Annotated in this window: 53 protein-coding genes and 1 pseudogene (1 of these 54 only partly in view); 27 read left to right on the top strand and 27 right to left on the bottom strand. The window is 70.4% G+C overall.

Features of this window, described 5'->3' with window-relative positions:
- The 3 genes from BIV24_RS10115 to BIV24_RS31550 form a co-directional block, all read left to right on the top strand.
- Window positions 1-871: the 3' portion of a serine hydrolase domain-containing protein gene (locus BIV24_RS10115; protein WP_071365891.1), read on the top strand. 338 nt of this gene lie to the left of the window's left edge; 871 of the gene's 1,209 nt are visible here — the last part of the coding sequence; the start codon falls outside the window, past its left edge; its stop codon occupies window positions 869-871.
- Between the two features lie 263 nt (window positions 872-1,134).
- On the top strand, window positions 1,135-2,625 hold the full coding sequence (locus BIV24_RS10110; RefSeq protein WP_425442554.1) for an alpha/beta fold hydrolase: 1,491 nt from the start codon (window positions 1,135-1,137) through the stop codon (window positions 2,623-2,625).
- Between the two features lie 274 nt (window positions 2,626-2,899).
- A complete protein-coding gene (locus tag BIV24_RS31550) occupies window positions 2,900-3,058 on the top strand; it encodes a response regulator transcription factor (protein WP_245766734.1) in 159 nt (52 codons plus the stop codon).
- A gap of 102 nt (window positions 3,059-3,160) precedes the next feature.
- On the opposite strand, the gene BIV24_RS10105 is transcribed toward BIV24_RS31550, so the two are convergent.
- The 3 genes from BIV24_RS10105 to BIV24_RS10095 all read right to left on the bottom strand — a co-directional run bounded on the left by BIV24_RS10105 (window position 3,161) and on the right by BIV24_RS10095 (window position 5,846).
- On the bottom strand, window positions 3,161-3,817 hold the full coding sequence (locus tag BIV24_RS10105) for a hypothetical protein (RefSeq protein ID WP_071365889.1): 657 nt from the start codon (window positions 3,815-3,817) through the stop codon (window positions 3,161-3,163).
- Entirely contained in the window at window positions 3,814-4,695 is an 882-nt protein-coding gene (locus tag BIV24_RS10100) for an ABC transporter ATP-binding protein (protein WP_281247719.1), read from the bottom strand. Before BIV24_RS10100 ends, BIV24_RS10105 begins: the two co-directional genes overlap by 4 nt.
- Window positions 4,696-5,042: 347 nt before the next feature.
- Entirely contained in the window at window positions 5,043-5,846 is an 804-nt protein-coding gene (locus BIV24_RS10095) for an SAM-dependent methyltransferase (RefSeq protein WP_071365887.1), read from the bottom strand.
- Between the two features lie 470 nt (window positions 5,847-6,316).
- Here BIV24_RS10095 and BIV24_RS10090 point away from each other — a divergent pair, with 470 nt between their 5' ends.
- The 5 genes from BIV24_RS10090 to BIV24_RS10070 all read left to right on the top strand — a co-directional run bounded on the left by BIV24_RS10090 (window position 6,317) and on the right by BIV24_RS10070 (window position 10,067).
- On the top strand, window positions 6,317-7,006 hold the full coding sequence (locus BIV24_RS10090; RefSeq protein ID WP_218149295.1) for a hypothetical protein: 690 nt from the start codon (window positions 6,317-6,319) through the stop codon (window positions 7,004-7,006).
- 191 nt (window positions 7,007-7,197) lie between these two features.
- A complete protein-coding gene (locus BIV24_RS10085; protein WP_143064584.1) occupies window positions 7,198-7,716 on the top strand; it encodes an SH3 domain-containing protein in 519 nt (172 codons plus the stop codon).
- Between the two features lie 218 nt (window positions 7,717-7,934).
- Window positions 7,935-8,738 carry a helix-turn-helix domain-containing protein gene (locus BIV24_RS10080; protein WP_071365884.1) on the top strand — a complete coding sequence of 268 codons (804 nt, stop codon included), beginning with the start codon at window positions 7,935-7,937 and terminating at the stop codon, window positions 8,736-8,738.
- A gap of 169 nt (window positions 8,739-8,907) precedes the next feature.
- Window positions 8,908-9,522 carry a hypothetical protein gene (locus BIV24_RS10075; protein ID WP_071365883.1) on the top strand — a complete coding sequence of 205 codons (615 nt, stop codon included), beginning with the start codon at window positions 8,908-8,910 and terminating at the stop codon, window positions 9,520-9,522.
- An 89-nt stretch (window positions 9,523-9,611) separates the two neighbouring features.
- Window positions 9,612-10,067 carry an RpiB/LacA/LacB family sugar-phosphate isomerase gene (locus BIV24_RS10070; RefSeq protein WP_071365882.1) on the top strand — a complete coding sequence of 152 codons (456 nt, stop codon included), beginning with the start codon at window positions 9,612-9,614 and terminating at the stop codon, window positions 10,065-10,067.
- A 15-nt stretch (window positions 10,068-10,082) separates the two neighbouring features.
- On the opposite strand, the pseudogene BIV24_RS10065 reads toward BIV24_RS10070, so the two are convergent.
- The 3 genes and pseudogenes from BIV24_RS10065 to BIV24_RS10055 all read right to left on the bottom strand — a co-directional run.
- Window positions 10,083-10,424 (bottom strand): annotated as a pseudogene (locus BIV24_RS10065) (CDP-alcohol phosphatidyltransferase family protein); the annotation flags it as partial.
- Between the two features lie 76 nt (window positions 10,425-10,500).
- On the bottom strand, window positions 10,501-11,892 hold the full coding sequence (locus BIV24_RS10060; RefSeq protein WP_071365881.1) for an MFS transporter: 1,392 nt from the start codon (window positions 11,890-11,892) through the stop codon (window positions 10,501-10,503).
- Window positions 11,889-12,467, bottom strand: coding sequence for a TetR/AcrR family transcriptional regulator (locus tag BIV24_RS10055; protein WP_071365880.1), 579 nt, complete (start codon window positions 12,465-12,467; stop codon window positions 11,889-11,891). The genes BIV24_RS10060 and BIV24_RS10055 overlap by 4 nt, the downstream gene beginning before the upstream one ends.
- A gap of 75 nt (window positions 12,468-12,542) precedes the next feature.
- Between BIV24_RS10055 and BIV24_RS10050 the strand changes: the two genes are divergently transcribed.
- The gene (locus tag BIV24_RS10050; RefSeq protein ID WP_071365879.1) at window positions 12,543-12,992 is read left to right on the top strand and encodes a PPOX class F420-dependent oxidoreductase; all 450 of its coding nucleotides are present in this window, start codon (window positions 12,543-12,545) and stop codon (window positions 12,990-12,992) included.
- Window positions 12,993-13,215: 223 nt separating this feature from the next.
- On the opposite strand, the gene BIV24_RS10045 is transcribed toward BIV24_RS10050, so the two are convergent.
- From BIV24_RS10045 to BIV24_RS34280, 6 genes are all read right to left on the bottom strand, one after another.
- Window positions 13,216-14,715: an alpha/beta hydrolase gene (locus BIV24_RS10045; protein ID WP_071365878.1), complete on the bottom strand. Its 1,500-nt coding sequence runs from the start codon at window positions 14,713-14,715 to the stop codon at window positions 13,216-13,218.
- Between the two features lie 337 nt (window positions 14,716-15,052).
- Window positions 15,053-15,508, bottom strand: a complete 456-nt coding sequence (locus BIV24_RS10040) for a tellurite resistance TerB family protein (protein WP_071365877.1) — start codon at window positions 15,506-15,508, stop codon at window positions 15,053-15,055.
- Between the two features lie 207 nt (window positions 15,509-15,715).
- Entirely contained in the window at window positions 15,716-16,597 is an 882-nt protein-coding gene (gene gnd, locus BIV24_RS10035) for a phosphogluconate dehydrogenase (NAD(+)-dependent, decarboxylating) (RefSeq protein WP_071365876.1), read from the bottom strand.
- A gap of 78 nt (window positions 16,598-16,675) precedes the next feature.
- On the bottom strand, window positions 16,676-17,611 hold the full coding sequence (opcA, locus tag BIV24_RS10030) for a glucose-6-phosphate dehydrogenase assembly protein OpcA (RefSeq protein ID WP_071365875.1): 936 nt from the start codon (window positions 17,609-17,611) through the stop codon (window positions 16,676-16,678).
- Entirely contained in the window at window positions 17,608-19,314 is a 1,707-nt protein-coding gene (zwf, locus tag BIV24_RS10025; RefSeq protein WP_107459333.1) for a glucose-6-phosphate dehydrogenase, read from the bottom strand. The genes opcA and zwf overlap by 4 nt, the downstream gene beginning before the upstream one ends.
- On the bottom strand, window positions 19,311-19,457 hold the full coding sequence (locus BIV24_RS34280) for a hypothetical protein (protein WP_177198669.1): 147 nt from the start codon (window positions 19,455-19,457) through the stop codon (window positions 19,311-19,313). The genes zwf and BIV24_RS34280 overlap by 4 nt, the downstream gene beginning before the upstream one ends.
- A gap of 303 nt (window positions 19,458-19,760) precedes the next feature.
- On the opposite strand from BIV24_RS34280, the gene BIV24_RS10020 reads away from it, so the two are divergent.
- The 4 genes from BIV24_RS10020 (at window position 19,761) to BIV24_RS10005 (ending at window position 25,849) form a co-directional block, all read left to right on the top strand.
- Window positions 19,761-21,098: a 6-phospho-beta-glucosidase gene (locus BIV24_RS10020; RefSeq protein ID WP_071365874.1), complete on the top strand. Its 1,338-nt coding sequence runs from the start codon at window positions 19,761-19,763 to the stop codon at window positions 21,096-21,098.
- Between the two features lie 20 nt (window positions 21,099-21,118).
- Window positions 21,119-24,178, top strand: a complete 3,060-nt coding sequence (locus BIV24_RS10015) for an alpha-mannosidase (protein WP_071365873.1) — start codon at window positions 21,119-21,121, stop codon at window positions 24,176-24,178.
- Between the two features lie 137 nt (window positions 24,179-24,315).
- On the top strand, window positions 24,316-25,224 hold the full coding sequence (locus tag BIV24_RS10010; protein ID WP_071365872.1) for a metallophosphoesterase family protein: 909 nt from the start codon (window positions 24,316-24,318) through the stop codon (window positions 25,222-25,224).
- Complete coding sequence (locus tag BIV24_RS10005; protein WP_071365871.1) at window positions 25,169-25,849, top strand: 4'-phosphopantetheinyl transferase family protein; 681 nt, start codon at window positions 25,169-25,171, stop codon at window positions 25,847-25,849. The genes BIV24_RS10010 and BIV24_RS10005 overlap by 56 nt, the downstream gene beginning before the upstream one ends.
- Window positions 25,850-25,865: 16 nt before the next feature.
- Here the strand turns inward: BIV24_RS10005 and BIV24_RS10000 are convergent, their stop codons facing one another.
- The 5 genes from BIV24_RS10000 to BIV24_RS09980 form a co-directional block, all read right to left on the bottom strand.
- Window positions 25,866-26,087, bottom strand: coding sequence for a hypothetical protein (locus tag BIV24_RS10000; protein ID WP_071365870.1), 222 nt, complete (start codon window positions 26,085-26,087; stop codon window positions 25,866-25,868).
- A 312-nt stretch (window positions 26,088-26,399) separates the two neighbouring features.
- Window positions 26,400-27,848, bottom strand: a complete 1,449-nt coding sequence (locus BIV24_RS09995) for an NAD(P)/FAD-dependent oxidoreductase (RefSeq protein WP_071365869.1) — start codon at window positions 27,846-27,848, stop codon at window positions 26,400-26,402.
- A complete protein-coding gene (locus tag BIV24_RS09990; protein ID WP_071365868.1) occupies window positions 27,832-29,040 on the bottom strand; it encodes an MAB_1171c family putative transporter in 1,209 nt (402 codons plus the stop codon). The genes BIV24_RS09995 and BIV24_RS09990 overlap by 17 nt, the downstream gene beginning before the upstream one ends.
- An 18-nt stretch (window positions 29,041-29,058) precedes the next feature.
- On the bottom strand, window positions 29,059-29,607 hold the full coding sequence (locus BIV24_RS09985; protein ID WP_245766733.1) for a toxin-antitoxin system, toxin component: 549 nt from the start codon (window positions 29,605-29,607) through the stop codon (window positions 29,059-29,061).
- A gap of 13 nt (window positions 29,608-29,620) precedes the next feature.
- Window positions 29,621-30,271: a helix-turn-helix domain-containing protein gene (locus tag BIV24_RS09980; RefSeq protein ID WP_071365866.1), complete on the bottom strand. Its 651-nt coding sequence runs from the start codon at window positions 30,269-30,271 to the stop codon at window positions 29,621-29,623.
- A 221-nt stretch (window positions 30,272-30,492) separates the two neighbouring features.
- Between BIV24_RS09980 and BIV24_RS09975 the strand changes: the two genes are divergently transcribed.
- Window positions 30,493-31,161, top strand: coding sequence for an MmyB family transcriptional regulator (locus BIV24_RS09975; protein WP_071365865.1), 669 nt, complete (start codon window positions 30,493-30,495; stop codon window positions 31,159-31,161).
- A 140-nt stretch (window positions 31,162-31,301) separates the two neighbouring features.
- On the opposite strand, the gene BIV24_RS09970 is transcribed toward BIV24_RS09975, so the two are convergent.
- Window positions 31,302-32,048 (bottom strand): FadR/GntR family transcriptional regulator, encoded by a 747-nt coding sequence (locus BIV24_RS09970; RefSeq protein WP_177198668.1) that lies wholly within the window; start codon window positions 32,046-32,048, stop codon window positions 31,302-31,304.
- A 124-nt stretch (window positions 32,049-32,172) separates the two neighbouring features.
- Between BIV24_RS09970 and BIV24_RS09965 the strand changes: the two genes are divergently transcribed.
- The 4 genes from BIV24_RS09965 to BIV24_RS09950 are packed head-to-tail and all read left to right on the top strand — an operon-like array spanning window position 32,173 to window position 36,178.
- Entirely contained in the window at window positions 32,173-33,210 is a 1,038-nt protein-coding gene (locus tag BIV24_RS09965) for an ABC transporter ATP-binding protein (protein WP_071365864.1), read from the top strand.
- A gap of 36 nt (window positions 33,211-33,246) precedes the next feature.
- Complete coding sequence (locus BIV24_RS09960; protein ID WP_071365908.1) at window positions 33,247-34,446, top strand: ABC transporter substrate-binding protein; 1,200 nt, start codon at window positions 33,247-33,249, stop codon at window positions 34,444-34,446.
- A 10-nt stretch (window positions 34,447-34,456) separates the two neighbouring features.
- Window positions 34,457-35,347, top strand: coding sequence for an ABC transporter permease (locus BIV24_RS09955; protein ID WP_071365863.1), 891 nt, complete (start codon window positions 34,457-34,459; stop codon window positions 35,345-35,347).
- A 15-nt stretch (window positions 35,348-35,362) separates the two neighbouring features.
- Window positions 35,363-36,178: an ABC transporter permease gene (locus BIV24_RS09950; RefSeq protein WP_071365862.1), complete on the top strand. Its 816-nt coding sequence runs from the start codon at window positions 35,363-35,365 to the stop codon at window positions 36,176-36,178.
- A 97-nt stretch (window positions 36,179-36,275) separates the two neighbouring features.
- On the opposite strand, the gene BIV24_RS09945 is transcribed toward BIV24_RS09950, so the two are convergent.
- On the bottom strand, window positions 36,276-37,268 hold the full coding sequence (locus BIV24_RS09945; RefSeq protein WP_071365861.1) for a DMT family transporter: 993 nt from the start codon (window positions 37,266-37,268) through the stop codon (window positions 36,276-36,278).
- Entirely contained in the window at window positions 37,265-38,110 is an 846-nt protein-coding gene (locus BIV24_RS09940; protein WP_071365860.1) for a phosphatase PAP2 family protein, read from the bottom strand. Before BIV24_RS09940 ends, BIV24_RS09945 begins: the two co-directional genes overlap by 4 nt.
- Window positions 38,111-38,328: 218 nt before the next feature.
- Between BIV24_RS09940 and BIV24_RS09935 the strand changes: the two genes are divergently transcribed.
- From BIV24_RS09935 to BIV24_RS09920, 4 genes are all read left to right on the top strand, one after another.
- On the top strand, window positions 38,329-38,943 hold the full coding sequence (locus BIV24_RS09935; RefSeq protein ID WP_071365859.1) for a TetR/AcrR family transcriptional regulator: 615 nt from the start codon (window positions 38,329-38,331) through the stop codon (window positions 38,941-38,943).
- A gap of 388 nt (window positions 38,944-39,331) precedes the next feature.
- Window positions 39,332-42,025 (top strand): ATP-binding protein, encoded by a 2,694-nt coding sequence (locus tag BIV24_RS09930; RefSeq protein ID WP_071365858.1) that lies wholly within the window; start codon window positions 39,332-39,334, stop codon window positions 42,023-42,025.
- 95 nt (window positions 42,026-42,120) lie between these two features.
- The gene (locus BIV24_RS09925) at window positions 42,121-42,516 is read left to right on the top strand and encodes a hypothetical protein (RefSeq protein WP_143064582.1); all 396 of its coding nucleotides are present in this window, start codon (window positions 42,121-42,123) and stop codon (window positions 42,514-42,516) included.
- Between the two features lie 308 nt (window positions 42,517-42,824).
- Window positions 42,825-43,922 carry a multicopper oxidase domain-containing protein gene (locus BIV24_RS09920; RefSeq protein WP_079168127.1) on the top strand — a complete coding sequence of 366 codons (1,098 nt, stop codon included), beginning with the start codon at window positions 42,825-42,827 and terminating at the stop codon, window positions 43,920-43,922.
- A 111-nt stretch (window positions 43,923-44,033) separates the two neighbouring features.
- Here BIV24_RS09920 and BIV24_RS09915 read toward each other — a convergent pair whose 3' ends face one another.
- Window positions 44,034-44,819, bottom strand: a complete 786-nt coding sequence (locus BIV24_RS09915) for a VOC family protein (RefSeq protein WP_071365856.1) — start codon at window positions 44,817-44,819, stop codon at window positions 44,034-44,036.
- A gap of 295 nt (window positions 44,820-45,114) precedes the next feature.
- On the opposite strand from BIV24_RS09915, the gene BIV24_RS09910 reads away from it, so the two are divergent.
- Window positions 45,115-45,366 (top strand): WhiB family transcriptional regulator, encoded by a 252-nt coding sequence (locus BIV24_RS09910; protein ID WP_071365907.1) that lies wholly within the window; start codon window positions 45,115-45,117, stop codon window positions 45,364-45,366.
- Window positions 45,367-45,571: 205 nt separating this feature from the next.
- Entirely contained in the window at window positions 45,572-45,787 is a 216-nt protein-coding gene (locus BIV24_RS09905) for a hypothetical protein (RefSeq protein ID WP_071365855.1), read from the top strand.
- A 427-nt stretch (window positions 45,788-46,214) separates the two neighbouring features.
- Here the strand turns inward: BIV24_RS09905 and BIV24_RS09900 are convergent, their stop codons facing one another.
- From BIV24_RS09900 to ssgD, 4 genes are all read right to left on the bottom strand, one after another.
- Window positions 46,215-47,183, bottom strand: a complete 969-nt coding sequence (locus BIV24_RS09900; protein WP_071365854.1) for an acyl-ACP desaturase — start codon at window positions 47,181-47,183, stop codon at window positions 46,215-46,217.
- Between the two features lie 203 nt (window positions 47,184-47,386).
- Window positions 47,387-48,163: a dimethylargininase gene (ddaH, locus tag BIV24_RS09895; RefSeq protein ID WP_071365853.1), complete on the bottom strand. Its 777-nt coding sequence runs from the start codon at window positions 48,161-48,163 to the stop codon at window positions 47,387-47,389.
- 131 nt (window positions 48,164-48,294) lie between these two features.
- Window positions 48,295-49,944 (bottom strand): ABC-F family ATP-binding cassette domain-containing protein, encoded by a 1,650-nt coding sequence (locus BIV24_RS09890; RefSeq protein ID WP_245766732.1) that lies wholly within the window; start codon window positions 49,942-49,944, stop codon window positions 48,295-48,297.
- 354 nt (window positions 49,945-50,298) lie between these two features.
- Window positions 50,299-50,715 carry a spore wall synthesis regulator SsgD gene (ssgD, locus tag BIV24_RS09885; RefSeq protein ID WP_071365851.1) on the bottom strand — a complete coding sequence of 139 codons (417 nt, stop codon included), beginning with the start codon at window positions 50,713-50,715 and terminating at the stop codon, window positions 50,299-50,301.
- A 277-nt stretch (window positions 50,716-50,992) separates the two neighbouring features.
- Between ssgD and BIV24_RS09880 the strand changes: the two genes are divergently transcribed.
- Genes BIV24_RS09880 through BIV24_RS09870 form a run of 3 tightly spaced genes read left to right on the top strand, consistent with a single transcriptional unit; the run spans window position 50,993 to window position 53,203 of the window.
- Window positions 50,993-52,087, top strand: coding sequence for a WD40/YVTN/BNR-like repeat-containing protein (locus BIV24_RS09880; RefSeq protein WP_425442553.1), 1,095 nt, complete (start codon window positions 50,993-50,995; stop codon window positions 52,085-52,087).
- 56 nt (window positions 52,088-52,143) lie between these two features.
- A complete protein-coding gene (locus BIV24_RS09875; protein ID WP_071365849.1) occupies window positions 52,144-52,467 on the top strand; it encodes a plasmid stabilization protein in 324 nt (107 codons plus the stop codon).
- 34 nt (window positions 52,468-52,501) lie between these two features.
- Window positions 52,502-53,203, top strand: a complete 702-nt coding sequence (locus BIV24_RS09870; RefSeq protein ID WP_071365848.1) for an endonuclease V — start codon at window positions 52,502-52,504, stop codon at window positions 53,201-53,203.
- Window positions 53,204-53,251: 48 nt separating this feature from the next.
- Here BIV24_RS09870 and BIV24_RS09865 read toward each other — a convergent pair whose 3' ends face one another.
- On the bottom strand, window positions 53,252-54,538 hold the full coding sequence (locus BIV24_RS09865; protein ID WP_281247720.1) for an anhydro-N-acetylmuramic acid kinase: 1,287 nt from the start codon (window positions 54,536-54,538) through the stop codon (window positions 53,252-53,254).
- Window positions 54,535-56,094, bottom strand: a complete 1,560-nt coding sequence (locus BIV24_RS09860; protein ID WP_071365846.1) for a sodium:solute symporter — start codon at window positions 56,092-56,094, stop codon at window positions 54,535-54,537. Before BIV24_RS09860 ends, BIV24_RS09865 begins: the two co-directional genes overlap by 4 nt.
- Window positions 56,095-56,124: the final 30 nt, after the last annotated feature.

The following is a 56,124-nucleotide window of genomic DNA, read 5'->3' as shown; positions in this document are numbered from 1 at the left end:
CGCGACCGTCGTCCTGCAACTCGCGGCCGAGAACCGCCTGTCCCTCGATGCCCCCGTCGACCTCTACCTGCCCGGTCTGATCCGGACGAACGGCTACGACGGCCGCCGGATCACCGTACGGCAACTCCTGCAGCACACCAGCGGGTTGCCCGACTACCTCGAGGCCCCCGAGTGGGAGCAACCCGAGCTGTTGCGCCATCGCCACTTCGAGCCGCGCGACCTCGTCGCACGCGCCCTTCAACTGCCGCGTCCGCAGGGCAACTGGCACTACGCCACCACCAATTACCTTCTCCTCGGAATGATCGTCCACGACGTCACCGGCCGCTCTCCCGAGTCGGAGATCACCCGGCGCATCATCAGACCTCTCGGTCTGAGCGACACGTACTGGCCCGGCGACGACACCCGCGTCCACGGCCCCCACTCCCGCAGCTACTTCACAGCGGACGACGGCCACCGCACCGACGGTACCGCCTGGAACATGACCTTCGCGGGCGTCGGTGGCGCCCTGGTCTCCACGCCGGCCGACCTGACGCGGTTCACCACGTCACTGCTTGGCGGGCACCTGCTGCCCGAGGCCCAGCTCAAAGACATGCGCAGGACGATGGCCGCCGATCCGGACCGTCTGTGGCCCGGCGCCCGCTATGGGCTCGGCCTGATCTCCTCACCGATGTCTTGCGGCGGCCGGTGGTGGGGACATTCGGGAACCGTGCCCGGCGGCCACCGCGCGCTGACCGCCGTCGGACCCGGCGGCCGGAGCGTGGCCATCGCCCTGAACGAGGTGCCGTCCACGCTCCAGGCCGAACAGGACTTCCTCGCCGTCGTCGACGCGTCCCTGTGCGAACACACCTCGTCCGAAAGGGCAACCGAATGACCACCTCGACTCCCTCGGGCAACCCCGCCTCCCTCGGCGCGCCCGCGGCCTCCAGAGGCTTACGATTTGGGGAGCAACAGGGAGCGGCCTCGCGGCGTCCGGCACGGCCGCTCGCGGCGTTGCCGAAACGTCCTGATAGCTCCGCTACGAGGACCTTCCGGCGCCTTGCGATCGACCGCACCGGACGCCGCTCCTTCACCCACTCCCTCTTGCTCCCCGAGTCGTTGCGGCGGTTCGCGTCGCGAAGCGCGCAAGCCGTCGTCGTGTGCCTCGCCGGCGCGCTGACGCTCGCGTCGGTGCCGGCCACGGCTCACGCCTCCCCGGACCCCTTGGCCCGCTACCACCGGCAGCACCTCACCTGGAAGAGCTGTGTGCTCGGACCGGACGACGACACCGGGAAGGAACTCCGGCAAGCGGGCGCCCAATGCGCCGATGTCACCGTGCCGTTGAACTACGACGCGCCGGACGGCCGCACGATCACCGTCGCGATCTCCCGGATCAGGGCCACCGACACCAAACACCGCGTGGGAGCATTGCTGCTCAACGGCGGCGGCCCCGGCGGGCCGACGATCGGCGACCCGCCGTGGGTGCGCGAGACGATGAAGGACGTCGGCCGACGCTACGACGTGGTGGGGGTGGACCCGCGCTTCGTCGGCCGGAGCACCCCGCTGGACTGCCACTGGCCCACCGGCTCCTTCATCCGCGGTGCGGGTACCGGCCGCGCCGGCTTCGATCACTCGACGGCCCTCGCCCGGGAACTCGCCCAGCTCTGCCGCACCCACGAAGGCGACGTGCTGCCCTACGTCACCACCCGGAACACCGCCCGGGACATGGACGTCATCCGCGCCGCGCTCGGCGAGCGTCGGATCTCCTATCTCGGCTACTCGTACGGAAGTTACCTAGGCCAGGTGTACGCCACGATGTTCCCCGGCCGCACCGACCGCGTCGTCCTCGACGGCGTGCTCTCCGCCGACCGCTACAGCCCGCGGCTGCTGCGCAGTGCGAGGGCGGCCAACCGGCACGCCCTGAAGGACTGGGCAGTCTGGGCCGCCGCCCGCGACGTGACGTACGGCCTGGGCCGCACCCGGGACGCGGTACTGGCAGCCGTGGACCGGGTCCAGGCGGCCGCCGCACGCACGCCCCTGTCGCTGGGCGGCCACCGCGTGGACGACCACCTCGTACCCGTCATCGTCTTCAACGGCCTCTCGCAGGACAACGACGCGGCGTACGGGGATCTCGCCCAGGCCGTGCGAGACATGCGACGTGCCGCCGACGGCCACGCCGTCACCCCGGCCCCGTGGCTGGCCGACACACTCTCGTTCGTGCTGACCGGAAGCGGCTCGCACTACGGCAGCGTGCAGACGGCGATCCTGTGCGGCGACGTGGCCGCGCCGCGCGATCCCGAGACGTACTGGCGTGATGTCCAGCGCGCCCGCAGGAAGGACCCGCTGTTCGGCCCCGTCACGGACAACATCGGTCCGTGCGCCTTCTGGGACCCGCCGCGCGAGCACCCCACCACGATCAGGGACGACCTGTCGGCCCTGCTGGTCAACGCGACCGGTGACCCGCGCACCACCTACCAGAGCGCGCAGACGGTGCGCCGTATGTGGCCGGCGTCCCGACTGGTCACTCTCCGCGGCGCATACCAGCACGCGGTGTACGGAGTCTTCGGCAGCTCCTGTGTCGACGCGACCGTCAACAGGTACCTCGCCGACGGCCGCCTGCCACGCGCGGATGTCACCTGCGCCACCTGACCAAACGGCCCTGGGACTCGGCTACCGCTACCCGGGGAGCGGTAGCCGAAGAAGGTTGAGCCCGATCGTGTGATGGTCGGCTTCCGAGGCCACCTTCCGCCAGGGCGTAGCGGGGGCCCATGTGCATGAACGGCGGCACCATCCGGATACGGCCGGGCACGTAGGCGCTTCCGCCACGCCTACGCGCTGGTGATGATCTTTCCGGTGCGCTGGAGGCCGAGGGCAGCGCGGGGCCGCCCGGTTCACCGAACGCGAGCAGGAGGTACTGCGCCACGTGGCGGCCGGGCTGTCCAACGGAGAGATCACGGACCGGATGCACATCGGGATGACGACCGTGAAGACCCATGTGTCGAACCTGATGACCAAGACGGCCAGCCCCAACCGGGTGCGGCTGGCCGTGCCGGCGATTCAGGGAGGTGTCGCCGGTATCTGATGCCCACTGGGCCCGCTGGGCATCATCCGGCGTCCCGCGTGTCCCAGGACGCCAGGGCGACAAGTCGCTTCTCGACGGGGACGGTGCCGCCGCGGACAGGGCTTACCTCTTTCTGAGGTTGATCGCCTGTGTGATGGCAACTCCGGCCGTCAGGAAGCCGGCGGCGGCGATGAGTTGGACGCTCGTCGAGACCAGGACGTCCGTCGAGTTCGACACGTTCTGCAGACGGGTGAGCATGATGTTGACCGGGGAAACGCCCTTGCCCACCAGCGCGGCCAGCAGGAGCACCAGGGCGAGGACGAGCGCGTAGCCCTGCCGTCGGAACACCAGCCGCGAGCAGATGAGCCCTACGGCCGTGCCGGTGAAGGCACACGTGAGTTGGGCCTCGGTTCCCAGCGTCAGGTCGGCGAGGCCCGGTACATGGGGCCCCAACATCAGCGGCAGCACCAGACCGGCCGCCGTCAGCATCAGGCACCACACGGCGACCGCCCCGACTGTGCCGAGCAGGACGCGAAGGTGGCTGCCGGCGCTGACGACGATGACCGAGCGGTGCGACTGGTCCTCCAGACCGACCGACGCCATGGTCAGCCAGGCCGAGCACAGCAACATGGCCCCGGCCACCGCGGCGTAGGTGGCGGCAAGCGGGCCGGTGTCGCTGCTGGTCAGCACGGTCACCAGACCGAGGAACAGCAGCAGTGGCGCGAGGTAGCGCTGCGAGAGCAGCAGCACCGTGAACATGTAGCGGATCAGAGCGATCACAGGGCGGCCCTTTTCGCATCTGCCCGGGATCCGGGTTCGTCTGCGGTTCCGGCCAGGCCCTCCACCGACCACTGGTGCTGCAGGGCCGTCAGGAGCACGGTGTCCGAGTGCTCCCGCGCCACTCGCAGGACGATCGCCTCGCCGCGCCGGGTGGCATTCACCACGCCTGGCAGCGTACGCCAGTTCACCTCGACCGGCCTGACGTCGGTGGGCGGCGCGGCCAGGACGAGCTCGACCATCGAGGTACGGCTCCTGGCGTGCCGACCGCCACGCCAGGTGACCTGACCGTTGTTGATGGCGTAGGCGCCGCCGGCCTGTGTCTCGGTGATTGCCTCGCGGTGGTCGGTGAAGAGCACCGCCCCGCCCTGTGCGGCCGCTTCGTCGATGAACTCGGCCAGGACCCCGTGGGCCGAGGCGTCCAGGCCCGACCAGGGTTCGTCCAGGACCAGCAGGTCCGGCTGGACGAGCAGGGCCTGGGCGAGAGCCACCTTCTGCGCGTTGCCCTTCGACAGTGTGCGCAGCGACGCGTTCGGGCCGCCCACCAGGGACAGCCGCTCCAGCAGGTGGTTCCCCCGGGCACGGGCGGCGGAGGCCGACATGCCGCGGATGCGCCCCATGTGGGTGAGGTAGGAGATCGCCGAGATGCGGTCGTGTGCGGTGAACCGGTCCGGTACGTAACCGATGTGCGGTGGTCGGCCCGACACGGTCCCGGAAGTGGGCCGCGACAGCCCGACGAGGATCCTCAACAGGGTCGACTTCCCCGAACCGTTGCCGCCCACCACCGCGAGGACATCGCCCCCCGAGACCTGCATGTTGACGTCATGAAGGACCCACCGTCCCCCGCCGTAACGTTTGCCGACCGCCTCGCACCGTAACAACGCGACTCCTCGGTGTGCCTGCAGGCTCACATTACTGGATTCGGACGTCGAGTCTGCGTTCATGTGAGCGCGGGCAAGTGGTCCTGTCCGGCAGCGGTGACAGCACCAGGAAGCGACTCTCGGGGGCAGCTCAGGGTCCGGTCAAGTCTTTGCGGACGGGCATGGCCGAAGACCGGGCCGCCATCCGGCGAACCATCCCGGTCACAGCACGAGCGGGAGTGTGGAAGCCCGCCGGTTCCCGCACCGGCGCCGGCGTCAGCCGCATATCATCCGCGGCTGCCTCCACGGCCCACACGGCCGCTCATGTTCGAACAGAAACCTTTTGGGTTTTGGATCAGGAGACGTTCCTACCCCTTCAGGCCTACCACGCCGACGGCGTTGCCCTGATCGAGAGCGACTTCCGCCGAGCCGGGCTCGGGGCGCCAATCGGCAGACTTGACCAGGCCCGGCTCGACCAGACGCAATCCCTGCAGAAAGCGCCCGATGTGCTCGCGCGAGCGCAGGTGGTACGAGTTGACGGACTGTGCGTTGTACGCCTCGATGGCGACCTTGAGCTTGTCACTGGAGTCCGTGCCGTCACTCAGAGCCACGTAACTGCCTTGCGGCAGAGCATCGATCAGCTCGGCCGCGATCCGCTCAGGCTCCTCGTCGTCCGGGAGCTGCCCCATGATGCCGAGCAGGATCAGGCCGATCGGCTGGTCGAAGTCCAGCGTGCCCGCCGCCTGGCTGAGAATCTTCTGCGGATCGCGCACATCGGCGTCGAGGTAGGCACACTCTCCCTGGGGCGTACTGCGCAACAACGCATCGGCGTGTGCAAGGACGATGGGGTCGTTGTCGACGTATACGACCTTGCTGTCCGGTGCGATGCCCTGGGCGACTTCGTGCGTGTTGTTGGCGGTGGGCAGCCCGGTACCGATGTCGAGGAACTGGCGGATCCCAGCCTCACGCGTCAGATACCGCACCGCGCGCACCAGGAAGCTCCGTTGCTGGCGTGCGATGGCCGCGATTTCGGGAAATGTCCGGAGGATCGCGTCGCCGATCTCGCTGTCCACCGGGTAGTGGTCCTTCCCGCCGAGCAGGTAGTTCCACACGCGTGCTGAGTGGGGTCGATCGGTCTGCAGCCTGCTGCGCCAGTCCCTTTGATCAGTCATGGGTAGAGCATTGCATACAGTCACCAATAGTTGATCAAGTCCCTTGCTGTTGAGCATCGTTGTTCAGCTGCTCGTGATGCGGAGCCTTCGCTCAGGACCGATCGAGCGAAAGGGTGCCCCCCGGCGTACGGGGGTGAGTCCGGCGCGTCTCCCGGTACCTGACCGCACTGCGCGCGGCCGGGCTGGCCAGTGCCCACCGCACGGGTCGCGTGGCGCTGTACATCCGGACACGTGTGGCCGAGGCGCTGCTGGCGTCGAACGGCCGAGCTATGGCGCACGGGGTGATCCGCCGGTCAGGGCCGTTGTCCTGATATCGACTTCTCACGGCCTGCGGCACGCTGCTCGCGGTAGCTTCCTGCCACCGAAACGAAGGGGAGAAGTCGGTGGATCGTCGCTCGGGGTCGTCTCCGTTCACGCCCGTCCTGCGTGTGCTCACTGGTCTGTTGGGCGCGGCGTCGTTCGGGACAGGGGTGTTCGCGGTGTTCGTGAGTCAGAACGGGACCGGTACAGGGGTACTGCTCGGCTTCGGCGGCGTCCTGCTCGTTCTCGCTCTGCTCGGTAACCGCGTCGAGAGCTTCGAAATAGGCGGAGCCAAGCTGAGACTGCGTGCAGCCGCGGCGGAGAGATTCGCACTGGCCGAGGAGTCCGAACGCCAGGGGGACAGCACCACGGCAGGCCGGCTTCGCGCGGAGGCACAGGCTCTGCTGGACGCCGCGGGCCCCATTGCGGCCGACTACAGGCACGTGCGCGGCTCGATGCGCTCCGGTCGAGAGCGCACCCGTGCAATGGGAGAGGTGGTTTCCCGGGCTCGCCATCTCTCCGAGGAGCAGACGTTCGAGCCCGCCGAGGTCCTGCGTTGGCTGCGGGAGGGAAGCGACGAGGAACGCGTCACTGCCCTGGCCATGATGCAAGCCAGCCGTGAGCTGCGGAACTTCGAGGCCGCACTCGAGGCTGTCGAGCATGCGCACAGCCCCTTCGAGCACTACCACGCCATGCTGCTCACTGAGCAGATGATCGATGACCTTGATGAGGCGCAGTTGAGGCGGCTGGCCGAAGCCATCAGGTCCCAGCGTGGGTTTCGCTTCCGTCGCGACACCGACCGGTGGCGGCTCAGCGAGGACATTCTCCGACGCGTGGATGAACGCTCAGGCCACCGGTGAGCACCGGACGGCGGCGCGGAGGACTCCACCGGAAGGCGCTGCGTGACGGCGCCCGGTGTCCGCCGTCCGTCCCACGGGACGCTTTTTCTCGTCCCAGGAACAACGGGACGGCATCCATGACCGTCCGCACGGAAACGCTGGGCGACGTGAGATCACGCTTCGTGATCGGCAATGTCAGCCCGGAGGTATCCATGATTCGTCGGACACTGCAGGGCGGTCTGCTGGCCGTTGTCGCACTGTTCGCCCTCGTGCCCACGGCGGCCGTGGCCGCCGTGGGCGACCACGTCACACCGGCGCCGGTCGTCGGTACGGTTCCGCACCGCCCGCACACGATGCTCCCCGTCCTCGTCCGCCACGAGCCGGTCCGGCACAGCGCGCGCCACTCCATGCGGTGCCACCACCATGCCCGCCACTTCCGCCACATCCATCACGTCCGTCACACCCGCTTCTTCACCGGGGTGGCGTACCACCGCCACGTCACACAGGTCGGACGCGTCGGTACACGTCACGTCCTGCTGAACGTCCGCTCCGGTCCCGGCTTCGGCTACCGGGTCGTCGGCCACCGCCACGTCCAGGGCCGACTGCTGGTCGTCTGCAGGACGCACGGCTCGTACGTCCATGGGAACCGGTGCTGGTACCGGCTCGTCCACGGCAACGGGTACGTCTCCGCCCACTACGTCCGTATGTGGCGCGCCGCGTCCTGGTGTTGACGCGCCCGCTCCCTCGAAGGCGGCCTGCCCGGTCACTTGTGCGTGGCCGGGCAGGCCGTCGGCATACCCTCGCCCCCGTCAACTCGCCCGCGTCACCCCGGTCTCGATGTGTGGCAGTACCGCAATGCTGGGAACACATCCCGACAACCAGGGCGAACCACCCGAAGTGGAAGCGGCATTGGGGGACAGATAGTGCGAAAGCTTCAAGGATCCAGACCGTGAAGGCCGGCGCGGCACGGACGACGCGGCCCTGCCTGTCGACGGCCGCCCCGCCCGAACAGGCGGACGGTGCGTTCGTGACGGAACTGCGAGATCTCAAGGAGCGCACCGGTCTCAGTCTCGCGGCCCTGGCCGCACGCACCCCGTACAGCAAGTCCGCCTGGCACCGCTACCTCAACGGCTCCCAGCGGCCACCGCGTTCGGCCGTGGAGGCGCTCGCCGGACTCGTCGGCGTCGACCCGGCCCCCGTACTGGCCCTGCGGGAGGCTGCCGACCGCCCGCCGGTCGCGGACGCGCCGGCGTACGACGGCCGTGCGGCGTGGCCCGTCCGCCCCCGGCGGCTGTCCCTGTCCGCGCTCACTCTGATCGTCCTGGTCGCCTCGGCGGCCGTCACCCTCATCGCGGCCGGCCGCTCCGGTGCGCCGAGCGGGCAGCTCACCGCCGCCCTGCCCCGGTGCAAGAGGGAGTCCTGTCAGGGGCAGCTGCCCGACGTCTCGGCCTGCGACCGGGACGCGCAGATCAAGAGCACGGTCCATGGCGCCACGTATGCCGTGCGGCTGGAGTACTCGCCGTCCTGTGGCACCGCCTGGGCCGAGGTCCAGGCGCAGCCGTCGGACGCCCGCGTCATCTCCGTCCGGTCGGGGCGGAACGTGTTGTCCGCGTCGTACCCCGGGGGCGGTTCCGGCGGCCGGATGAGTCCCATGCTCGCCGTGACCTCACCCGAAGGTGTGGAGGCGTGCGCCGTGGTGGACGGCACGGTGGCGTGCACCGGCCTGGACGCCGACCCCCCCGGGGTGCGTTGAACGGATGATCGGGCAGGGTCCGGTGTGTGGCGTGCGCCGTGTCGTGGCTCTGCCGCTGGCAAATGTCCTACATGTTGTAGGGTTCGGATCGTCCGTCCGCCGGCCGGTGCCGTCCGGCGTGTTGTTGCCGATCGGGGGATCCGTGCAGGAGCCTGACGAGCCGCCACGCGTGAGCGACCCGGTCTTCGAGCAGATGCTGGACGGGGCCCTGGACTCCCCTGAGATCATGGCCGCGATCGACGTCGCGGGTGCGGAGCCGTCGCGCGAGGAACTGCGCGTGCGGGCACTGGAAGCGCGCGACGTCCTTCTTGGTGTCGCCGCCGCCGAGTACGACCGCTATCGCGATCTGCGGGCCGCCGCGGTCGACCGCCATCGGTTGCCGCGCCGCGACGACCGTACCGAAGGCGGGTTCCTGCCCGGGCTCGCGGTGCTCGTGCCCAGTCTCGGGGTCGTGGCCACGGGCGTGTTCCTGCTGTGCGGATTCGGTCTGCGCGCCCTCACCGTGCGCCCTCACTTCGACGAGGGGCTGGTGATGGCCGGAGTGATCGCCGCCGCGGTGACGGCGGGCGCGGCCCTCGGAGATCTCGCCTGGCGACTGGCGGCCCGCGCGCGGGGCGGTGACGGCGACGATCCCGCGGAGCGTGATCCCGGTGTGCGCCAAGCTCGCGATGCCTGGGAGCGCGCCGTTGTGGAACGGGGCCTGGTCCCGTTCCTGCTCGACCGCGTGGAGGCTGGCCGTGTGGCCGAGGGGCGCGTCGTGGGCGCGGAGGAGAGGGTCCAGTAGCCCGCTGGGTGCGGCGTGCGCTTCCGGGAGCGCGTGACCTCTGGAGGCACTCCGTCCCTGACCACCATGGGGCGAGTAACCTCCGGGACATGCGGATATCCGTCTCCTCTGACATGGACGAACCCGTGGCCCTCGCCCTCGTCGCCGAGCTGCGTGCCCGCGGCCACGACGTGCTGACGCACGGGGCGCTGCGACCCGGGGACGGCACGCAGTGGGCCGCGTGCTCTCAGGCGGCGGCCCGCGAGGTCGCCGACGGGTCCTCGGACCAGGCGGTCGTGTGCTGCTGGACCGGCACGGGCGCGTCGATCGCCGCGAACAAGGTGCCCGGGGTGCGGGCGGCCCTGTGCACGGACGCATACACGGCGGACGGCGCACGCCGCTGGAACGACGCCAATGTGCTGGCGCTCAGCCTGCGCCTCACGTCCGGGCCCCTGCTCAGGGAGATCCTCGACGCCTGGTTCGCCGCCGAGCCGAGCGAGGACGCCGACGACCGGGAGAACGTGTCCCGCATCGGACGGCTCGATGCGAGCAGAACCGTGTCCTGACCCACGTGCCGCTGCTCAGCGGCCCGCCACCAGGTCGGCGGCCGACTCCGCCACGACCGCGCCGGACGTCTCGGCCGGACCCCGGGTGCGGTCCCGTACGCCCCACAGCCACCGCACGTCCCGGCCGAACGACCACACCAGCGACGCCAGCGCGCATGCGACGAGCCCCGCGGCCGCCGCGTACGGCAGGAACCCCGACCCGGCGACCAGCAGGGAGATCCCCTGAAACGCCGCGACCGTCTTGCGCGCCATGCTCGGCCGCAACTCGCTGTACAGCCACGGCAGCACCCGGGCCGCGGCCACGAACGCGTACCGCATCGCACCGATCAGCAGCACCCACGGGCCCAGCGACAGCGTGAACTCCTCGTGAGCGGGCGCGCGGCGGCGGGACCGGTGTCCCTGCGACTCCGGTCCGGCCCGGTGTCCCCGGGTTTCAGCCTTTCGCGATCTCCTGGGGAACCGAGGTCGATTGCTCCGCCGCGGCGGCCCGGACGCCGGGCCGGCCGGGCATCCGCAGGGCGAGCGGCACGCCGAGCAGGCACACGCAGGCGAGCACCGTGAGCGTGGGCCCGGACGCCACGTCCGTGCGCGCCATCAGCGTGCCGGCGGTGGCAACACCCACCGTGGGACCGACGTTCAGCGCGGTCTGCTGCAGCCCGCCGGCCACCCCGGCCGATGCGACGGGCATCTCTCGGACGATGACGGCGGTCGCCGTCACCATCACCGTGCCGAAACCGGCACCCACCAGCAGGAATCCCGTTCCCGCCCACACCTGGGAGGCCCCCTGTCCGAGCCGGGACAGCAGAAGAACACCCAGTGCGAGGAGCGCAGTGGCGGTCCCGGCCGTGCGGCGCGGACCGTACCGGCGTATGACGACGGCCGTCACGGGCGCGCCCAGGACCATCGCCACAGGCGCCGGGAGGGCCCAAAGCGCGGTCCGCAACGGATCGAGGCCCAGCACGTCCTGAAGGACATAGCTGCTGACGAACAGCGTGCCCAGCAGCGCCGCCGACACGGCCACCAGCAGTCCGAGCGCGGGACCGACGGCCGACCGGCCGAGCACGCCCGCAGGCAACAACGCGTTCGTGGCGTGCCGTCCGTGCCGGACGAACAGGCAGCCGGCCACCGCCGCCCCGAGCAGCGCCACTACCGGCGTCGTCAGTCGGCCGGAGTCCGCGACGGCGGCGAGCGCGTACACCAGGCACACCAGAGCCGCCGCGAGCAGACCGGCGCCGGGCAGATCCAGCGGCGGGCGCGCGGCCGGAGGGTGCTCCGGGCCGCGTACGACCGCCGCCAGTACGCCCATCAGCAGCGCCGGCGCGACGTTGAGGAAGAAGACGGCCCGCCAGCCGAACGGGGTGACCAGCGCCCCGCCCACCAGCGGGCCGGCCGCGGCCGCCACACCGATCGCGCTGGTGCGCAACGCGATCGGCATCGCCAGCCTCTCCGGTGGATACGCGGCCCGCAGCATGCCGAGCGTCGCCGGTTGCAGCAGCGCGCCGAACACCCCCTGGACCACGCGCAGTCCGATCACCCAGCCGATGCCGGGAGCGAACCCGATCCCGGCGGAGGCCGCGCCGAAGCCCACCATGCCCAGGGCGAACATGCGTCGATGGCCGTGGCGGTCGCCGAGGCGGCCGGCGAAGACCAACAGGCTTGCCACCGCGATGAGATAGCCGGTGCTCGTCCACTGCACCTGGGTCAGGGAGGCGTGCAGATCCCGTTGCAGCTCGGGTTGTGCGACGGTGAGCACGGTGCCGTCCAGGGCGACGATGACCGCGCCGACCACGCTGCTTGCGAGCGTCAGCCCGCGGTGCGCGGTCACCGGACCTCCGGCCCGAGATGCGCGTCCAGAGCGGTCTGCAGCAGGGGAGTGAAGTCGGTGCCACCTGTGGTGAGTTGGAGGCTGCCCCAAGTCCACAGCTGGGCGAGGCCGTGCAGGTTCGCGAGGAGGGAGCCCGCGACGAGTCGCGCGTCGGCGTCCGGCCTGGCCCGGCCTACCAGGTCCACCAGCAGGGAGAACAGCGGAAGGCTCGTCTCACGCAGCCCCAGATGACTGCTCTCCAGCAGGTCATGACGGAACATCAGCTCATGCATGCCGCGGCGGGTGAGCGCGAAGTCGAGATAGGCATGGCCCAGGGCTCCGAGCTGCTCCTGGGGACTCGCGGTGCCGTCTCCGACCGCCTCGGCCGCCCGCGCCGCGAGGTCGGTGAAGCCGCGGCGCGCGATGGCCGACAGCAGCTCCAGATGCGTGGGGAAGTACCGGCGGGGCGCCCCGTGCGAGACACCCGCCCGCCGGGCGATCTCCCGCAGCGTCAACGCCTGCACGCCCTCGGTGGCCACCAGGTCGACGCCGACGTCGACCAGCCGGGCGCGCAACCCTGTCTCCGGATCAGTCATAGACACTGTCTACCAACGCTGCGTAGACACTGTCTACCGGGAATGCGCGGCCCCACCGCGTGAGTTGACCGGGGTATGACTGAGGACGCCACGCAGAACGCACTGCTCGCACTGCTCTCCGAGGGCCACGGCGGGGTGCTGGTCACCCTCAAACGCGACGGTCGGCCCCAGCTGTCGAACGTCAGCCACGCCTACTGCCCGGACGAGCGCCTCATCCGGATCTCGATCACGGACGACCGCGCCAAGACCCGCAACCTGCGCCGGGACCCACGGGCCTCGTACCACGTGACCAGCCCCGACCGATGGGCCTACACGGTCGCCGAGGGCACGGCCGATCTCTCGCCCGTCGCGCAGGACCCGTACGACGAGACAGTCGAGGAACTCATCCGGCTCTACCGTGATGTATCGGGCGAGCACCCCGACTGGGACGACTACCGCACCGCCATGGTCCGCGACCGGCGTCTGGTACTGCGGCTGCACGTGGAGCGGGCGTACGGCATGCCCAGGGGTGCCAACAACGGCTGAGGGGCGACGCGCGGATCTTCAGGCGTCCGGGGCCCTTGGCGCCGGCCAGGTCCCGGGCTGTCTCGGGGTGGCTACAGGGTTCGCCTGGGGGGTGTCCCGGATGTCATCCCGCGTGGGGAGTAGCAGCATCGATGACCATGACTTCCCTCGGGCATGCCCAGGGGTGCCGGCAAGGGAAGGCGAGCGGGCGCCGTCCGCCTTCACCATCGATCCGGTCACAGCACTAGCCGCAGCGCACGTCCTCGCCCGGCCGCTCCCCGGTCGCCAGGAACCGGGAGACGACGCGGTCGCCGCACGCGTTTCCGTTGGCGAGGTAGGCGTCGTGGCCGGTGGAGTCCACGATCACCATGACGGCGCGTGCACCGAACGCCTGGCGTAGCTTCAGAGCGCCCCGCAGCGGGGTGGCGACATCACGTGCATTCTGCACGAGCAGGACGTTGGACGGGCCGTGGGCGGTGATGCGTACCGGCGCCTGCGTGGGCGGGTACGGCCAAGCGGTGCAGACCATGGCGTTCCTGGGCATACCCGCGGTCAGCGGGTGCTCTTTGCGGCTCTCGGCGACGCCCTTGCGGTACTCGGCCGCCGACGTGGGCCACGCCACGTCGTTGCAGAGGGTCGCGGCGCTGACCGCGGTGACGTTCTGCAGCACCGGCTCCGGCGGCGCCGCGGGCGCGGGTGGCACGGTGCCGTGCCGCGCGGCCAGCATCAGCTTCGCCAGGGTGGGGAAGCGGTCCGGCGTGTAGAGGCTGTCCAGCATCGTCTGGCGCAGCACATTGCCGTTCAGCTCCGCGGGGTTGGCGCCGGGCCAGGGGATCGGTGCGCGGTCGAGCCGTGCGGCAAGGCGCAGGAACAACGGCCGCACCTCGGCCGCCGTCCTGGCCAGCCGATCAGGGTTGCCGGGCGCGGAGGCCCACTTGGCGAACTCCGGGAAGACGTCCTCGACACCGGTCTCGTACCCCTCGAGCCAGGCGCGGGAGACCCGGGTGGGGTCGGGGTTGTCGTTGCTGTCGAGTACGACGCGGTCGGTGCGCCGCGGGAACAACTGGCTGTAGACGGCGCCGACGTACGTACCGTACGAGACGCCCCAGGCGGAGAGCCTGCGCTCGCCGAGCGCGGCCCGGACACGGTCGATGTCGCGGGCCTCGTCGACCGTGGTGATGTGGCGGATCAGGTCACCCCCGTTGCGGGCGCAGGCGGCCGCCGTGCGCCGGGCGGTGGCCATGTTCTCGCTGATCGACCCGTCCGGCGCGGGCCAGGGCCTCAGCTTGGACAGGGCGAGGTCACCGTGGTCGAGACCGCAGTTGACGGGGGTGGAGGGGGCGAGGCCGCGCGGTGCGAACCCGATCAGGTCGTAGGCGTTCCGTACCTTCTGCGGCAACTTCTGACCCTTCCCCGACGGGTCGCCGAGGCTGGACCCGCCAGGCCCACCGGGGATCAGTAACAGCGCGCCACGGCGGGCGGCCGGCTTCTCGCTGGGAATACGGGAGATGACGATGGCGATCTTCCGGCCACCGGGTTCGGCGTAGTCCATCGGCACCTCGACGGACGCACACTCCTGGCGTGGATCGAGCCCGCTGCCCTCGCACTTGGTCCAATCGAGGGAGGAGCGCGCGGACGGACCGGCCGCAGACGCGGACACGGAGGTGGTCAGGGGGGCGGAGAGCCCCAGGAGGGCGGCTGAGACGGCTATCCAGGCGGCTCGTGTTCTGCTGGTCTGCTTCATGCACGGAAGCCTCCCGGATCGGGCCCGCTTCTCCCACCCGGTCAACGCCCCTGTCGTCACGGGGGTTTCCCCAACAAGCCCCCTGGGGGACCTCCATGGTGCAGTGCCCGTGCGCGGACGCTCGCGCTCCCACCGGCTACCGACAGCCCTCGCCGCCACGCCGCATACACGGCGCCGCCCGATCTACCGCGCGAGCGGCCCGGAGCGCCCGGGCCGCTCGCGCACGCGGCCAGTGCCAGAACACGCAGGCCGACAGGGCGTGGAACTCACGTCCCGTCACCTCATTGATGTTGTCGCACCGCTGCGACCTGCGCTCATTCCACGAATACGGTCGCAGTCAGAGGTCGAACTCGTGCGGCGGCAGGTCGAGCGCGAAGCACGCCTCGCGGACGACCGCCTGCTCGTCCTTGTCGAAGTCCCCGTCCGCACCTCCGATGACGATGCCGATCTGGATCACGGCACGCGCCTCGGCCGGCTTCTTCTTCGCCTTGCCGATCTCCTGCAGCACGCTGACCTTGCCGAAGTCGAAGTCGGTGGACAGCTTGTTCAGGTTGTCCTCGAAGCGGCGACGCAGGTCGTCCGCCGGGAAGTTCTGCAACACCTCGTTGGTGGCGATGAGCTGGGCCACGCGCTGGCGCTCGGACGGGTCGATCGTGCCGTCCGCCGCCGCCACGAGCGCGCACATGGCCATGCTCGCGTCGCGGAACGCACCGCTCTTCAGATCGTTCTTCTTCGCCACGAGTTGGGTCTGCATCGTCGATGCGGATTCCTTGATGCGGTCCCACAGGGCCATGAGAACTCCCTACGTTGTCGAGGCGGGCCCGCCCCGGTGGGCGATCCATGACCTCTCTGGTTTCTACAGCAACGTAGGCAAGAACTTGCGGGACGCCGCAGAAGTTCCTGTCGTGTTCCATTTTGTGATCACGGTCGGCCCCGGGTGAGCGGGCCGGTCCCGAGCCGGTGTCGCCACGGCGGACCGGCTCGGGACCGGCACGGCTCCCTACTCCTCCGCGGACTCGACGGCGTGGCCGCCGAACTGGTTGCGCAGGGCGGCGATCATCTTCATCTGCGGGGAGTCGTCCTGACGGGAGGCGAAGCGGGCGAACAGCGACGCCGTGATGGCCGGGAGCGGCACGGCGTGGCCGATGGCCGCCTCGACGGTCCACCGGCCCTCACCGGAGTCCTCCGCGAAGCCGCGCAGCTTCTCCAGGTGCTCGTCCTCGTCGAGGGCGTTGACCGCCAGGTCCAGCAGCCAGGAACGGATGACCGTGCCCTCCTGCCAGGAGCGGAAGACCTCGCGGACGTTCTCCACCGAGTCGACCTTCTCCAGCAGCTCCCAGCCCTCGGCGTAGGCCTGCATCATCGCGTACTCGATGCCGTTGTGGACCATCTTGGAGAAGTGCCCGGAACCGACCTTGCCGGCGTGGACGTAGCCGTACGGGCCCTCCGGCTTGAGCGCGTCGAAGATCGGCTGGAGCCTTTCGACGTGCTCCTTGTCGCCGCCGACCATGAGGGCGTAGCCGTTCTCCAGGCCCCATACGCCGCCGGAGACTCCGGCGTCGACGAAGCCGATGCCCTTGATGCCCAGCTCCTTGGCGTGCTTCTCGTCGTCACTCCAGCGGGAGTTGCCGCCGTCGACCACGGTGTCACCGGCGGACAGCAGGCCGGCGAGTTCGTTGATGACGGACTGGGTCGGGGCGCCGGCCGGGACCATCACCCAGACAACGCGCGGCCCTTCGAGCCTCTCGACCAGTTCGTTCAGGGTGCCGACGTCGGAGACGTCGGGGTTGCGGTCGTATCCGACGACGGTGTGGCCCGCGCGCCGGATCCGCTCGCGCATGTTGCCGCCCATCTTGCCAAGACCGATGAGTCCGATCTGCATGTCAGTTCACTCCGTCCTGAGCGTGCGGGTATGCGGTCATGAGGGCGGTGGCGTAGGGGGCGGATGAGCCCGGGGCGGTCAGTCATGGCCGGCCTTCTCCTTGGAGCCTCCGCCGCGCAGGGCAATGGCGTACATCTCGTCCGCGTCGAGGCGACGCAGCTCCTCGGCGATCAGCTCCGAGGTGGGGCGCACCTTCAGTGCCATGGTGCGCGGCGGCTGGCCCGGCAGTGAGAGCATGGCCATCGGTCCCTCGGGGCGGTCGATGACGATCTCGCCCTTCTTGGTGCCCAGCCGTACGGCCGTGACGACCGGCCCGGCGGTGACGACCCGCTCGACGGGCACCCGGAGCCGGGACTCCAGCCAGCGGGCCAGCAACTCGGCGCTCGGGTTGTCCGCCTCGCTCTCGACGGCCGCCGAGGTCACCTTCGTACGGGCCTGGTCGAGCGCCGCGGCCAGCATCGACCGCCAGGGCGTCAGCCGGGTCCAGGCCAGGTCGGTGTCGCCCGGCGCGTACGAGGAGGCCCGGGCCTCCAGCACGACCAGAGGGGTCTCGACGGCGTACAGGTCGGTGATCCGGCGCTGGGCGAGGGCGCCCAGCGGATCCCTGGACGGGTTGTCCGGCGCGTCCACCGGCCACCACACGACGACGGGCGCGTCCGGCAGCAGCAGCGGCAGGACCACCGAGTCGGCGTGGTCGGACACCTCGCCGTACAGCCGCAGCACGACCGTCTCGCCGGTGCCCGCGTCGGCACCGAGCCGGACCTCGGCGTCGAGGCGCGGCCGGGTGCGGTCGCGCAAGGTGCGGGTGTGCCGCTTGATGACGACCAGGGTGCGCGAAGGGTGCTCGTGGGAGGCCTCCTCGGCGGCCTTGATCGAGTCGTACGCGTTCTCCTCGTCGGTCACGATGACCATCGTCAGGACCATGCCCACGGCTGGGGTGCCGAGGTCGTGGCGCCCCTGCACCAGCGCCTTGTTGATCTTGCTTGCCGTGGTGTCGGTCAGGTCGATCTTCATGGCCTGCGCCAGCTCCGTCCGTCTCGTGCGAGCATCTCGTCGGCTTCCTTGGGGCCCCAGGTGCCCGAGGGGTACTGCGCGGGCCTGCCGTGGGAGGTCCAGTACTCCTCGATCGGGTCGAGGATCTTCCAGGATTCCTCCACTTCCTCGGTGCGGGGGAAGAGGTTGGCGTCGCCGAGCAGTACGTCCAGGATCAGCCGTTCATACGCCTCCGGGCTGGACTCGGTGAACGACTCGCCGTAGGCGAAGTCCATCGTGACGTCCCGGAGCTCCATGGAGGTACCCGGCACCTTCGAACCGAAGCGGACCGTCATGCCCTCGTCGGGCTGCACCCGGATGACGATCGCGTTCTCGCCGAGTTCCTCGGTGGCCGTGGAGTCGAACGGCGAGTGGGGTGCCCGCTGGAAGACCACCGCGATCTCGGTGACCCGCCGGCCCAGACGCTTGCCGGTGCGCAGGTAGAAGGGGACGCCCGCCCAGCGGCGGTTGTCGATCTCCAGCTTGATCGCGGCGTATGTGTCCGTGGTGGACACCGGGTCGATGCCGTCCTCCTGGAGGTAGCCGCGTACCTTCTCGCCGCCCTGCCAGCCGGCCGCGTACTGCCCGCGTACGACGTGGCCGCCGAGGCCCTCCGCAAGCCGCACCGACTTGAGGACCTTCAGCTTCTCGGTGACCAGTGCCTCGGCGTCGAAGGCGATGGGCTCCTCCATGGCGGTGAGGGCCATCAGCTGGAGCAGGTGGTTCTGGAGGACGTCCCGGGCGGCGCCGATGCCGTCGTAGTAGCCGGCCCGGCCGCCGATGCCGATGTCCTCGGCCATGGTGATCTGTACGTGGTCGACGTACGACCGGTTCCAGATCGGCTCGTACATCTGGTTGGCGAAGCGGAGCGCCAGTATGTTCTGGACGGTCTCCTTGCCGAGGTAGTGGTCGATGCGGAACACCTGGTCCGGCTCGAACACGTCGTGCACGATGGCGTTCAGCTCGCGCGCGCTCGCCAGGTCGTGGCCGAACGGCTTCTCGATGACCGCGCGCCGCCACGAACCCTCGGGCGCGTCCGCAAGGCCGTGCCTCTTGAGCTGCTGGACGACCTTCGGGAAGAACTTCGGCGGTACGGAAAGGTAGAACGCGTAGTTGCCGCTGGTGCCCCGGGAAGCGTCCAACTCCTCGATGCTGGCCCGCAGTTGCTTGAACGCATCGTCGTCGTCGAAGGTGCCCGGAATGAATCGCATGCCCTCGGCGAGCTGCTGCCACACCTCCTCGCGGAAGGGCGTACGGGCGTGCTCGCGGACGGCGTCGTGCACCACCTGTGCGAAGTTCTGGTCCGCCCAGTCGCGCCGGGCGAAGCCGACCAGCGAGAAGCCCGGCGGAAGCAGACCGCGGTTGGCCAGGTCGTAGATCGCCGGCATCAGCTTCTTGCGGGACAGATCGCCGGTGACGCCGAAGATGACCAGGCCGGAGGGGCCGGCGATACGAGGCAGACGGAGGTCGCGCGGGTCACGCAGGGGGTTGCTCCAGGCAGAGCCGAGGGCCGCATCGTCGGCCTCTCCGGCCGCGGGAGCGGCGGTCCGCTCGGCCACCGGCACCTCGGGCTTCCCGGCCGCCGGAGCCTCAGCCACCGGGGCCTCGGCCGCCGCGGCCGCCCGAGCGGTCACCTCGGCCTCCGGACCCGTTGCTTCCGTTGCTTCGGGAAACTTCTTGTTCATTCCCCCTCGACCTCCTTGTTCTTCAGGGACGCCGTCACTGTCTCTGGCAGGCTCTGCGATGCCACTTCGAATGCGGCGAGGCCCATGTAGGACAGGCGCTTCAGGGGTTCCGCGGCTGCGGCTATCTCGGTCACTGTGATCATCTTCTTTCCTGCAATTGGATCAACCGCGGAGGCCTGCCGGGGATTCCCCGGCCGCGGCCACGTCCCCGGGGCGAAGACGTACTCGGCATCGACACCACCCGGGTACCCACCGCCCACGCCCTCGGCCTCGCCGGACGACCAGGCCCGTCGTGCTCACACCGACTCCCTTCCCCGGGCAGGGAAAAGGACCTTGGACTCCCGAGGACCTGGACGCGATGGTCACGAACACTCCCGTGGACGCGGCGACGCGCTCCGCTCGCGGGATACGGGCGTCGAGGCCATCGCGGCGGGAAGGATACAACCGTGAAGCTGACGATTCTGGGCGGCGGCGGATTTCGGGTGCCGCTCGTGTACGGAGCGCTCCTCGGGGACCGCGCCGAGGGCCGCGTCACCCGTGTCGTGCTGCACGACCTGGACGCCGGGCGGCTGTCCGCCGTGGCCCGGGTCCTGGCCGAGCAGGCGGCCGGCGTGTCCGGCGCGCCCGAGGTGACCGCCACGACCGACCTCGATGAGGCGTTGTCAGGCGCCTCCTTCGTCTTCTCCGCGATCCGTGTCGGTGGTCTGCAGGGCCGGGCCGACGACGAGCGGGTGGCCCTGGCGGAAGGCGTCCTCGGTCAGGAGACGGTCGGTGCGGGCGGTATCGCGTACGGGCTGCGCACGGTCCCGGTGGCCGTCGACATCGCCCGGCGCGTGGCCCGGCTCGCCCCCGATGCCTGGGTCATCAACTTCACCAATCCGGCGGGCCTGATCACCGAGGCCATGTCCCGCCACCTCGGCGACCGCGTCATCGGTATCTGCGACTCCCCGGTCGGACTCGGCCGCCGTATCGCCCGCGTACTCGGCGCGCACCCGAAGGAGGCATGGATCGACTACGCCGGACTCAACCACCTCGGCTGGGTGCGCGGCCTGCGCGTGGCCGGACGCGACGAACTCCCGCGTCTGCTGGCCGATCCGGAGCTGCTGGGCTCCTTCGAGGAGGGCAGGCTCTTCGGCGTCGACTGGCTGCAGTCCCTGGGCGCGATCCCGAACGAGTACCTGCACTACTACTACTTCAACCGGGAAGCCGTACGCGCCTACCAGAGGGCCGAGAAGACCCGCGGCGCCTTTCTGCGCGACCAGCAGGCCCGCTTCTACGAGGAGTTGAAGCGCCCGGACACCGCCGCGCTGACGACCTGGAACAGCACCAGGGCCGAGCGCGAGGCCACGTACATGGCCGAGAACCGGGAGGCGGCCGGGGCGGGCGAGCGCGAGGCCGACGACCTCTCCGGCGGGTACGAGAGGGTGGCCCTCGCCCTGATGCGGGCCATCGCCCGCGACGAGCGCGCCACCCTGATTCTGAACGTGCGCAACCGCGGCACGCTGTCCGCGCTGGACTCCGAAGCGGTCATCGAGGTCCCCTGCCTGGTGGACGTGAGCGGGGCGCACCCCGTCGTGGTCGACCCGCTGCCCGACCACGCCACCGGTCTGGTGTGCGCGGTCAAAGCGGTCGAGCGCGAGGTGCTGTCCGCGGCCGAGTCCGGCTCCCGCGCAACGGCGGTGAAAGCGTTCGCGCTTCACCCGCTCGTCGACTCCGTCAACGTCGCCCGGCGGCTCGTCGACGGCTACACCGCCGTCCACCCCGGCCTGGGATACCTCAAGTAACCGCGTCAGGAGGCCCGCTCATGCATGACGAACGCCGCCGGATCGAGCAACGCGTCGCGCGCGTCCACAACCAGCGCATCAGGCCCGCGATCTATGCGGCCTCCGTCCCTTGCACGGTCGAGGCCTGGCAGGCACCGGGCGAGCCGGTTCCGTTCGCGGAGGCCGCCGCCGCCCCGTACCGGCCCTTCGCGATGGACACCCCCTGGGGGCCGCCCTGGGGCACGACCTGGTTCCGGATGCGCGGACAGGTCCCCGGCGAGTGGGCGGGAAGGCGCGTCGAAGCCGTCATCGACCTCGGCTTCGTGGGCGACTGGCCTGGCAACCAGGCGGAGGCCCTCGTCCACCTCCCGGACGGGACACCCCTGAAGGCGGTCAATCCGCTCAACCAGTATGTGCCGATCGCCAACCCGGCGAAGGGCGGTGAGGAGGTCCAGTACCTCGTCGAGGCCGCCTCCAACCCTGGCATCCTCGCTGACGACTTCGTGCGCCCGACCCCGTTCGGCGACGTGCTCACGGCCGGCGACAAGCCGCTCTACACGTTCAGGCGCGCCGACATCGCGATCCTCGACGAGCAGGTCTGGCACCTCGACCTGGACCTCCAGGTGCTGCGCGAACTGATGGTGGAGCTCGACGAGCACGACCCGCGCCGCCACGAGATCATGCACGCCCTCGACCGGGCGGTCGACCTGCTGGACCTGGACGACATCTCCGGCTCGGCGGCGGACGTGCGCGCCGCGCTCAGGCCGGTCCTGGCCAAGCCCGCGCACGCCGGCGCCCACACGGTCTCCGGTGTCGGACACGCGCACATCGACACCGCCTGGCTGTGGCCGATCCGCGAGACCAAGCGCAAGACGTCCCGGACCTTCTCCAACGTCACCTCGCTCGCCGACGAGTACGAGGAGTTCGTCTTCGCCTGCTCGCAGGCCCAGCAGTACGCGTGGGTGCGGGACACCTACCCGCACGTGTGGGCCCGCATCCAGGAGTCGGTGAAGAAAGGCCAGTGGGCGCCGGTGGGCGGCATGTGGGTCGAGGCCGACGGCAACCTGCCCGGCGGCGAGGCGCTCGCCCGTCAGCTCGTTCACGGCAAGCGGTTCTTCATCGAGCACTTCGGCATCGAGACCAAAGGCGTGTGGCTGCCGGACTCCTTCGGCTACACCGCCGCCTACCCGCAGCTCGCCAAGCTCGCCGGCAACGAGTGGTTCCTGACCCAGAAGATCTCCTGGAACCAGACCAACGCCTTCCCCCACCACACCTTCTGGTGGGAGGGCATCGACGGAACCCGCATCTTCACGCACTTTCCGCCGGTCGACACCTACAACGCCCGCTTCAGCGGTGAAGAGATGTCCCGCGCCGTGCGCAACCACCGGGAGAAGGGCCGCGCCACGCGATCCCTGGCACCCTTCGGCTACGGCGACGGCGGTGGCGGCCCCACCCGCGAGATCATGGAACGCGCCCGGCGGCTCAAGGACCTTGAGGGCTCCCCGAAGGTAGTCGTCGAACACCCCGACGCGTTCTTCAAGGCGGCCCGCGAGGAGTACCCGGACGCCCCGGTGTGGGCCGGCGAGCTGTACCTGGAGCTGCACCGCGCCACCTACACGACCCAGGCGCGCACCAAGCAGGGCAACCGCCGCTCGGAACACCGGCTTCGCGAGGCCGAGTTGTGGGCGACGACGGCCGCACTGCACGCGCCCGGCTACGCCTACCCGTACGAGAAGCTCGACCGGCTGTGGAAGACGGTCCTGCTGCACCAGTTCCACGACATCCTGCCGGGGTCGTCGATCGCCTGGGTGCACCGGGAGGCGGAGGCCGAATACGCGCGCGTGGCGGGGGAGCTGGGGGAGCTGACGGCCGAGGCTGTCGCCGCACTGGGCACGGGCGGGACCCGGGTCTTCAACACAAGCCCGTACGACCGTGCCGAAGTGGTCCGTACGGCCGAGGACGCGCCGGTGTACGTGAAGGTGCCCGCCAGCGGCAGCGCACCCCTGGCCGCCGCCGAGCCCCCGCGGCCGGTGACCGTCACCGGCCGCGTCCTCGACAACGGGCTGGTCCGGGTGGAGGTGGCCGACGACGGCGCGCTCGCCTCCGTAACCGACCTGCGCGCCGGGGGACGAGAAGTCCTCGCCGGCAAGGGCAACCTGCTGCGCCTGCACACCGACCTCCCGAACTACTGGGACGCCTGGGACATCGACAAGCACTACAAGAACCGCTACACGGACCTGCTGGACGCGGAGTCGGTCACGGTGGCCGAACAGGACCCGCTGGTCGGCGCGATCCGCGTGGAGCGGAGCTTCGGCAAGGGCTCGAAGATCACCCAGACGATCACCGTCCGAGCCGGAAGCCCCCGTATCGACATCGAGACCGACCTCGACTGGCACGAGACCGAGAAGATCCTCAAAGCCGGTTTCCCGGTGGACATCCGGGCGCCCCTCTCCTCGGCGGAGATCCAGTTCGGCCATGTCCAGCGGCCCACTCACACCAACACCAGCTGGGAGGCGGCCCGCTTCGAGGTCTCCGGTCACCGCTGGGTGCACATCGGCGAACCCGGCTACGGTGTCGCGGTCATCAACGACTCGACGTACGGCCACGATGTCTCCCGCACGGTCCGCGAGGACGGAGGGACGACGACCACGGTCCGCCTCAGCCTGGTCCGCGCCCCGCGTATCCCGGACCCCGGGGCGGACCAGGGCCGGCACCGCTTCACGTACTCCCTGCTGCCCGGCGCGAGCATCGAGGACGCCGTCGCGGAGGGCTACGCCCTCAACCTGCCGCTGCGCGTCGCGGACGCGGCGGGCGCCCCGGAACCGGTCGTCTCCGTGGACGGCGAGGGCGTGACCGTCGAGGCGGTGAAGCTCGCCGACGACGCATCGGGTGACGTCGTGGTGCGGCTGTACGAGTCCCGCGGCGGCCGCGCCACCGGCACCCTGCGCACGGGCTTCCCGCTCGCGGGCGCCCACATCACCGATCTGCTGGAGCGACCGCTCGAGGAGGCGGTTGCCGACGGGGACGCGGTGGCCGTCGCACTGCGGCCCTTCCAGATCCTGACGCTCCGTCTGCAGCGCGCCACTGCCGACAGGCCCTAGAAGACTCATGACGCGGCGGGGCCAGAACCCCAAGATCTTCATGAGTCTTCTAGCCCCTACCCGGGGCGCGGGTCGTCCTTGTCTGGCGGGGCCCGATGTGTTCTTGTGTTCCCATTCGGTTCTCGAAAGGGGCGACGGTGGAGTCGACGGACGGCCGTGGACAGCTGCTCGCCATCAGCGACCTGCACGTCGGCTATCCCGAGAACCGGGCGCTCGTCGAGCGGATGCGGCCCACCTCCGAGGAGGACTGGCTGCTGGTCGCCGGTGACGTCGCGGAGACCGTCGCCGACATCCGCAGAACCCTGGAAGTGCTCGCCGGCCGCTTCCGCAAGGTGATCTGGGCACCCGGCAACCACGAGCTGTGGACCCCTCAGAAGGACACCGTCACGCTGCGCGGCGTCGAGCGGTACGAGCACCTGGTCGCCCTGTGCCGTGAGCTCGGCGTGATCACACCCGAGGACCCCTACCCGGTCTGGGAGGGGCCGGGCGGCCCGGTGGTCGTCGCACCGCTCTTCCTGCTCTACGACTATTCGTTCCTGCCGCAGGGCTGCACGACCAAGGAACAGGGGCTGGAGTACGCGCACGGCACCGGCATCGTGTGCACCGACGAGTACCTGCTGCACCCCGACCCCTACCCGAGCCGCGAGGCGTGGTGCCGGGCCCGGGTCGCCGAGACCGAGCGCAGGCTGGAGGAGATCCCCGCCGATCTCGCCACGGTGCTGGTGAACCACTACCCGCTGGACCGGCACCCCACGAGCATCCTCCGCTACCCCGAGTTCGCCATGTGGTGCGGCACCCGGCTGACCGCCGACTGGCACCGCCGCTTCCGGGTCGCCTGCATGGTCTACGGCCATCTGCACATTCCGCGGACCACCCAGCACGAGGGCGTCCGCTTCGAAGAGGTGTCGGTGGGCTATCCCCGTGAGTGGCGCCCGCGCCCGGGACCGCCCGGAAGGCTACGCCTCATTCTGCCGTTGGAGGTCCAAGCAGATGATCGAGGAGCTGCTCCCGAGGTCGGTCGTGGTCGTGGAGGCGCTCGGCGATGACGCGCTCGGCGACGGCCCCCTCTACCCCGAGGAAGAGGCGGTCATAGTCCGGGCCGTCGCGAAGCGTCGCCGGGAATTCACCGCGGTTCGGGCGTGCGCGCGGCATGCCATGGAGAAGCTCGGCGTGCCGCCCCAGCCCATCCTGCCCGGAGAGCGCGGTGCACCTCTCTGGCCGGATGGGCTGGTCGGCAGCATGACGCACTGCGAGGGCTACTGCGCCGCCGCACTGGTCCGCGCCGGCGACCTGGCCTCGCTCGGCATCGACGCGGAGCCCCACGACCAACTGCCGGACGGGGTCCTGGAAGCGGTGGCCCTGCCCGCCGAACAGACCCGGCTGCGCGGTCTCGCCCGCAGCCATCCGTCCATCCACTGGGACCGGGTGCTGTTCAGCGCCAAGGAGTCCGTCTACAAGGCGTGGTTCCCCCTGACCGGGAAGTGGCTCGACTTCCTGGAAGCGGACATCGAGATCACCCCGGGCGCCGCCGCGGACATGCCGGGCGCCTTCCGGGCGCGGCTTCTCGTCCCGGGCCCGATGGTCGACGGCCGCCGCATCGAGGCCTTCGACGGCCGCTGGACCGTACGGCAGGGGCTGGCCGCGACCGCGGTCGTCGTGCCCCACTCCTGATGGGCGCCCGACGACCTCAGGCACACCACTTGGCGAGCAACTCGAAGAACTCCTCCTCGGTGCCCGTGAGTCCCGCCTCCGCAAGAGCCTGGTCCGCCTCGGCCAGGGCGGCGGTCGGGACCACGGGCGGCCGGTGCGGGTCCGGTAGGCCGTCGAAGGACGCTCGCACCGTGTGGAGGAGACGCAGATAGGCCTGTACGGCGGCGCGTTGGTGGTCGGTGAGTACGGCGGTCGGCATCGGTCGGCTCTCCCCGGATCGGCCGCGCGACGGAGTGCCGCGCGACGGTACGTGCACTGCGCGCCCCCGTACGCGGACATCGCCGCGCGCACGGGTGGCATCCCTCCAGCTTGCCGCGCCCCACTGACAATTCCGTTTCCTCGCCGCCGGGTTCGCCCGCTCAGCGCAGCCGAACCCCCTGAAACCCCTTGTCGGACAGGGGCCCAGGCTGAAGGGCAGCGCTTGGGGGTGCGTCGCCCCGTCGGCGGCCGGGGGAAGAGGGAGCAGGCTGTGGAAGCCCCCCGGCCCGGCGCTCCGGGACGACCCCCCGCCTCACGGGCCTACCGACGGGATCAGCCCCGTGTCCCCGACCCCTCCGGCGGCCGCATCCCATTCGGCCTGTGTCAGCGGGGGTTCACTCAGAGGTGCGCGCCGAGGGCCCCGTAGGACTGCCAGAACGACCGCCGGTCTCACCAGTTCGCTCAGCGGCTTCGACAGGGTGATCACGTCGAAGAACGCCTTGGCGACGAGCGGGCGGCCGGTCGCGGCCAGCATCAGGCGGTTGACGTAGGCGCCGAGAAGACGGTTCGCGAGGCTCGGGGCCTTGCCGATGGCGCCGGGATAGTGGATGTCCGTACTGGTCGCGAACTCCCAGGCCACCGCGACCGGGCGGGCCACGGCCCGCTGCACCCGACGGGCCAGCCCCGGCGCCGTCAGCCCGTGCTCGGCCACCAACTCGCCCAGCGCCAGCGCGCCCTGCGCGGCGACGGACAGCCCGTGCCCGTAGACCGGGTTGTACGTGGCCACCGAGTCACCGATCGCCACGAACCCCTCGGGCCAGCCCTTGACCTTCTCGAAGAACCGTCGGCGGTTGACCGTGCTGCGCGTGACGACCGGGTCCGACAGCGGCTCCGCGTGGGCGATCAGCTCGCCGACGACCGGATGGCGGACGCTCTTGCGTGCGAACTCCTCGAACTCCTCCGCGGAGGCGGGCGGTTCACCGCCCCGGGTACCCGAGAGCGTCACCAGCCATCTTCCGCCCTCGATCGGCTCGATGGTCGTGGTCCGCCCGGGCACCGGCACCGTGGCGTCCGACTGCACATTGACCAGCGGGAAACCCTCTGTGCCAGGCGGAGCTCGGAAGATCCGGCTGGAGTAGGCGAGCCCGGAGTCCACTTCCTCCAGCGGGGGCCTGGGAACGCCCAGCGCCTCCAGCCAGACAGCGGCCCGTGAACCGCGCCCCGCGGCATCGACGACCAGATCGGCCGCCAGCACCCGCTCCTGTCCGTCGTCCGCCCGTACGCGCACGCCTGTCACCCGCGACGCGTCGCCTTCCAAGGACACCAGTTCTGTGCGCTGCAGCACGGTGAGGCGCTCGCTCCCGGTGACGCGCTCGCGCACCACCCAGTCGAGCAGATCACGGCTGCACGCGATCATGAACTGCATTTCGGGCCAGCGCCGGAACCAGCCCCGCGGCTGCATCGAGACAAGACTTGTCGGCAGCGGGATCCGCCGGGCGCCCGCGGCAAGCCATGCGTCGGTCACCCCCGGCACCAGTTCCTCCATGGCGCGGGCGCCTCCGGACCAGATCACGTGCACGTGCCGGGCCTGTGGGAGTCCTCTGCGCGCCTCGGGGCCGTCCGGCAGGGTGTCCCGCTCGACGACGGTGACGTCGGCGTACGCGCTCAGCGCCGCGGCAGCCAGCATGCCGGCCATGCCGCCGCCGATGACGACGGCCCGACGGATTGCCACATCTGAGGACGTGCTACCGGGTTCGCTCATGAAAGTCGCTTCCTGGCCAGGTCCCGGCCGGCCCACGGGCGGCCGCGACGACGGGTGAATGACGCAGGGCGATCGACATCCGCACGAGGTCGCGTGGTCCCTCGGAGGAAGCGGCAGGTGCGGTGTCCGCACCTGCCGATCTGATCACCCTGCCCTCCGGGTCGGCGGCCCTCGCCCGTACCGCCACCGCCACCATCGCCGCGTCGGCCTCCGCCTGCGCCTGGGCGGGGTCGGCGCCCGTCGCCACGGCGGCGTCGTAGGCGCGGGAGCGCACTTCCGGGTCGAAGTAGGGGTACAGGCTGAGCATGCCGTCGTGGATGTCGGACTCCCGCTGTGTCACCTGCAGTTCGGCCGGCGACCACCAGGAGATCCGCACTCCGTGATCCGCGTGGGCGGACACCGGCCGCAGCTCGCGCCACAGCGGCCCGAGGAGGCGGAAGGTCGACCAGGTGGTCCAGTTGTCCCCGACGCGTTGGCACGCCAGCGGGAGGCAGAAGCCGGCGGCACTGATCTGTGCCCCGGCGGAGGCCAGCACGGGTGCCGCGTCGCTGCTGAGATAGTCCAGGTCGTGTCCGTTCCAGCGGGCGATGACGGCGCCGAACTTGGTCGTCAGATAGGCCAGGTTGAACAGATAACCGACCACGATGATCAGCAGTCCGGCGCGCAGCCAGCCGTGCACCTGGAGGGCCCAGCGCGCGCACATGAAGTTCATCGCGACACCCGCGACGGTGAGAGCGAGCAGGTACAGCACGATCATCTCGCGCAGGTAGGGCGTGCGGGCGTAGTGCGTGTCGAAGTCGACCAGCCGCTCCTGAGGCGCGTCCCCCAGCGCGAACAGCGTGATCACGGCGACGATCACCAGGCCGTACCCGATGACGATGCGCCGGCTGAGGCGGCCGGTCACCTCGGGCGGGCCGCCGCGCCAGTTGACGACGAGCACCAGAGAGGCCGCACTGAACGCGCTGAGCAGGCAATACACCAAGGGCGCCGAGACATTGGCGATGCCGGTGATGTCATTGACCTTCGCGATCGTCGGCGGCGCCGCGAAGAGGAACACCAGCCCGGCCAGCGCGAGCAGCGCGGACACCGACCGCAGCAGTGGGTCGCGCCAGGCGCGGAGCAGCGCGGGTGCCTTGACGGTGAGCGCCACCCCCATGGCGGCGGCGGGTATGTAGTAGCTGGAGCCGTCCATGGTGTCCGTGCTCGTCCCTCAGCCCCGGGGCCCGCGATACCCCAGGGACGCTTCGATCCGCCCCGCAAGCCCGTCCCGTTTCACGGGCTTGCGCAGCGACGAACCGGCCAGCCACGTACGGCACTTGCTGGCCAGCAGCAGTCCGAAGCTCTCGGCCTCCTTCTCGTTGGAGAGGTCGAAGTGCGTACGGGCGGCGACCGCGCGCACGGTCGCCTGGAGATCGGCGGTGTCGCTCAGTGACCGCGCCGCGACCGCGGCTCCTTCCGCGTGGTGGCCGTGGTGCCCGGCGTTCATGTGCCACAGTTCATGGCCGAGGATCACCAACTGGTGGTCGGGTACGGTGCGTTCCTCGATGACGACGAGATCCTGGTCGGCCATGTCGAGCCAGAGACCGCTGGCCGTGCCGGGCGGGAAGGCGGCCGTGCGGAACCTGACGGGACGGCCTCGACGCCTGCTCATGCCGTCGCACAGCGCGGCGTACAGATCGGTCGGATCCGCCGGCGCCGGGAGCGAGAGCTCCGAGACCAACTCGCCGCACAGGCGGCGCATTTCCCTTCCGATGCCCATGGTTCTCCCTCGGTCAGGACTCGGGCCGCTTGACGCTCTCCAGAAGCATGTCCAGCCACTCTGCGACCTTGTCGCGATGCTGGTCGGTGGGCAGCTGGGCCGCCCGCCAGGCGATGCCGCGGACGCCGTGGTCCTGCAGCAGCCGCTCCAGCGGGTCGTCGGCGGTGCCGGCCGCCTCACGCTCGGCGAGCTGCTGGAGAAGCTCCTGCTCGCACCGCTGGAGGGCGTTCGTGAGCGCCTCGGGGTCCTTGGCCGTGAGGAACCCGGCATGCACTTTGAAGAAGCGCTGAATGGCGTCGCAGTGCTCCATGGTGGGGCGCCGGTCGCCGTTGATGAGGGCACCCGCCTGCTGGCGGGACATGCCCGCGCCGTCGGCGATCTCCTGTTGGGTGTACTTGCGTCCGTTGGGCTTGAGCCGGGTGCGGCGCAACAGATCGAGCCGCTGAAGGAAGCGCTCCTGAAGATCCGGCTCCCCGGCGGGCACCCCGCTCAGCAGGGCCGTCACCACCGGTTCCGGGACGCCGGACTCGACCGACAGACGCGGGACGTCGAAGATCACCGCTTGCGGCACACCCAGCCGGTCGGCGAGGACGGTGACACGCGCCGCGACGGCCGACAGCAGACCCGGCGCCGTGGCGCACGGAACCTCGAAGCCATCTGTCACCGACAGGTCTCCTACGTCTCTCTCACGCTGTTCTCATGGTCATCCGGAACCATGCGGAGATTAGCCGTTCCCTCGAACTTACATCCAGGTCTCGCCACAACTGTGGCGAGATTCAGCCGTCAACGGACGCCGAATGCCACGATAGTTGACACGACTCGACCCGGAACAGCAGGATCAGGGCGCCGCGTGAAGGCCGTAAAGGCAAGAGGGGTGACCTCCCGATGACGTTTCAGGCAGGAGGGCAGCGAACGCAGCCGCGACCCGTCCCCGAGAGTCCGGAAGCACAGGCGTATCTGCGGGACTACGCCACGCTCCTCGAAGCCGTTCCCTTCCCGTCGGTCGTCTTCGACCACCGCTGGGACGTCGTCCTCACCAACACCGCGTTCGACATCCTTTTCGGCGGGGTCGCAGCACATCCGACGGCGATGCCGGGCGACAACTTCCTGCGGTTCGTCCTGTTCCATCCGGACGCGGGCACGGTCCTCGGCGAGCATGAGTCGCACTGGTGCCTGCCGATGCTGGCGCACTTCGCCGCGGCGGTGGAACGGCACGGGCACGATCACGGGCTGCAGTCCATCCGCCGGGACATCGCCCAGGACCCGATCATGGAGGCCGCCTACCAGCACGGCCTGCCGCACTGGATTCGCGCCGTCGGCCCGCGCGGCGTGGAGCACGACGGGGCGGTGCGTCCGCTGCTGCACCCCGACCCGCGCTGGGGCGGCGACTGCCGAGTGGTGCGGGACACCCCCAAGACCCTCCAAGACATGGGCTATTCACGGCTGACGCTGGTCCTGAGGGAGGCGCGCCGCCCTGCGCCCGCCCACCGCGGGACGCGCCGCGCCCGGCGCACCGTGAGCCACCTCAGCGTGGTGCCCGTGCCCCAGGAGTGAGCCCCCTCCTGCGGAGCCCCCCCACTCCGCAGGCGTTCAGGTCGCCGACGGCACCGGGGTTCGTCCTGCGCCGAGATCCGCCCTGGCATGGCCAGTGCCCCGGCGGGCCTCCCACGCGCGTGGAGGGGATGCCGACGCGTTCAAAGGGCCAGGCGCAGCGCGATGAGGCGCGCCGTCGACTCCTCGACGCACCGCTCGGCCAGCCCCCTGGCCGCGTCGTGGGCCCCGTCCTGCACCGCGGCAGCAACGGAGTGATGACGGTCCGCCACCTCTTTGCGGTAGGCGTCGTCACCGAGGACGAGACACAGCAGTGCCCCGACCTCCGTCTGCAACGCCACCTGTTCCCGGGTGAGCCGGGCGGACTGCGCGGCGGCGGCCAGCTCCACATGGAACCGGCCGTACACTCGGCTGCGCTTCGCCGCTTCCTCGGCTGTTGCGAACTCGACCAGGGTGCGCCGCAGTTGCTGGAGGTCGTCCGGCTCGGTGCGCTGGGCCGCGAGCTGGGCGGCGACACCGGACACGGCGGCCCAGTGGTCGCCCAGGTCGCGCAGTTCCTCCGTGCTCCAGCCGGCCAGCCGCGCCCTGATCCGCTCCTCCGCGGGGTCGGCGGGCAGTGAGACGAAGCTGCCGCCGCCGCGCCCCCGCCGGGTCGTGACCAGCCCCTGCAGCCGCAGCGTCACCAGTGCCTCCCGCAGGGTCACGGTGGACACACCGAGCTGCTCCGCCAGCTTGCTCTCGCGGGGCAGTTGCTCCCCGTCGGCGAGCAGCCCGAGTTCGATGGCGTCGCCGAGCCGGCGGACCACCGTCTCCACGCGCGCCCGGGTGTCCAGCGGAGTGAACACGGCCTGACGGGCCCCGCCGCCCCTGGTGTGCTTCACGGCCACCACCTTGTTCTTTGGGTCAACCTTTACCTTCAGAGGGTCTTCAACTGCCCATCTTGGCTTGAGGTTTGAACTATGACTTCATATCTTTTCGTTCGAACGTAAGAGTGCACCAGAAAGGTTCCCGCCCATGGAGGGAAGCGCGATCCGGCTGCAGGGTCTGCGGAAGGAGTTCGGTGGAACCACCGCAGTGGCCGGGGTCGACCTGGAGATAGGCGACGGGGAGTTCTTCTCGATGCTCGGCCCGTCCGGCTCCGGCAAGACGACCGTCCTGCGCATGATCGCGGGCTTCGAGAGCCCCAGCTCCGGAACCATCGAGCTGGCAGGCCAGGAGGTCACGGGCCTCGCGCCCTTCGAGCGGGACGTGCACACCGTCTTCCAGGACTACGCCCTCTTCCCGCACATGACCGTCGAGCAGAACGTCGCCTACGGCCTCAAGATCCGCAAGGTGCCCAAGGCCGAGCGGCTCCAGCAGGCCCGCAAGGCGCTCGCCGACGTACGTCTCGAAGGCTTCGGCAAGCGGCGCCCGAGCCAGCTCTCCGGCGGCCAGCGGCAGCGCGTGGCACTGGCCCGCGCTCTCGTCGGCCGCCCCCGTCTGCTGCTGCTCGACGAGCCGCTCGGCGCCCTCGACCTCAAGCTGCGCGAGCAGATGCAGATCGAACTCAAGGCGCTGCAGCGTGAGGTGGGCATCACCTTCGTGTTCGTCACCCACGACCAGGAGGAGGCCCTGACGATGAGCGACCGCATCGCCGTCTTCAACCAGGGCCGCATCGAACAGGTCGGCAGCCCCGCCGAGATCTACGAGCGCCCCGCCACCGCGTTCGTCGCCTCCTTCGTCGGCACCTCGAACCTGCTCGATGGCGACACCGCGCAGCGGGTCGTCGGCGGCCCGGGCACGTTCAGCATCAGGCCCGAGAAGATCCGGGTCCTCAAGGAGTCCGCCCTCGCGGACGAGCCGGAGCACTCCACGGTGACCGGCACCGTTGCCGAAGTGGTCTACCTGGGAGACGCCACCCGTTTCCTCGTGGACCTCGACGGAGGTGGCCGGCTCACCGCGCTCCAGCAGAACCTGGAGACCTCCTCCGAGGACGTCGCCGCCTACCGCGGCACCCGGGTGCGTCTCCAGTGGAACCGCCGCCACACCGTCCAGGTCCCTGACGCCCGCTGACCCTCACGCCAGTCCCTGTCACCTATGGAGTACCTCGTGCGTCTCACTCGTACCCTCCAGGCCGCCGCCGCCGTCGCGGTGCTGCTCGCGGCCACCGCCTGCGGCTCGTCCGACTCGGGCGGCCCGTCCGCGTCCACGGGCCTCAACCCGCCTGATCTGAAGGCGCAGTCGAAGCTGGGCAAGACCGAGGGGCAGGTCAACCTCATCGCCTGGGCCGGCTATGTCGAGGACGGCTCCAACGACCCCAAGGTCGACTGGGTCAGCGACTTCGAGAAGCAGACGGGCTGCCAGGTCCGCTCCAAGGTCGCCGCCAGCTCGGACGAGATGGTCAAGCTGATGAAGACCGGCGAGTACGACGCCGTCTCCGCCTCCGGCGACGCCTCACTGCGCCTGATCGCCTCGGGTGACGCGGCTCCGGTCAACACCGACCTCGTGCCCAATTACAAGGACGTCTTCGGTGACCTGAAGCTCCAGGCCTGGAACTCCGTCAAGGGCAAGGCGTACGGCATCCCGCACGGCCGCGGCGCCAACCTGCTGATGTACAACACCCAGAAGGTCAAGCCCGCCCCGACGTCCTGGTCCGCCGTCTTCGACGACGCGGCCAAGTACAAGGGCCACGTCACCGCGTACGACTCCCCGATCTACATCGCCGACGCGGCGCTCTACCTGAAGGCCACCAAGCCCGAGCTGAAGATCAAGGACCCCTACGCGCTCGACCAGAAGCAGTTCGACGCGGCGGTCGCCCTGGTGAAGAAGCAGAACCCGAACGTCGGCGAGTACTGGGGTGACTACCTCAAGGAGGTCTCCGCCTTCAAGAGCGGTGACTCCGTGGTCGGCACCACCTGGCAGGTCATCGCCAACCTGGCCGAGAGCGAGGGGGCCAAGGTCAAGGCCTTCGTGCCCAAGGAGGGTTCGACCGGCTGGTCCGACACCTGGATGGTGTCCGCGAAGTCCAAGCACCCCAACTGCGCCTACAAGTGGCTGGACTGGGTCATCTCGCCGAAGGTGAACGCCCAGATCGGCGAGTACTTCGGTGAGGCGCCGGCCAACTCCAAGGCGTGTGCCGAGACCAGCGACAAGAACTTCTGCACCACCTTCCACGCCGGTGACACGGCCTACTGGAAGAACATCGCCTTCTGGAACACGCCCATCGAGCAGTGCATCGACGGCCGCACCGACGTCAAGTGCGTGCCGTACGCCAAGTGGGTCCAGGCCTGGACCGAGATCAAGGGCTGAGGACACGACGATGACCGCCACCCAGCCTGCCGCCGGACGGACCCCCGTCCGGCGGCTCGCCGGGCTGCTGCACCGCCGTCGGCGGCTGCGGCTGTCCCTCCTGCTGACCGCACCCCTGCTGTGGCTGGCCGTGCTCTACCTCGGCTCGCTGGCCGTGCTGTTCGTCTCGGCGTTCTGGACGACGAACTCCTTCACCTCCGAGGTGGTGAAGGTCTGGTCGACGGACAACTTCCACGCGCTGCTGACGACACCCGTCTTCCGCCAGGTGATCCTGCGCAGCATCGGCGTGGCCCTCGCGGTCACCGTCCTGTGCGCGGTGATCGCCTTCCCGCTGGCCTTCTGCACCGCGCGCGTCGCCCGGCCCCGGTGGCGTCCGCTGCTGGTGGTCGCGATCCTCACCCCGCTGTGGGCGAGCTACCTCGTCAAGGTCTACGCATGGCGGCTGATCCTGTCCCAGGGCGGGCTCGCCGACTGGATGCTGAAGCCGTTCGGGCTGAGCGGCCCGGGCTTCGGGCTCCCGGCGGCGGTCATCACGCTCACCTACCTCTGGCTGCCGTACATGATCCTGCCGATCCACACGGCGCTGGAGCAGCTGCCCGCCAATCTCCTGGACGCGTCCGCCGACCTGGGGGCGCGACCCGGCCGCACCTTCCGCTCGGTTGTGCTGCCGATGGTGCTGCCGTCCGTCGCCGCCGGCTCGGTCTTCACCTTCTCGCTCAGCCTCGGCGACTACATCACCGTGCAGATCGTCGGTGGCAAGACCCAGCTGATCGGCAACCTCGTCTACTCCAACATCGAACTCAACCTGCCCATGGCCGCCGCGCTGGGGACGGTTCCGGTGGTGGTCATCGTGCTGTATCTGCTGGCGATGCGCCGCACGGGCGCGCTCAGCAGCCTCTAGAAGAGGTCCCTCGTCATGCAACTGTCCCGCTCCGCGCGCATCGCGCTGCGCATCGCCGCCGGGATCGGCTTCGCGATCATCTATGTCCCGCTCGCGCTCGTCCTGGTCAACTCCTTCAACCCCGACCGCAGCGCGAGCTGGCCGCCGCCCGGGTGGACCTTCCACTGGTGGTCGACGGCCTGGGAGAACGCCGGGGCCCGCAACGCCGTATGGGTCTCGGTGAAGGCGGGCCTGGGCGCCACGGCGATCGCGCTGGTACTCGGCACGCTGATCGCGTTCGCGGTGGCCCGGCACCGCTTCTTCGGCCGCAACGCTGTCTCCTTCGTGGTGGTCCTGCCGATCGCGTTGCCGGGAATCGTCACCGGCATCGCGCTCAACTCGGCGTTCGGCACGGTCCTCAAGCCGCTCGGCGTCGGCCTCGGCCTGTTCACCGTGATCGTCGGACACGCCACCTTCTGCATCGTCGTCGTCTTCAACAACGTGGTCGCACGGCTGCGCCGCACCTCCGGCTCGTACGAGGAGGCGGCGATGGACCTGGGGGCCCACACCTTCCGGGCCTTCGTGGACGTCACGTTCCCGCTGGTGCGCTCGGCGCTGCTCGCGGGCGCCCTGCTCGCGTTCGCGCTCTCCTTCGACGAGGTCGTGGTGACCACCTTCACCGCCGGTCCAGGCGTCGAGACCCTGCCGATCTGGATCTTCAACAACATGACCCGCCCGCAGCAGGCCCCGGTCGTGAACGTGGTGGCCGCGGTGCTCGTCCTCGCATCGGTGGTCCCGATCTACATCGCCCAGCGGCTGTCCGCGGACACGGCGACGGAGAGCAGGATCTAGCACCTGACCTGAGTGGGATCCGGGAGAACGAAAGGGGGCCGGTGCGTGCTCGCACGCGCCGGCCCCCTTTCGTTCCCAGCCGGGTTCGGGGCACCGCTCAAAGCACGGTGACGTGCCCCGACGATGATGGAGGCGTCGGTTGCCGGGGCAGCGGCGACGGCTCGTGAGGGGCGGTGTGGGGCGCCAGGCCGAGCACCGCCGCGACCGGGTGGGTACCGTCCTCGGCCGGCCCCGGCCGGTCGGTGCCGCCCGCGACCGCCCTGGCCGGGTCTCGTGCCGGCCGCGACAGGGTGATCACGCCCCACGACGCCAGGCCGGCTCCGGCCATGGCGAGAACCAGGCCCAGCGCGCCGCCCCGGAGGTGTTCGCCCAGCAGGGAGAGCCCGATCACCGCTGCCGCGAACGGATTGGCGAGCGTCACCATCGCGAGGGGCGCGCCGAGGCCGCCCCGGTACGCCGTCTGCGACAGCAGCAGGCCGCCCGTCGCGAACACCGCCACCAGCAGCGCCACCACGACGACCTGCGCGCTGAGCACCGAACGTGAGCGGTCCGTGGCCGCCACCGTCACCGTCTGCGTGAGCGCCGAGGCGACACCGGAGGCGACACCGGAGGCGGTCGCGTGGCGCAGCCCGGGGAGGGCGCGCCCGGGGAGGGACAGCGCACCGATCAGGACGGCGGTCGTACCGGCCACCGCCAGCGCCTCCGGAAGGCTCAGTACGTCATCGGGCTCGGGCCCGGACGCCGTCACCAGCAGCACGGCCAGACCGGTCAGCGTGAGCATCGTGCCCCGCCACTCCACCGTGCTGACCCGGCGTTCGGCCGCTCTGGCCCCCAGCGGCACCGCCGCCACGAGGGTGAGCGCGCCGAGCGGCTGGATCAGCGTCAGCGGACCGAACTCGAGGGCGGCGACGTGCAGCAGCGCGGCGGAGGCGTTCAGAACGACCGCCCACCACCAGGCGCCGTGCCTCAGCAGCCGCAGCACAGCGGCGCCGGACGACCGGGCGGCGAGCCGCTCCTGGGCGACGGCGGCGGCCGCGTACGCGACGGCGGAGACCAAGGAGAGGGCGACGGCGAGGATCGTGGCGCTCATCGGAGGGCTTCCGCCAGGCCGGAGTCAGCGGCCGACGCGACCCCGCCCGCCGGTGCGCCCGGGCCGGCCGGTGGTGACGGCATGGCACGCGGCGTCCCGAAGGGCGCCCGGCTCGGTGCCGACGACGGTACGCGGACCACCGCCAGCGCGATGCCGAGGAGGACGGCCGCCACGATCGCGTCCAACCAGTAGTGGTTCGCCGTGCCGACGATCACCACCAGGGTCAGCAGCGGATGCAGCAGCCACAGGAGGCGCCAGCGGGACCGGGTCGCCGCGATCAGACCGATCGCGACCATGAGCGCCCAGCCGAAGTGCAACGAGGGCATGGCGGCGAACTGGTTCGCCATCGAGTCGGTCTCGGGATCGGCCCCGTACCACGTCGGCCCGTACACGTGCCCGGTGTCCACCAGGTGCGCCACGTCGAGCATCCGCGGCGGGGCGAGCGGGAACGCGAGGTGCAGCAGCAGCGCGGCGCCGGTGACCAGGGCGAGGACCCGGCGGGCCCACAGATAGTGGCCCGGCCGCTTCACGTACAGCCAGACCAGGAAGGCCGCGGTGGCCGTGAAGTGGACGGCCACGTAGTAGACGTTCGCGGCGCGTACGAGGACGTCGCCGTGCAGCAGGGCGGACTGCACCGCTTCCTCGCCCGGAAGAGGGAGGGAGCGCTCCCACATCCAGACATGGTGCGCGTTGCGGTAGGCCTCGGCGGTGTGGCCGTTCGCCAGCTGCCGTCCGAACTTGTAGACGAGGAAGAGCCCTGTGACCAGCAGGAGCTCGCGGAGGAGAGGCGGCCGGCGTATCGCGGCCGCGTCTCCTCGCTCAGGCTCGGTGCGGGAATCCAACAGCCGACCCCTTTGCCGTATATGTGCGTGTGTGGTGCGTGGTGAGCCCAGGACAGGGTCCACTCGGTGGAGGAGTGGGTCCTGTCCAAGGCTCATCGAAACGGTAGTGTACCGATACGCTCGCGTACCGGTACACTTTCGTGTCGATACAGGGGTGTATCGATAGACTGGTGTGAATCGGCCTGTCCGGCCCGGGATCACGACGGAGGAGCGAAGCCATGACGTCGCAGGCAGCGGACGCACCGGAGACGGTTGTCGCCGCGCGCCGCTCCAAGCTCACGCCCGAGCGTGAGCAGGAGTTCTTCGACGCCGTGCTCGACCAGATCCGCGAACACGGCTATGAGGCCGTCACCATGGAGGGCGTCGCCGCCAGCACCCGGTGCAGCAAGTCGACGCTGTACCGGCAGTGGAAGACGAAGCCCCAGTTCGTGGCCACCGCCCTGAGGTCCAGCCGGAGTGTGCGGCTGGCGGGCGTGGACACCGGTTCGCTGGCCGGAGACCTGCGCGCCGCGGCACGGGAGGCCGCCGAGTGGTCCCGCCGTGACACCAAGCTGCTCCAGGCCCTCGGCCACGCCGTGATGCAGGACCAGGAACTCGCGCAGGCGCTGCGCGAAGCCCTCGTCGAGCCCGAGGTCAAGGCGCTGCAGGGGATCATCCGGCGCGGGGTGGAACGCGGGGAGGTGTCCGCCGGCCATCCGGCACTGGAGTACGTCCCTGCACAGCTGCTGGGCGTGCTGCGCGTCCGCCCGCTGCTGGAGGGGCGGTACGCGGACGAGGAGTACCTCATGCGCTTCGTCGAGGCCGTGCTGCTTCCGGAGCTCGGACTGACATAGAGCCCAGGCCGACGTCCGCCGGGATGACCGGACGTCGGCCTGTTCGCGCCGCACCGTGGGGACGGGGACGGCGCGCACCCCCGGCCGGGTGGGGTTCCCCTTGAGCGGAGGGGCGCCCCACCCGGTCACATCACCTCAGTGCCGCGTGCCGACGGCTCATGCACTGCTGTTGCGAGGCATGCGTGAAAGAGAGGCAAGAGCCTTCAGAGGTAAGGATGTTGCCGATCGACGGCTGTCATCGGGGCTGGTCGGCGGCGCCCCGCGTCGCCCCTGGACGCCTCGCGTCACCTATCACGGCAACAGGTGTCCCGACCTGTCTCCACCGGAGCCCGAGGACGGCTAGGCTCGTTGTCCGTACGTCGTTTGGGCGACCTGGGGAGGGAGCGGGATGACGGAGGCACGGCCGGACGCGGTCGCCTCGGCTTCCCTGTGGGAACGTGACGCGGAACTCGCCGCCGTCACCGAGGCGATTGACGCCCTGCGTGACGACTCCTCGCCTTCGGCGGCGGGAAGCCTGCTGATGTTCACGGGGGAGGCCGGCATCGGCAAGACCGCGCTCCTCACCGAGACGCGTCGCATCGCGGAGAAGCGCGGCTGCACGGTCTGGTCGGCTCGCAGCGGCGAGACCGTCACATCCGTCCCCTTCAACGTCGTACGACAAGTGCTCCAGCCCGCGCTCGTCTCCCTGATGCCGGAGGAGGCACGCGAGTACCTGGGCGACTGGTACGACATCGCCGGCCCCGCCCTCGGGATAACGGAACCCGGTGAGCGGCAGGCCGACCCGCAGAACGTGTGCGAGGGTCTGGTCGTGGCCGTCTCACGGCTCGCCGAGCGGGAGTGGCCGCTGGTCCTGCTCATCGACGACGTGCACTGGGCCGACCAGGAGACCCTGCGCTGGCTGGCCGCGTTCGTCGAGCGACTCGTCGACCTGCGCGTGCTCGTCGTGGTCGCCCTGCGCCCCGGTGACGTCGCCGACGAGAGCGCCCCTCACCTCGACACGATCACGGCGGCGGCCCTGTGTCCGGCCGGCTCCCTGAGGGCGCTCACGCCCGAGGCCACGGCCGGACTCACCCGCGCCACGGTCGGCACCCACGCGGACGACCCGTTCTGCCGGGAGGTGTGGGCCGTCACCGGTGGCAACCCGTACGAGACCGTCGAACTCCTCGCCAAGGTGCAGGACAGCCAGCTCGAACCGGTCGAGGCGTCGGCCGCCGACCTACGAGCCCTGAACCGCTCCGCCCGCGGCAACGGCCTCGTCGCCCGGCTCGAGAGCCTCGGCATCGAGGCCACCCGGTTCGCCTGGGCCGCGGCCATCCTCGGTACCGGCATCACCGTGGACCTGGTAGCCCGCCTCGCCACCCTGCGCCACGAGGAAGCGGTCCGCTGCGCCGAACTCCTCAGCGTGGCCCGCATCCTCACCGAGCCCGCCCCGGCGAACCGCCACGCCGACGACGGACAGCTGGAGTTCCTGCATCCGCTGATCGCCAGCGCCGTCTACCGCTCGATCCCCGACGGGCTGCGCACCGCGATGCACGGCATCGCCGCGCAGGTGGTCACCGACTGCGGGCTCGGTGCCGCGGCAGCCTCCCGGCATCTCCTGGAAGTCCATCCGGATGACGACGAGGAACTCGTCGAGCAGATGCGCCAGGCCGCCCGCGAACACCTCGCCGTCGGCGCCCCCGAAGCGGCGCGCCGCTGCCTGGAGCGGGCCTTGCTGGAGCCGCCGCTGCCCGAGGTCCACCCGCACGTGCTCTACGAACTCGGCTGCGCCACGCTGCTGACCTCACCGGCCACCACCATCGACTACCTCCAGGCGGCCCTCGCCATGCCAGGCCTGGAGGGTGAAGTCCGCGTCGACGCCGTCTACCGCCTCTCCCAGGCCCTGCTGCACAACAACCAGCTGGAGGAGGCCATCCGCACGGTCGACACGGAGGCCGCCCGCCTCGAACCGGGATCCTCCCGCCTGCGCCTGCAGGCCGTGCACCACATGTGGGAGGGCGTCCACGCGGCCGGGGAGCACAGCCTGACCCGCTCCCGGGAGCTGACCGAACTCGCCCGCACCTGCACGGGGCGGGACAACTCCGAGCGCGCACTGCTCATCCTGCGCGGCTTCGACGCGATGACCCACGGTGAGAACGCCGAAGAGGTCGTGGAACTCTGTGACCGCGCCCTCGTCAACGGCCGCCTCGCGCCAGGACTCGGCTGGACCGACACCGAGTGGGGCATCGAACTGCTGCTGATGCTCGGCAGTTCGTACGTCTACACGGACCGGCTGGACCGGGCCGAGAGCCTGTTCACGGAGGCTCTGGGCGTCTATGACTCGGCCGGCTGGGGCGGCGGCCATCTCGCCCTCGCGCACGCCTATGTCGGACTCGGGCACCGCCGACGCGGTCGCCTGCGGTCGGCGGAGACCTCTCTGCGCGAGTCACTGCGCCTCGCGGAGCGCGTCGGCCGGGGACTGCCCCTGTACTGGTCCGCGACCTGCGGACTCGTCGACACCCTGCTCGCCCGCGGGCACGCCGAGGAGGCCTGGTCGATCGCCGAGCAGTACGGCTTCGCCCCGCCGTACCCGTCCACGATCGTGCTGCCCGACACCCGTTGCGTCCGAGGACGGCTGCTCCTCGCGGTCGGCCGCACCGAGGAGGGCATCAACGAACTGGAGGCCGCCGAGAAGGCGTCCGCCGGACACGGCCACAACACGGTACTGGCGCCGTGGGCGGGCGCCCTCGCCCGTGCACTGGCCGCCGCCGACCCCCGCCGCGCCGCCGAACTGGCCGCGACCGCCCGCCGCCAGGCCGAGCTGTTCGGCACCGACACGGCGATCGGCGAGGCCCTGCGCGTCGCCGCCGCCCTGGAGACCGGCCAGCGTGCCGCCTCGCTGTACGCGCAGGCGGTGAGCTATCTGGAGGCCTCCCCATGTGCCTACGAGCACGCGGCGGCCCTCGTCGAGTACGGGATCGCCACGCGGTCGGCCGGAGAGCTCAAGCGGGGGCTGACGTTGGCGCAGGCGTGCGGGGCGGACGGGTTGGCCGCTCGGGCTCGGGACGTACTGGGCGCGACCGTCCCTACCGGGTCACGCTGACCGCCGCGTGCGGGGATGCCGTTCGACGGATGAGCCGGGTCCGGAGCCGGGCACTGGTCCGGTCAGTGGGTCAAATGTCCGGTTATGTGAATTAGTTGTCTAGACTGACAGGTCCGCAGCGCTCCAGCGGCGTACCCGGGAAGGAAGGCGGCACCATCGTGGACCGGACTCTCGCCACCCGTGCCCCGCGCACCCCCGCCGACTGGTGGGTCACCGCCGACCAGGCGCGCCATGCGGCCCAGGGTGGACTCGCGGGTGCCGCGACGGCGCCGGACCTGCTGCGCACGCTCATCGAACTCGACCGAGCCCGCCGCGAGTCGGTGGTCGCCGTCGGCGCCGCCGTGGAGGCGCTGCTCGCGGGAGGCGTTGCCTGGGAGGCGATTGCGGCGGCGCTGGGACTCGGCTCCAGCGAGGAGGCCGGTCAGGCGCTCGCCGCCGCCCGCCGGGACGCGGGCGCGGCGATCGAACGCAGACTGGGTCGCCGGAGGTAGGGCCCGACCCACGCCGGCGGTCCGCCGCTGACGGCTGTCCTCACGGGTCGATGACGGCCCACCCTCACTCGCCCCCTTGCCCGGCACGCTCTTGATGCGGCGTCGCCCGACGTGGGCTCCCCGTTTCGCGGTTCTCGAAGTGACAGCGCACGGCAGCCGTACTTCCGGACGCGACTCGCCGATAGATATGACTGAAATACGAAGATTTTGAAGTACTGACAGTAAAATCATTGTTGTGCCGCTTTCGTCCTATATGTGCGTCCGAGCGGCTCGTCTCCGTGAGTTCCGTACAGGATGGGGAGTCCGGCATGGACCGACGCAGTTTCAACCGGCGGATGCTGCTGGGCGGTGCGGCCGCCGCGACGACGTTGTCCCTGACCCCGGAAGCCGTCGGCACCGGCAGACGGGCGAGAACCGCGCCCGGTGGTGGCAAGGTCAAGCACATCAAGCTCTACGCGGAGCATCTCGGCCATGGGCAGATGGGGTACGGCTTCAAGAAGGGCGGGGCCACCATTCCCGGCCCGTTGATCGAGATCAACGAGGGCGACACGCTGCACATCGAGTTCGAGAACACCATGGACGTCGCGGCGAGCCTGCACGTGCACGGTCTGGACTACGAGATCACCAGTGACGGGACGAGGGGGAGCGGGAGCGACGTGAAGCCGGGGGGCAGGCGCACATACATCTGGCGCACGCACACTCCGGGCCGCCGTAAGGACGGCTCCTGGCGGGAGGGCAGCGCGGGCTACTGGCACTACCACGATCACGTCGTCGGCACGGAGCACGGTACGGGCGGTATCCGCAAGGGCTTGTACGGGCCGGTGATCGTCCGCCGCAAGGGCGACATCCTCCCCGACAAGACGCACACGATCGTGTTCAACAACATGACGATCAACAATTACAAGGGACACAACGCGCCCGACTTCTGGGCGATGGTCGGGGAACGCGTCGAGTTCGTGATGATCACGCACGGCGACCACTTCCACACCTTCCACATGCACGGTCACCGCTGGGCGGAGAACCGCACGGGACTGCTCGCCGGACCGGACGACCCGAGCCGGATCATCGACAACAAGGTCGTGGGCCCGGGCGACGCCTTCGGCTTCCAGGTGATCGCGGGCGAGGAGGTCGGAGCGGGCGCGTGGATGTACCACTGCCATGTGCAGAAACACGCCGACCGGGGGATGGCCGGGCTGTTCCTGGTGAAGAAGCCGGACGGGACGGTCCCCCACCACAACGCGCACGCGCACAGCAGGAATTACCAATCGGACGGGTCTGACGAGTCACACTCACACGGGCATCACTCGCACGGGCATCACTCGCACCGGCACCACTCGCACCGGCATCACTCGCACGGGCATGACGAGTACGGCGAGTTTGACGGGGTGTACGACCTCGACGATTAGGCATGACGGGGTATCTCGGCATCGGAGAACGCCGAGCTCGAGCACCGTGCACTTCCGTGGGCCGGTTGTCGCCCGTCGCCGGGGAGGCGGCGGGCCTCAACCCTGTTGCGGCTACCGCGGGGCGCTCTTGAGCACCGCGAACCGTGCTCCGTACGGGTCGATGAGCCGGGCGATGCGGCCCACGCCCTCGATGTCCGTCGCCGGCATTTCGATCGTGCCGCCGAGTTCCTGCCCCTTGCTCACCGTGGCGTCCGCGTCCGTGACCGCGAAGTACGGCAGCCAGTGCGCGCCGGACTGCACCTTAGTGGGATCGACGGCCAGCGGGACCAGGCCGCCGAACATGGCGTCCGGGCCGGCCCCCTCGGGATTGATGCAGGTGTACGTGCCACCCGGGACGGGCACGCCCTCGGTCTCCCAGCCGAGCACCCGGTGGTAGAAGGCGGCGGCGCGGGCGATGTCCGGGGTGTACAGCTCGACCCAGCACAGTGAGCCCGGTTCCCCTGCCATGTCGAGGCCCTTGGTCCGGCCTGGCTGCCAGATGCCGAAGGGCACGCCCGCCTGGTCGGCGAGGACCGCCATGTGCCCCTGCCCCATGACGTCCATGGGCTGGAGGAGCACGCTGCCGCCTGTCTGCTCGGCCGCCCTCGCGGTGGCCTCGGCGTCCGGACTCTGGAAATAGACGGTCCAGGAAGGCGGCCCCTGCTCCGGGGTGGCCTGCATACACCCGGCGGTGGTCCTGCCCGAGAGCTGGAAGAAGCCGTAGCCCCCCGCCTCCGGTCCCGCCGACTGGAACTGCCAGCCGAAGAGGCTGTCGTAGAAGGAGATGGCGCCGTCGAGGTCGGAGGTGGCAACATCCAGCCAGTTCGGGGCGCCGTTGACATAACGGGTGGTGAGCATGACTGTCCCCTTCGAGAGCTTCCATTGCCCCCATGGCCGAGTCTTCCACCGCCCACTGACCATCGCGCCGGAGTGACACGACGGGATCGGCCGGAGTGATACGACGGGGTCACCGGACGACCGATGACAGGCGGCGCCCGCTTCCGCCGTGGTCTCCGCGGCCGATTTCTCCGCGCGCCGTCGTGCACCGCGCCGTGCGGCGGGACATCATCGAGGGCCGAGGGCGGGGCTCACGCAGCGAGCCGTTGATCCCGCGTTGATCGAACGTTTTTCGCCGCCCGGCATGCTCTCGGCCATGCACATCGAAGCGATCACTGCGACCGACATCGCCTGGCAGGAGCAGGCGCTGTGTGCGCAGACGGGGGCCGACTTCTTCTTTCCCGAGCCGGGCAGCTCGGTGCGGGAGGCGAAGCGTATCTGCGGGTTGTGCGCGATCCGCTCCACGTGTCTCGAGTACGCGCTCATCCACGACGAACGCTTCGGCGTCTGGGGAGGGCTGTCGGAGAAGGAAAGGATGCAACTGCGGCGGGCCGAGGAGAACTGGTGAGATCGCGAGCGGTGCCTGAGCCCGTGCGGCGCGGTGTGAGAACACGGCGGGATCCGGTCGTCCGGGGCGGGTGAGAGGCCGCCCGCCTCGACCGTATGGTCGGCGGCCCGGTGCGGCGGCGAGTGCGGCGGCGCGTCCGTCCGGACGGGGAGTGCGGGCCGGCCGCCCGGATGCGGGGTCGGGCACGGGGGACGATGCTGGAGACATGTCCGGACGGGCACCTGTCATCGTTCATCCGCCGTCGGGCACCGGCGGTCGGCGAGTCACGACGCGCGGGGAGAGCCTGGGGCTGGCGTTCTCCGACGAGGACGTGATCGAGTTCCTCGGCCGGGCCGGTCTGCCCGACGCCGAGGACCTCCTGAACGATCCGGCGTGGGTGAAGTGGCGTGGCGCGGACGCGCACCACTACGAGGCCGTATAGGAGCACGGCAGTGGCGCGCGGCGATTACGCGTGCCCGCGACGCGCGCGGGCACGCGCCGGCTGGTGCTGTGACCGGGAAGGTCGGGAAGCTCGCGGCGTCCGGTGCTGGGGGCACCTCCCACGCCCTTCAGGCAGTGGGGGAGCATCGCAAGGCGGAGCACATCACCCGCGTACTGGATGTACTCGGGTGATGCGACAACGCGGCGGTGGGGGCCCCTCCCGCGCTGGGGGTCCCCCCGCTCGAGCGGAGCCGAGAGTGGGGGAGAAGCCGAGCGTGGGGGAGCCGTGCCGGGCGTCGCGAGCCGGTGAACCCTTCCGGTTCACAGCACCAGGGCGCGGCCTCTCGTGCCGGGAGGTACTCGGGGCCGTTCAGGGTGCGGCGATGGGGAATCGCCCGCGCTGGGGTCCGCCGCTCGAGGGCCTCCCGTTAGGCCCGTGCCGCCATCCGCGCCTTGCGGGTCGCCAGCTTCTCGTCGAACTTCGCGGCCTCCGCGTCCAGTCCGCCCATGTACATGCCCAGCTCCTCCTGTGCCCGGCGGCCGTCGGGACCGAGTCCGTCCATCTCCATGACCTTGAGGAAGCGGAGCACCGGCTGGAGCACGTCGTCGTGGTGGATGCGCAGGTTGTAGACCTCGCCGACCGCCATCTGCACGGCGGCGCGCTCGAAGCCGGGGATGCCGTGACCGGGCATACGGAAGTCCACCACGACGTCCCGGACCGCCTGCATGGTCAGGTCCGGCGCGATCTCGAACGCGGCGTTGAGCAGGTTCCGGTAGAAGACCATGTGCAGGTTCTCGTCCGTCGCGATGCGGGCCAGCATCCGGTCGCAGACCGGGTCGCCGGACTGGTGGCCGGCGTTGCGGTGCGAGATGCGGGTGGCCAGTTCCTGGAAGGCGACGTAGGCGACCGTGCGCAGCATCGAGTGCCGGTTGTCCGACTCGAAGCCCTCGTTCATGTGCGCCATGCGGAACTGTTCCAGCTTGTCGGGGTCGACCGCGCGCGAGGCGAGGAGGTAGTCGCGCATGACGATGCCGTGGCGGGCCTCCTCGGCGGTCCACCGGTGCACCCAGGTGCCCCAGGCGCCGTCACGGCCGAAGAGCGCGGCGATCTCGTGGTGGTAGCTCGGGAGGTTGTCCTCCGTCAGCAGGTTCACCACCAGCGCGGTCCGGCCGATCTCGGTGACCTTGGACTGCTCCTTCTCCCAGGCCACGCCGTCCTCGAAGAAGCCGGGGAAGTTGCGGCCGTCGCCCCAGGGCACGTACTCGTGCGGCATCCAGTCCTTGGCGACCTTCAGATGCCGGTTCAACTCCTTCTCGACCACTTCCTCCAGCGCGTACAGCAGCCGCGCGTCGGTCCAGACGGAGGGGCTGCCGAGGTGGGGAGAGGTGATGGTCACAGGGAACTCCAGGGGGACGCTGAACAATCCGGCGAGCGGTGCCGGAACCTACGGCATCGTAGGCTACGAATCCGTAGGTTACGATTCCGTAGGTTAAGCGCGCTGTAAAGATCGCTGATCAGGGCAGGGAGGCAGGGGGGCGGATGGCCTGCCTGTGACCTGCGGACCTCACGTCTACGGGGCGAGGCGGCCGGATCAGCCGGTCAGGCGTACAACTCCCGCACTCGCACCGAAAGGCACGTCACGCAGCCCTCGAGCTTCTCGAACTCGCTGATGTCCACCAGGACCGTTTCGTATCCGAGGTCCGCCAGCAACTCCGCCGTCCTCGGGGCACTGGCGGCCATGAGCAGCTTGCCACCGCCGAGCAGTACGACGTGCGAGCCGGACGCCTCCGGTACCGGAAGGAAGCGCGGGAACAGCGACGGCTTGTCCATCAATGGCACATGGCCGATGAACGTGCCGTCGGGCAGCGCGGTGACCGCCGACTTCAGGTGCAGCACCCGGGTGACGGGGACGGAGACCACGCGGGCGCCCAACGGCTCGAACACCGCCCGCAGTTGCTGGATGGCGGCCGTGTTGGTGCGCCCGCTGCGGCCGACGTAGATCGTGTCGTCGATCTTCAGGATGTCGCCGCCGTCGAGGGTGCCCGGCTCCCAGATCCAGTTCACCGAACAGCCGAGCCGGGCCACGGCCTCCTCGACGCCATTGGTCTCGCCGCGCCGGGTTGCGGCGCCCGGCCGCGTGATCAGCGCGACGTTCCGGTACATCACGACCGTGTCCTCGACGAACACCGAGTCGGGGCAGTTGCCTGCCGGGGCCACCTCGATCGTCTCCCAGCCGTGTGTACGCAGGGCCTCCGCGTACGCCTCCCACTGCTCGAGTGCGAGATCGACGTCGACGCTCTCCCGCTCGATGTGGGTCACCAGCCCCTCGGCGAGGCGTGGACCAGGGCGGCGGATGAGGGCCTTCTTGCTGGGCACGTGCGGAACTCCGTCTCGGCTGATGGTGTCGCCCGCCATCATGCAGGGCCGGGCCACGGGGGCAAAGTCCCGGGCCCGGCCTGGAGTGTCCCGCAGGCGCGACGGCGTAACGCGGCGGCGACGAGGGAGAGTTACCCGACGGCCTCCCAAGATGTCTCTTTCAACTCCCCGTCGAGCAGCAGCCGGCGCGTGATCCCGATCGACTCAAGGAACGGCACGTCGTGGCTTGCCACGATCAGCGCCCCCTCGTACGACTCCAGGGCCGTGGTGAGCTGCCGCACGCTCGCCATGTCGAGGTTGTTCGTCGGCTCGTCGAGCATCAGCAGTTGCGGTGCAGGCTCGGCGAGCATCAACGCGGCCAGGGCGGCGCGGAAGCGCTCACCACCCGAGAGGGTCCCGGCCGGCTGGTCGGCCCGTGCGCCGCGGAACAGGAAGCGGGCCAGGCGCGCCCGGATCCGGTTGTTGGTGGCGCCCGGAGCGAACCGGGCCACGTTCTCCGCGACCGTCAACGCGTCGTCGAGGACGTCCAGCCGCTGAGGCAGGAAGCGCAGTGGCACGTGTGCGCTCACCTCGCCCGACACCGGCTCCAGTTCGCCCGCGATCGTACGCAGCAGGGTGGTCTTGCCCGCGCCGTTGCGTCCGATCAGCGCGATCCGCTCCGGACCGTGCAGATCGAGGCCGCCTTCGATGCGTGCGCCGTACATCAGCTCCAGGTCCCGGAGCGTCAGGACGTCCCGCCCCGGCGGCACTTCCGTGTACGGCAGGTCGACACGGATCTCGTCGTCGTCCCGTACCGCCAAGGCCGCTTCGTCGAGTCGTTCCCTGGCCTCGGTGAGCCTCTCCTCGTGCATGATGCGGTGCTTGCCCGCGGACTCCTGTGCCGCCCGCTTGCGCGCCCCCATGACGATCTTCGGCTCGCGCTTGCTGTCCCACATCTTCTGGCCGTACCGCTTGCGACGGGCCAACTTGACCTGAGCGTCCGCCAGTTCGCGCTTCTGCTTGCGCAGGTCGGCCTCGGCGACGCGCACCATGCGTTCCGCCGCCTCCTGCTCGACGGCCAGCGCTTCCTCGTACTCCGAGAAGTTGCCGCCGAACCAGCTCACCTCTCCCGAGCGCAGATCCGCGATCTGGTCGACCAGATCGAGCAGTTCACGGTCGTGACTGACCACGACCATGACCCCCGACCATGCCTCGATCGCCGCGTACAGCCGTCGGCGCGCGTACAGGTCGAGGTTGTTGGTGGGTTCGTCGAGCAGCAGTACATCGGGGCGGCGCAGCAGCAGCGCGGCAACCCTCAGCAGGACGGACTCGCCGCCGGAGATCTCGCCGATGGTGCGGTCCAACCCGATGTGAGCGAGCCCGAGTTCGCCGAGCACCGCCTCGGCACGCTCTTCCACGTCCCAGTCGTCACCGACGGTCGCGAAGTGCTCCTCGGCCGCATCGCCCGCCTCGATGGCGTGCAGGGCGGCGCGCGTCACCGCGATGCCGAGCGCCTCGTCGACCCGCAGCGCGGTGTCGAGCGTGACGTTCTGCGGGAGGTAGCCGACCTCGCCGGCGACACGCACGGTGCCGCCGGACGGGGTGAGCTCACCGGCGATCAGCTTCAACAGGGTGGACTTTCCCGATCCGTTGACGCCGACGAGCCCCGTCCTGGCGGAGGCGAACGTGATCTGAAGGTCGTCGAAGACGGCGGTGCCGTCGGGCCAGGAGAAGGCCAGGGACGTACAGGTGATGGAGGGGGTGTGTGACATGCGGGCCTCGCGGTTGCTTGAAATGGGCATGGGCAACGCGTGAGAGACACCGCATTGGGAGCGACGGTCCGCGAACAGGGAACGGGCCCTGCACCGGAGGACGGCTCGTACGCCGAGGTCGCACGCGACGCACACAGACGCGGACAGCGCTGTGTGACGCGGTGTCTCAAGACCTCAGACGAGCAACGTCCTTCTCCGATCGACGGCAACAGAACCGATGTACACCGTAGGAGCGGGCACAGGGGGTGTCAACGGATTAACGCGGGGCGCGTCCGCTACCGCTCCTCCACCGCCGGCCTGGGGCACCACGAAGCTCCGGATCACCGACATGGACGGCTACCCCGATTCCCGCGCCCACCGAACGGCCGCTTGCGCGGGACGTGTTCAGCACGCGTCCCGCATCAGCTCCGCGAGGTCGCGGTCCAGGTCCACCTGCAGATGCTCCAGGCCGACCGGCACCAGCTCCGTGGTCCGCTGCAGGAAGGTCCGGACCTCGCCCGAGCGGATGTGCACCACGGCGGTGCCCTCGGCGGCGTGGAACTCCAGGACGGTGCGGTCGTAACCGTACGGCCGCACCCGGACGTCGCCGTGGCCCTCCGGGCCCTCCAGGCCCGCGCTCAGGAGCTCGCGGGCGAAGGTCCAGCAGACCTCCACGCCCTCCAGGGTGGCCTGGGCCGGGAACGTCATACGGACGGCGAACGGGTCGCGCCGGTCGTAGTGGAGCGTGGCCGGAATGGTCGGCATCCGCGGCGCGGCGGCGACGAGACGGGCCTCCACGGGCTGCTCGATGACGAAGGACAACGCCTTGCTCCCTTGTGACGGCTGGACGGACTCCGGACGGATGAGGACAGGCACTTGAAGAGACGAGGGAACCTGTCGTTCCGTGCACCTCACGTTCGAGTGACCTCGGTCACCGCTTCGATGCGCGTTTCCTCGGTCATCGAGTCGATGCCACTGAGGCGTTCCGGTGCTCGGCTTCCGCGCCCCGCCCTCTCACCGGCGGGGACACCCGGCGCGGGCGTGGGGTTCCCGCCCGCCCTCTGGACGGCACCGGGCTAGTGGGCTAGCTTCGCGCGCCATGACGAGCATGGGGAAGACGAGACGTACGGGCCGGACGGTGGCCGTGGGGCTGTGTGCGGCGGCGCTTGCCGCGCTGACGGTGGTGCCCGCGCAGGCGCACGGGGCGCAGCGGCCGGCACCGCACTGGCAGCTCACGGACAGCGGCACGGACGCACGCTTCCGCGGTCTGTCCGCGGTCAGCCGGGACACCGCCTGGCTGGCGGGATCCAAGGGCACCGTGCTGCGCACCACGGACGGCGGCACGCACTGGCGCAACGTCTCCCCGTCGGGCGCCGCGGACCTGGAGTTCCGTGACATCGAGGCGTTCGACGCCCGGCACGCGGTGGTCCTGGCCATCGGCGAGGGCGAGGCCTCCCGGGTCTTCCGAACCGACGACGGCGGCGCGACCTGGTCCGAGGCGTTCCGCAACACCGATGACCGGGCCTTCTACGACTGCCTCACCTTCTTCGACCGCCGCCACGGCCTCGCCATGGGCGACCCGGTCGACGGAAAGTTCCGCCTGCTGTCCACCAGCGACGGCGGCCGCTCCTGGACGGTCCTGCCCAGCGCCGGAATGCCCGCCGCGCAGGACGGCGAGGCCGCGTTCGCGGCCGGCGGCCAGTGCCTGGTCGCCTCGGGACCGCACGATGCGTGGCTCGCGACGGGCGGCGCCGCACACGCGCGCGTGCTGCACTCCGCCGACCGCGGACTGACGTGGACCGCCGCCGACACGCCGCTCCCGGCGGCCGATCCGGCGCGCGGAGTCTTCGCGCTCGCCTTCCGCGACCGAACGCACGGCATCGCGGTCGGCGGCGACTACCGCGCGGACCAACCATCCCCGCGGGCGGCGGCGGTGAGCGGGGACGGAGGCCGCTCGTGGACGTCCGCCGCCGAGCCCCCGCCCGCCTACCGATCCGGCGTCACCTGGCTCCCGCACAGCCGCACGGACGCGCTCGCCGTCGGCCCGACCGGCACCGACCTCACCACGGACGGCGGCCGCACCTGGACGACCGTCGACACGGGCTCCTACGACACCGTGGACTGCGCCCCGGATCGAGGCTGCTGGGCCTCCGGTGAGAAGGGGCGGGTGGCGCGGCTCGAGCCCAGACGGTGATCTGGGTGAGAGCGGGTACTCGTGGGTGATCCGCCCCCGAAAGGAAGTGACCGGTCATGCCACGCGGCTCCAGCCCCAAGCGCGAGCGTCAGTACGAGCACATCAAGCAGAGCGCGCTCGACCGCGGGGACAGCAGGGAGCGCGCCGAGGAGATCGCGGCGCGGACCGTGAACAAGGAGCGTGCCCGCGCCGGCGAGTCGAAGACCGCGAGCCGTACGTCCACCCAGGACATCTCGTCCGGCAGGCGCGGCGGACTGCGTTCGGGCCAGGGCTCCCAGGGGCCCACCTACGACCAGTTGTACGAGGAGGCCAAGCGGCGCAACATCCATGGCCGTTCGGACATGAACAAGAGCGAGCTGAAGCGCGCCCTGGGCAAGTGAGGGCAGGCCGCGGGGCCGTACGCTCGACACCATCATGACGACCGTACGCATACCCGCGGGCTGGCCCGCGACCGAAGAAGAGGCCCGTGCCGTGCAGGACGAACTGCGCGGCCGGGTGGTCCTCGACGAGCCCGGTCCGCCGCCCGGGACCGGCCGGGTGACAGGGGTCGACGTCGCCTACGACGATGAGCGCGGCGTCGTCGCGGCGGCGGCCGTGGTCCTGGACGCGGCCTCGCTCGCCGTGGTCGCCGAGGCCACCGCCGTCGGCGAGGTGTCCTTCCCTTACGTCCCCGGCCTGCTCGCCTTCCGGGAGATCCCCACCGTGGTGGCCGCCCTGGACGCCCTCTCCGTCGACCCGGGTCTGGTCGTCTGCGACGGCTACGGTCTCGCCCACCCGCGCCGCTTCGGGCTGGCGAGCCACCTCGGTGTCCTCACCGGGCTGCCCACGATCGGCGTGGCCAAGAACCCGTTCACCTTCACCTACGCGGAGCCGGGCGCTTCACGCGGAAGCACAGCCCCCCTCCTCGCGGGCGCGGAAGAGGTCGGCCGAGCCGTGCGCACACAGGCAGGCATCAAGCCGGTGTTCGTCTCCGTGGGACACCGGGCCGGTCTCGACAACGCCTGCGCCCACGTCCTCGCGCTCGCCCCGAGGTACCGCATCCCGGAGTCCACGCGGCGTGCCGACGCCTTGTGCCGACGGGCCCTCGCGGAGGCCGTCGGGCGAGCGGGTAACTGAGTTCCCGTACGGGTGTGGCGCGTCGTCGCGTTGACAGGCCGGGGCTCATCACGGTCGGCGCGTGGCGTCGCTGATCCGCAGCCGCCGTGGCGGGACGGCGGCGGGTTCCGGGAGGCGTAGCGGCGTACGGCCCGGCGTGATGCTGCCGAGCAGGGAGGGGTGCCGGGCTCCGGTGCACGAGGGCACCGTGGCGGGCAGGCCGTGCACGGTCAAGAACCCCAGAACCGCGAATGCGAGCGCCTCCTTCGCGGTGGAGGGCAGGCCCAGGCTGTCGCTCGGCAGCAGCCGTACGTCGGCCAGTTCCTCGCCGAGCATCCGCATCAGCACCGGGTTGCGGGCGCCGCCGCCGGAGACGACGAGTTCGGTGACGTCGTGAGCCCGGCAGGCGTCGGCGACGGTCACCGCGGTGAGCCTGGTCAACGTGGCCAGCACGTCGTCGGGTTCGGGGACGGGCTGCGCGGCGAGCGCGTCCTTCAGATAGGCGAGGTGGAACAGTTCCTTGCCGGTGGTCTTCGGGGCGGGACGCCGGTAGTACGGCTCGTCCAGCAGCCGTGCCAGCAGGCCGGGACGGACTCGGCCGCGGGCGGCACCGCGGCCGTCCGCGTCGTAGTCGCGGGCGCCCTGGGTGAAGTGCCGTACAGCGGCGTCGATCAACGCGTTGGCGGGGCCGGTGTCGAAGGCGACCGGGTCGGCGCCCGGGGCCACCACGGTCACATTGGCGATGCCGCCCAGATTGAGGGCAGCGCTCACACCCGGTCGGGCGCGCAGCAGCAGCGTGTCGACGATGCTCACCAGGGGAGCACCCTGGCCACCCGCGGCGACGTCGCGGCTGCGCAGGTCGGAGACGACGGGGAGCCCGGTCGCCTCGGCGATCCAGGCGGGCTGCCCGAGTTGGAGGGTGCCGCGGACCGCCCCGTCCTCGACCCAGTGGTGGACGGTCTGGCCGTGCGAGACCACCAGGTCGGCGGTGCCCGAGCACAGTTCGCCGTCGGCTCGTACGGCGGCTTCGGCGAAGGCCTGGCCGATGCCGGTGTCCAGGCGGCAGACGGCCTCGGCAGTGGTGGCGGCGGGCGGCAGCACGGCTTCTATGCACCCGCGCAGTTCCTCGGGGTAGGGGAGGCTGAGGGCGCCGAGCGGGCGCAGTACCAGGGTGTCGCCCTCCAGGGTCAGATCGGCCGCCGCGGCCTCGATGGCGTCGTAGGACGTGCCGGACATCAGGCCGATCACGCGCATGGTGTCTCCCTGGGGTGGTTCGTGTGGGTGAGGGCTTCGCCTCGGCGGGGGCGGCTCCTGCGCGAAGAGCCTTGAAGAGCCGCCCCTGGGGGGTGTGCTCAGCCGGCCGGGGTGCTCGGGGTCTTCGCCGCATCGGCCATGTCCGTCCCGGACGGGCCGGCGGAGGTCGGCGGGCGGTGGAAGAGGCTCATCACGCCGCCCACGACCAGGGTGAGGACGACGCCGATCGGCACCAGCCACTGTGCCGCGATGGCGGCGGGCACGGTGGCTCCCGCGACCACGGTGTCGATCTTGACGCCGCGCACGATGTACGTCATCACCGCCACCGTCACCACGAAGGCCACCAGGGAGTCGACTTCATTGGCCCGCTTGACCAGGCGGCCGAGCAGGAAGGCGCCGAGCAGAGCCCCGTAGGTGTAGCCGGCGATGGCCAGGCCGGTGAGGTAGACATTGCCGGTGCTGGTGCTGAAGGCACAGGCGAAGACCGCCATCAGCACGGCCCACACCAGGGTCATCACCCGTGCCAGCTTCAGCATGGTCTCCTCGGAGGGCGTGCGGTGGAAGAAGCTGCGGATCAGGTCCGAAACGGTGGAATTGGACATCGAGTTGAGCGCCGAGGACAGCGAGCCCATGGCCGCGCCCAAAATCCCGGCCACCAGCAGGCCCGAGATGCCGACGGGGAGGCTGTGCAGGATGAAGTGCGGGTAGAGGTCGTCCGAGCTCTTCAGGCCGAGGTCGGTGAAGGACCGTCCGTTGTTGTAGGACCACAGCAGGGCGCCGACGAGGGAGAACGCGGCGAACTGGACGGTGATGAAGATGCCCGAGCCGATCATCGCCTTCTGGCTGTCGCGCAGGTCGCGGGTGGACAGGATGCGCTGGACGATCAGCTGGTCCGAGCCATGGCTGGCCATGGCGAAGACGGCGCCGCCGAAAATCGCGGTGGGCAGCGCGAAGGTGCTGGTCAGGATGTGGCTGAGGGAGAAGTCGGTGTCGAACACCTTGAAGTGCCCGCTGTGCAGCGCCTCGCTGAAGCCGTGCGTGCCGACGTGGCCGGAGAGCACCGCGATCGCCAGGACCGCGCCGCCGAGGTACAGCAGCATCTGGATGGCGTCGGTCCAGATGACCGCCTTGATGCCGCCGAGGTAGGTGTAGACGACGGTGATGGCGGTGAGCAGGACGATGATGGTCCGGTAGCCCGTGTTCACGCCCAGCTCGTCCAGCAGCAGCTTGATCGGGATGGCGGAGGCGAACAGACGCACGCCCTCCGCGAGCAGCCGGGTGACCACGAACGTGATCGAGGCCAGGCCCTGCAGCCGAAGCCCGAAGCGGTCCCCGAGATATTCGTAGGCGCTGACGAAGCCGCCTCGCTTGTAGAGCGGGATGAGCACGGTGGCGACGACCACGCGCCCGATCACATAGCCCAGCGCGAGTTCGACGTTGCCGAAGGCCTGGGTGCCGTAGGCGCCACCGGGGACGCTGATCACGGTGAGGACGCTGGTCTCCGTGGCCACGACCGAGAAGCACACCGTCCACCAGGGCATCTGCCCTTCGCCGACGAAGTACTCCCTGGCGGATTTCTGCCGCCCGGACATGCGGAGGCCGATCCAGGCGATCGCGATCAGGTAGGCGATGACCACTACGAGGTCGAGGTGACGCACGGGCTTGCTCCTGTGAGAAGGGCGTCGGCG

This window comes from Streptomyces colonosanans (assembly GCF_001866645.1).
Lineage (GTDB): Bacteria > Actinomycetota > Actinomycetes > Streptomycetales > Streptomycetaceae > Streptomyces > Streptomyces colonosanans.
The sequence above is the reverse complement of the archived record's forward strand: the minus strand, read 5'-3'. Positions and strand labels throughout refer to the sequence as shown.

Excerpts from the sequence above, each read along its gene's own strand:
- BIV24_RS10095 (WP_071365887.1), bottom strand. The coding sequence starts at position 5,846 with ATGACTGATCAAAGGGACTGGCGCAGCAGGCTGCAGACCGATCGACCC.
- BIV24_RS10085 (WP_143064584.1), top strand. The coding sequence starts at position 7,198 with ATGATTCGTCGGACACTGCAGGGCGGTCTGCTGGCCGTTGTCGCACTG.
- BIV24_RS10070 (WP_071365882.1), top strand. The coding sequence starts at position 9,612 with ATGCGGATATCCGTCTCCTCTGACATGGACGAACCCGTGGCCCTCGCC.
- BIV24_RS10055 (WP_071365880.1), bottom strand. The coding sequence starts at position 12,467 with ATGACTGATCCGGAGACAGGGTTGCGCGCCCGGCTGGTCGACGTCGGC.
- BIV24_RS10050 (WP_071365879.1), top strand. The coding sequence starts at position 12,543 with ATGACTGAGGACGCCACGCAGAACGCACTGCTCGCACTGCTCTCCGAG.
- BIV24_RS10045 (WP_071365878.1), bottom strand. The coding sequence starts at position 14,715 with ATGAAGCAGACCAGCAGAACACGAGCCGCCTGGATAGCCGTCTCAGCC.
- BIV24_RS10040 (WP_071365877.1), bottom strand. The coding sequence starts at position 15,508 with ATGGCCCTGTGGGACCGCATCAAGGAATCCGCATCGACGATGCAGACC.
- gnd (WP_071365876.1), bottom strand. The coding sequence starts at position 16,597 with ATGCAGATCGGACTCATCGGTCTTGGCAAGATGGGCGGCAACATGCGC.
- opcA (WP_071365875.1), bottom strand. The coding sequence starts at position 17,611 with ATGAAGATCGACCTGACCGACACCACGGCAAGCAAGATCAACAAGGCG.
- zwf (WP_107459333.1), bottom strand. The coding sequence starts at position 19,314 with ATGAACAAGAAGTTTCCCGAAGCAACGGAAGCAACGGGTCCGGAGGCC.
- BIV24_RS34280 (WP_177198669.1), bottom strand. The coding sequence starts at position 19,457 with ATGATCACAGTGACCGAGATAGCCGCAGCCGCGGAACCCCTGAAGCGC.
- BIV24_RS10015 (WP_071365873.1), top strand. The coding sequence starts at position 21,119 with ATGCATGACGAACGCCGCCGGATCGAGCAACGCGTCGCGCGCGTCCAC.
- BIV24_RS10005 (WP_071365871.1), top strand. The coding sequence starts at position 25,169 with ATGATCGAGGAGCTGCTCCCGAGGTCGGTCGTGGTCGTGGAGGCGCTC.
- BIV24_RS10000 (WP_071365870.1), bottom strand. The coding sequence starts at position 26,087 with ATGCCGACCGCCGTACTCACCGACCACCAACGCGCCGCCGTACAGGCC.
- BIV24_RS09995 (WP_071365869.1), bottom strand. The coding sequence starts at position 27,848 with ATGAGCGAACCCGGTAGCACGTCCTCAGATGTGGCAATCCGTCGGGCC.
- BIV24_RS09990 (WP_071365868.1), bottom strand. The coding sequence starts at position 29,040 with ATGGACGGCTCCAGCTACTACATACCCGCCGCCGCCATGGGGGTGGCG.
- BIV24_RS09985 (WP_245766733.1), bottom strand. The coding sequence starts at position 29,607 with ATGGGCATCGGAAGGGAAATGCGCCGCCTGTGCGGCGAGTTGGTCTCG.
- BIV24_RS09975 (WP_071365865.1), top strand. The coding sequence starts at position 30,493 with ATGACGTTTCAGGCAGGAGGGCAGCGAACGCAGCCGCGACCCGTCCCC.
- BIV24_RS09965 (WP_071365864.1), top strand. The coding sequence starts at position 32,173 with ATGGAGGGAAGCGCGATCCGGCTGCAGGGTCTGCGGAAGGAGTTCGGT.
- BIV24_RS09955 (WP_071365863.1), top strand. The coding sequence starts at position 34,457 with ATGACCGCCACCCAGCCTGCCGCCGGACGGACCCCCGTCCGGCGGCTC.
- BIV24_RS09950 (WP_071365862.1), top strand. The coding sequence starts at position 35,363 with ATGCAACTGTCCCGCTCCGCGCGCATCGCGCTGCGCATCGCCGCCGGG.
- BIV24_RS09945 (WP_071365861.1), bottom strand. The coding sequence starts at position 37,268 with ATGAGCGCCACGATCCTCGCCGTCGCCCTCTCCTTGGTCTCCGCCGTC.
- BIV24_RS09935 (WP_071365859.1), top strand. The coding sequence starts at position 38,329 with ATGACGTCGCAGGCAGCGGACGCACCGGAGACGGTTGTCGCCGCGCGC.
- BIV24_RS09930 (WP_071365858.1), top strand. The coding sequence starts at position 39,332 with ATGACGGAGGCACGGCCGGACGCGGTCGCCTCGGCTTCCCTGTGGGAA.
- BIV24_RS09920 (WP_079168127.1), top strand. The coding sequence starts at position 42,825 with ATGGACCGACGCAGTTTCAACCGGCGGATGCTGCTGGGCGGTGCGGCC.
- BIV24_RS09915 (WP_071365856.1), bottom strand. The coding sequence starts at position 44,819 with ATGCTCACCACCCGTTATGTCAACGGCGCCCCGAACTGGCTGGATGTT.
- BIV24_RS09910 (WP_071365907.1), top strand. The coding sequence starts at position 45,115 with ATGCACATCGAAGCGATCACTGCGACCGACATCGCCTGGCAGGAGCAG.
- BIV24_RS09905 (WP_071365855.1), top strand. The coding sequence starts at position 45,572 with ATGTCCGGACGGGCACCTGTCATCGTTCATCCGCCGTCGGGCACCGGC.
- BIV24_RS09890 (WP_245766732.1), bottom strand. The coding sequence starts at position 49,944 with ATGCCCATTTCAAGCAACCGCGAGGCCCGCATGTCACACACCCCCTCC.
- BIV24_RS09880 (WP_425442553.1), top strand. The coding sequence starts at position 50,993 with ATGACGAGCATGGGGAAGACGAGACGTACGGGCCGGACGGTGGCCGTG.
- BIV24_RS09875 (WP_071365849.1), top strand. The coding sequence starts at position 52,144 with ATGCCACGCGGCTCCAGCCCCAAGCGCGAGCGTCAGTACGAGCACATC.
- BIV24_RS09870 (WP_071365848.1), top strand. The coding sequence starts at position 52,502 with ATGACGACCGTACGCATACCCGCGGGCTGGCCCGCGACCGAAGAAGAG.